This is a genomic window from Methylocystis sp. H4A (assembly GCF_015709545.1).
In the GTDB taxonomy this organism is placed as follows: Bacteria; Pseudomonadota; Alphaproteobacteria; order Rhizobiales; family Beijerinckiaceae; genus Methylocystis; species Methylocystis silviterrae.
Genome location: NZ_JADNQY010000016.1, coordinates 57672 through 114219 on the forward strand (window position 1 = coordinate 57672; position 56548 = coordinate 114219).

Annotated in this window: 53 protein-coding genes, 3 tRNA genes, 1 pseudogene and 1 riboswitch (2 of these 58 only partly in view); of the genes and pseudogenes, 24 read left to right on the forward strand and 33 right to left on the reverse strand. The window is 62.0% G+C overall.

Going from position 1 to position 56548, the window contains the following annotated elements:
• The 7 genes from IYW40_RS03295 to IYW40_RS03325 form a co-directional block, all read right to left on the reverse strand.
• On the reverse strand, window positions 1-243 hold the 5' portion of the coding sequence (locus IYW40_RS03295) for a nitrate reductase (RefSeq protein ID WP_246720613.1). 2514 nt of this gene lie to the left of the window's left edge; the window shows 243 of its 2757 coding nt (coding positions 1-243); the start codon lies at window positions 241-243; its stop codon lies off the left edge, out of view.
• 32 nt (window positions 244-275) lie between these two features.
• The gene (locus IYW40_RS03300) at window positions 276-1865 is read right to left on the reverse strand and encodes a sulfite reductase subunit alpha (RefSeq protein ID WP_196399364.1); all 1590 of its coding nucleotides are present in this window, start codon (window positions 1863-1865) and stop codon (window positions 276-278) included.
• Window positions 1862-3616: a NirA family protein gene (locus tag IYW40_RS03305; RefSeq protein ID WP_196399365.1), complete on the reverse strand. Its 1755-nt coding sequence runs from the start codon at window positions 3614-3616 to the stop codon at window positions 1862-1864. Before IYW40_RS03305 ends, IYW40_RS03300 begins: the two co-directional genes overlap by 4 nt.
• Window position 3617: 1 nt before the next feature.
• A complete protein-coding gene (locus IYW40_RS03310; RefSeq protein WP_196399366.1) occupies window positions 3618-4850 on the reverse strand; it encodes an FAD-dependent oxidoreductase in 1233 nt (410 codons plus the stop codon).
• Between the two features lie 327 nt (window positions 4851-5177).
• Window positions 5178-6326 (reverse strand): CmpA/NrtA family ABC transporter substrate-binding protein, encoded by a 1149-nt coding sequence (locus IYW40_RS03315; protein WP_196399367.1) that lies wholly within the window; start codon window positions 6324-6326, stop codon window positions 5178-5180.
• Window positions 6323-6895, reverse strand: a complete 573-nt coding sequence (locus IYW40_RS03320; protein ID WP_173370421.1) for an ANTAR domain-containing protein — start codon at window positions 6893-6895, stop codon at window positions 6323-6325. The genes IYW40_RS03315 and IYW40_RS03320 overlap by 4 nt, the downstream gene beginning before the upstream one ends.
• Before the next feature lie 97 nt (window positions 6896-6992).
• On the reverse strand, window positions 6993-8159 hold the full coding sequence (locus IYW40_RS03325) for an alpha-amylase (protein WP_348644223.1): 1167 nt from the start codon (window positions 8157-8159) through the stop codon (window positions 6993-6995).
• Between the two features lie 714 nt (window positions 8160-8873).
• Here IYW40_RS03325 and IYW40_RS22045 point away from each other — a divergent pair.
• The gene (locus tag IYW40_RS22045; protein ID WP_281432858.1) at window positions 8874-9005 is read left to right on the forward strand and encodes a hypothetical protein; all 132 of its coding nucleotides are present in this window, start codon (window positions 8874-8876) and stop codon (window positions 9003-9005) included.
• An 86-nt stretch (window positions 9006-9091) separates the two neighbouring features.
• Here the strand turns inward: IYW40_RS22045 and IYW40_RS03330 are convergent.
• The 4 genes from IYW40_RS03330 to IYW40_RS03345 all read right to left on the reverse strand — a co-directional run bounded on the left by IYW40_RS03330 (window position 9092) and on the right by IYW40_RS03345 (window position 11900).
• Window positions 9092-9176 (reverse strand) — tRNA-Leu (locus IYW40_RS03330).
• A gap of 415 nt (window positions 9177-9591) precedes the next feature.
• Complete coding sequence (locus IYW40_RS03335) at window positions 9592-10023, reverse strand: helix-turn-helix transcriptional regulator (RefSeq protein ID WP_196399368.1); 432 nt, start codon at window positions 10021-10023, stop codon at window positions 9592-9594.
• The gene (locus IYW40_RS03340) at window positions 10020-10421 is read right to left on the reverse strand and encodes a hypothetical protein (RefSeq protein ID WP_196399369.1); all 402 of its coding nucleotides are present in this window, start codon (window positions 10419-10421) and stop codon (window positions 10020-10022) included. Before IYW40_RS03340 ends, IYW40_RS03335 begins: the two co-directional genes overlap by 4 nt.
• Window positions 10422-11180: 759 nt before the next feature.
• Window positions 11181-11900, reverse strand: a complete 720-nt coding sequence (locus IYW40_RS03345) for a hypothetical protein (RefSeq protein ID WP_196399370.1) — start codon at window positions 11898-11900, stop codon at window positions 11181-11183.
• Window positions 11901-12098: 198 nt separating this feature from the next.
• Here IYW40_RS03345 and IYW40_RS03350 point away from each other — a divergent pair, with 198 nt between their 5' ends.
• The 4 genes from IYW40_RS03350 (at window position 12099) to IYW40_RS03360 (ending at window position 16954) form a co-directional block, all read left to right on the forward strand.
• Complete coding sequence (locus IYW40_RS03350; RefSeq protein ID WP_196399371.1) at window positions 12099-12644, forward strand: recombinase family protein; 546 nt, start codon at window positions 12099-12101, stop codon at window positions 12642-12644.
• A gap of 148 nt (window positions 12645-12792) precedes the next feature.
• The gene (locus IYW40_RS21385) at window positions 12793-13167 is read left to right on the forward strand and encodes an ATP-binding protein (RefSeq protein WP_210327172.1); all 375 of its coding nucleotides are present in this window, start codon (window positions 12793-12795) and stop codon (window positions 13165-13167) included.
• A 42-nt stretch (window positions 13168-13209) separates the two neighbouring features.
• On the forward strand, window positions 13210-14736 hold the full coding sequence (locus tag IYW40_RS03355) for an ATP-binding protein (protein ID WP_210327173.1): 1527 nt from the start codon (window positions 13210-13212) through the stop codon (window positions 14734-14736).
• A gap of 535 nt (window positions 14737-15271) precedes the next feature.
• Window positions 15272-16954, forward strand: coding sequence for a hypothetical protein (locus IYW40_RS03360; protein ID WP_196399372.1), 1683 nt, complete (start codon window positions 15272-15274; stop codon window positions 16952-16954).
• Between the two features lie 582 nt (window positions 16955-17536).
• Here IYW40_RS03360 and IYW40_RS22205 read toward each other — a convergent pair.
• Together IYW40_RS22205 and IYW40_RS03370 are read right to left on the reverse strand one after the other, a co-directional pair.
• On the reverse strand, window positions 17537-18769 hold the full coding sequence (locus IYW40_RS22205; RefSeq protein ID WP_348644224.1) for a tyrosine-type recombinase/integrase: 1233 nt from the start codon (window positions 18767-18769) through the stop codon (window positions 17537-17539).
• 82 nt (window positions 18770-18851) lie between these two features.
• Window positions 18852-18936, reverse strand: a tRNA-Leu gene (locus IYW40_RS03370).
• Window positions 18937-19120: 184 nt separating this feature from the next.
• Between IYW40_RS03370 and IYW40_RS03375 the strand changes: the two genes are divergently transcribed.
• Window positions 19121-20152 (forward strand): complex I NDUFA9 subunit family protein, encoded by a 1032-nt coding sequence (locus IYW40_RS03375; protein ID WP_196399374.1) that lies wholly within the window; start codon window positions 19121-19123, stop codon window positions 20150-20152.
• Window positions 20153-20169: 17 nt separating this feature from the next.
• Here the strand turns inward: IYW40_RS03375 and IYW40_RS03380 are convergent, their stop codons facing one another.
• The 5 genes from IYW40_RS03380 to IYW40_RS03400 all read right to left on the reverse strand — a co-directional run bounded on the left by IYW40_RS03380 (window position 20170) and on the right by IYW40_RS03400 (window position 24005).
• Window positions 20170-20874, reverse strand: coding sequence for a sulfate transporter family protein (locus tag IYW40_RS03380; protein WP_196399375.1), 705 nt, complete (start codon window positions 20872-20874; stop codon window positions 20170-20172).
• A 126-nt stretch (window positions 20875-21000) separates the two neighbouring features.
• On the reverse strand, window positions 21001-21588 hold the full coding sequence (locus IYW40_RS03385; RefSeq protein ID WP_196399376.1) for an SRPBCC family protein: 588 nt from the start codon (window positions 21586-21588) through the stop codon (window positions 21001-21003).
• A 63-nt stretch (window positions 21589-21651) separates the two neighbouring features.
• Window positions 21652-22338 carry a 4'-phosphopantetheinyl transferase superfamily protein gene (locus IYW40_RS22210; protein WP_196399377.1) on the reverse strand — a complete coding sequence of 229 codons (687 nt, stop codon included), beginning with the start codon at window positions 22336-22338 and terminating at the stop codon, window positions 21652-21654.
• A 38-nt stretch (window positions 22339-22376) separates the two neighbouring features.
• Window positions 22377-23426, reverse strand: a complete 1050-nt coding sequence (locus tag IYW40_RS03395; RefSeq protein ID WP_196399378.1) for an NAD(P)/FAD-dependent oxidoreductase — start codon at window positions 23424-23426, stop codon at window positions 22377-22379.
• Between the two features lie 189 nt (window positions 23427-23615).
• A complete protein-coding gene (locus tag IYW40_RS03400) occupies window positions 23616-24005 on the reverse strand; it encodes a 2Fe-2S iron-sulfur cluster-binding protein (RefSeq protein ID WP_210266921.1) in 390 nt (129 codons plus the stop codon).
• A 235-nt stretch (window positions 24006-24240) separates the two neighbouring features.
• Here IYW40_RS03400 and IYW40_RS03405 point away from each other — a divergent pair, with 235 nt between their 5' ends.
• The gene (locus IYW40_RS03405; RefSeq protein ID WP_196399379.1) at window positions 24241-25047 is read left to right on the forward strand and encodes a methyltransferase domain-containing protein; all 807 of its coding nucleotides are present in this window, start codon (window positions 24241-24243) and stop codon (window positions 25045-25047) included.
• 23 nt (window positions 25048-25070) lie between these two features.
• Here IYW40_RS03405 and IYW40_RS03410 read toward each other — a convergent pair whose 3' ends face one another.
• The 4 genes from IYW40_RS03410 to IYW40_RS03425 all read right to left on the reverse strand — a co-directional run bounded on the left by IYW40_RS03410 (window position 25071) and on the right by IYW40_RS03425 (window position 28653).
• Window positions 25071-25667: an ABC-type transport auxiliary lipoprotein family protein gene (locus tag IYW40_RS03410; protein ID WP_246720608.1), complete on the reverse strand. Its 597-nt coding sequence runs from the start codon at window positions 25665-25667 to the stop codon at window positions 25071-25073.
• A 96-nt stretch (window positions 25668-25763) separates the two neighbouring features.
• On the reverse strand, window positions 25764-26666 hold the full coding sequence (locus IYW40_RS03415) for an MlaD family protein (protein WP_196399381.1): 903 nt from the start codon (window positions 26664-26666) through the stop codon (window positions 25764-25766).
• Entirely contained in the window at window positions 26639-27496 is an 858-nt protein-coding gene (locus IYW40_RS03420) for an ATP-binding cassette domain-containing protein (RefSeq protein WP_196399382.1), read from the reverse strand. The genes IYW40_RS03415 and IYW40_RS03420 overlap by 28 nt, the downstream gene beginning before the upstream one ends.
• Before the next feature lie 8 nt (window positions 27497-27504).
• On the reverse strand, window positions 27505-28653 hold the full coding sequence (locus tag IYW40_RS03425; RefSeq protein WP_246720609.1) for an MlaE family lipid ABC transporter permease subunit: 1149 nt from the start codon (window positions 28651-28653) through the stop codon (window positions 27505-27507).
• A gap of 216 nt (window positions 28654-28869) precedes the next feature.
• Here IYW40_RS03425 and dgcA point away from each other — a divergent pair, with 216 nt between their 5' ends.
• The 6 genes from dgcA to IYW40_RS03455 all read left to right on the forward strand — a co-directional run bounded on the left by dgcA (window position 28870) and on the right by IYW40_RS03455 (window position 37876).
• Window positions 28870-29853, forward strand: coding sequence for an N-acetyl-D-Glu racemase DgcA (gene dgcA, locus IYW40_RS03430; RefSeq protein WP_196399383.1), 984 nt, complete (start codon window positions 28870-28872; stop codon window positions 29851-29853).
• A 55-nt stretch (window positions 29854-29908) separates the two neighbouring features.
• Window positions 29909-29970: riboswitch (Fluoride riboswitch) on the forward strand.
• 122 nt (window positions 29971-30092) lie between these two features.
• Window positions 30093-31655 (forward strand): efflux transporter outer membrane subunit, encoded by a 1563-nt coding sequence (locus IYW40_RS03435; RefSeq protein ID WP_196399384.1) that lies wholly within the window; start codon window positions 30093-30095, stop codon window positions 31653-31655.
• Window positions 31656-31694: 39 nt separating this feature from the next.
• Entirely contained in the window at window positions 31695-32885 is a 1191-nt protein-coding gene (locus IYW40_RS03440) for an HlyD family efflux transporter periplasmic adaptor subunit (RefSeq protein ID WP_196399385.1), read from the forward strand.
• Between the two features lie 118 nt (window positions 32886-33003).
• Window positions 33004-35565 (forward strand): plasma-membrane proton-efflux P-type ATPase, encoded by a 2562-nt coding sequence (locus IYW40_RS03445; protein ID WP_196399386.1) that lies wholly within the window; start codon window positions 33004-33006, stop codon window positions 35563-35565.
• A 32-nt stretch (window positions 35566-35597) separates the two neighbouring features.
• A complete protein-coding gene (locus IYW40_RS03450; protein WP_196399387.1) occupies window positions 35598-36452 on the forward strand; it encodes a polyphosphate kinase 2 family protein in 855 nt (284 codons plus the stop codon).
• Entirely contained in the window at window positions 36449-37876 is a 1428-nt protein-coding gene (locus IYW40_RS03455) for an MFS transporter (RefSeq protein ID WP_196399388.1), read from the forward strand. The genes IYW40_RS03450 and IYW40_RS03455 overlap by 4 nt, the downstream gene beginning before the upstream one ends.
• A gap of 190 nt (window positions 37877-38066) precedes the next feature.
• Here the strand turns inward: IYW40_RS03455 and IYW40_RS03460 are convergent, their stop codons facing one another.
• The 6 genes from IYW40_RS03460 to IYW40_RS03485 form a co-directional block, all read right to left on the reverse strand.
• Window positions 38067-38447, reverse strand: coding sequence for a cytochrome C oxidase subunit IV family protein (locus IYW40_RS03460; protein WP_175094278.1), 381 nt, complete (start codon window positions 38445-38447; stop codon window positions 38067-38069).
• A 20-nt stretch (window positions 38448-38467) separates the two neighbouring features.
• On the reverse strand, window positions 38468-39196 hold the full coding sequence (locus IYW40_RS03465; protein WP_196399389.1) for a heme-copper oxidase subunit III family protein: 729 nt from the start codon (window positions 39194-39196) through the stop codon (window positions 38468-38470).
• Window positions 39197-39208: 12 nt separating this feature from the next.
• The gene (locus IYW40_RS03470; protein WP_196399390.1) at window positions 39209-39919 is read right to left on the reverse strand and encodes a cytochrome c oxidase subunit 3; all 711 of its coding nucleotides are present in this window, start codon (window positions 39917-39919) and stop codon (window positions 39209-39211) included.
• Window positions 39916-41682, reverse strand: coding sequence for a cbb3-type cytochrome c oxidase subunit I (locus IYW40_RS03475; RefSeq protein WP_196399391.1), 1767 nt, complete (start codon window positions 41680-41682; stop codon window positions 39916-39918). The genes IYW40_RS03470 and IYW40_RS03475 overlap by 4 nt, the downstream gene beginning before the upstream one ends.
• 115 nt (window positions 41683-41797) lie before the next feature.
• Window positions 41798-42625, reverse strand: a complete 828-nt coding sequence (locus IYW40_RS03480) for a cytochrome c oxidase subunit II (protein ID WP_196399392.1) — start codon at window positions 42623-42625, stop codon at window positions 41798-41800.
• Between the two features lie 254 nt (window positions 42626-42879).
• Window positions 42880-43608 carry an invasion associated locus B family protein gene (locus IYW40_RS03485; protein ID WP_196399426.1) on the reverse strand — a complete coding sequence of 243 codons (729 nt, stop codon included), beginning with the start codon at window positions 43606-43608 and terminating at the stop codon, window positions 42880-42882.
• A gap of 368 nt (window positions 43609-43976) precedes the next feature.
• Between IYW40_RS03485 and IYW40_RS03490 the strand changes: the two genes are divergently transcribed.
• The 6 genes from IYW40_RS03490 (at window position 43977) to IYW40_RS03515 (ending at window position 48917) form a co-directional block, all read left to right on the forward strand.
• Window positions 43977-45806: an extracellular solute-binding protein gene (locus IYW40_RS03490; protein ID WP_196399393.1), complete on the forward strand. Its 1830-nt coding sequence runs from the start codon at window positions 43977-43979 to the stop codon at window positions 45804-45806.
• A 181-nt stretch (window positions 45807-45987) separates the two neighbouring features.
• Window positions 45988-46980 (forward strand): stomatin-like protein, encoded by a 993-nt coding sequence (locus IYW40_RS03495; protein ID WP_196399394.1) that lies wholly within the window; start codon window positions 45988-45990, stop codon window positions 46978-46980.
• Window positions 46981-46982: 2 nt separating this feature from the next.
• Window positions 46983-47447, forward strand: a complete 465-nt coding sequence (locus IYW40_RS03500; protein ID WP_196399395.1) for an NfeD family protein — start codon at window positions 46983-46985, stop codon at window positions 47445-47447.
• Between the two features lie 98 nt (window positions 47448-47545).
• Window positions 47546-47932 carry a type II toxin-antitoxin system RelE/ParE family toxin gene (locus IYW40_RS03505; RefSeq protein WP_196399396.1) on the forward strand — a complete coding sequence of 129 codons (387 nt, stop codon included), beginning with the start codon at window positions 47546-47548 and terminating at the stop codon, window positions 47930-47932.
• Complete coding sequence (locus IYW40_RS03510) at window positions 47910-48245, forward strand: helix-turn-helix domain-containing protein (protein WP_196399397.1); 336 nt, start codon at window positions 47910-47912, stop codon at window positions 48243-48245. The genes IYW40_RS03505 and IYW40_RS03510 overlap by 23 nt, the downstream gene beginning before the upstream one ends.
• A gap of 165 nt (window positions 48246-48410) precedes the next feature.
• Window positions 48411-48917, forward strand: a complete 507-nt coding sequence (locus tag IYW40_RS03515) for a hypothetical protein (protein WP_196399398.1) — start codon at window positions 48411-48413, stop codon at window positions 48915-48917.
• An 11-nt stretch (window positions 48918-48928) separates the two neighbouring features.
• Here the strand turns inward: IYW40_RS03515 and IYW40_RS03520 are convergent.
• Window positions 48929-49078: pseudogene (locus IYW40_RS03520) on the reverse strand (helix-turn-helix domain-containing protein); the annotation flags it as partial.
• Window positions 49079-49303: 225 nt separating this feature from the next.
• Here IYW40_RS03520 and mutL point away from each other — a divergent pair.
• The 3 genes from mutL (at window position 49304) to msrA (ending at window position 52370) form a co-directional block, all read left to right on the forward strand.
• On the forward strand, window positions 49304-51082 hold the full coding sequence (mutL, locus tag IYW40_RS03525; RefSeq protein WP_196399400.1) for a DNA mismatch repair endonuclease MutL: 1779 nt from the start codon (window positions 49304-49306) through the stop codon (window positions 51080-51082).
• Window positions 51083-51174: 92 nt separating this feature from the next.
• Window positions 51175-51684: a peptide-methionine (R)-S-oxide reductase MsrB gene (gene msrB, locus IYW40_RS03530; RefSeq protein ID WP_196399427.1), complete on the forward strand. Its 510-nt coding sequence runs from the start codon at window positions 51175-51177 to the stop codon at window positions 51682-51684.
• A gap of 11 nt (window positions 51685-51695) precedes the next feature.
• Complete coding sequence (gene msrA, locus IYW40_RS03535; protein WP_196399401.1) at window positions 51696-52370, forward strand: peptide-methionine (S)-S-oxide reductase MsrA; 675 nt, start codon at window positions 51696-51698, stop codon at window positions 52368-52370.
• Window positions 52371-52647: 277 nt separating this feature from the next.
• Here msrA and IYW40_RS03540 read toward each other — a convergent pair.
• Window positions 52648-52737: transfer RNA gene (locus tag IYW40_RS03540), tRNA-Ser, on the reverse strand.
• Between the two features lie 252 nt (window positions 52738-52989).
• Here IYW40_RS03540 and IYW40_RS03545 point away from each other — a divergent pair.
• Together IYW40_RS03545 and IYW40_RS03550 are read left to right on the forward strand one after the other, a co-directional pair.
• Window positions 52990-53226, forward strand: coding sequence for an AbrB/MazE/SpoVT family DNA-binding domain-containing protein (locus IYW40_RS03545; protein ID WP_196399402.1), 237 nt, complete (start codon window positions 52990-52992; stop codon window positions 53224-53226).
• A 4-nt stretch (window positions 53227-53230) separates the two neighbouring features.
• A complete protein-coding gene (locus tag IYW40_RS03550) occupies window positions 53231-53620 on the forward strand; it encodes a PIN domain-containing protein (protein WP_196399403.1) in 390 nt (129 codons plus the stop codon).
• 6 nt (window positions 53621-53626) lie between these two features.
• On the opposite strand, the gene prfB is transcribed toward IYW40_RS03550, so the two are convergent.
• The 3 genes from prfB to IYW40_RS03565 form a co-directional block, all read right to left on the reverse strand.
• A protein-coding gene (gene prfB, locus IYW40_RS03555) for a peptide chain release factor 2 (protein ID WP_196399404.1) occupies window positions 53627-54755 on the reverse strand; the annotation gives its coding sequence in 2 pieces (ribosomal slippage) (window positions 53627-54685 and window positions 54687-54755; 1128 coding nt in all).
• A gap of 100 nt (window positions 54756-54855) precedes the next feature.
• Window positions 54856-55944, reverse strand: coding sequence for a CorA family divalent cation transporter (locus tag IYW40_RS03560; protein ID WP_196399405.1), 1089 nt, complete (start codon window positions 55942-55944; stop codon window positions 54856-54858).
• A 71-nt stretch (window positions 55945-56015) separates the two neighbouring features.
• Window positions 56016-56548, reverse strand: the 3' end of a protein-coding gene (locus IYW40_RS03565) for a pyridoxal-dependent decarboxylase (RefSeq protein ID WP_196399406.1). It continues 964 nt past the right edge of the window; the window shows 533 of its 1497 coding nt (coding positions 965-1497); the start codon falls outside the window, past its right edge — the gene reads right to left on this strand; its stop codon occupies window positions 56016-56018.

A 56548-nucleotide genomic window follows, 5' to 3' on the forward strand; every position in this document is an offset into this window, starting at 1 on the left:
GGCGCCGTCAGACTGACGGCGCATCGGATAGAGAAGGCGCCCCTCCAGCCCGAGCGTTTCGCCGAGAGCTGAACCCTTAGAACAGAGCCGGCCGAAATTTGCAGGATGGGCCGGATCGCCAGTCACGTCGGCGCCATTTGCGGACGCGAGCACGCCGCAGCCGACCCCGCAATAGGGGCAGGTCGAGCGCGTCGTCGTCGCCTGAACAGGCGCTATGCTGCTGTGCGGATTTTCAAGCGGCATGGGCGTCAGGACTTCATCGAGCATGAGCGGCCTCAATAGACGTCCTGTTGATAGCGCCCGCTCTTCTTGAGCTGCGCGACGAAGGCGACCGCTTCATCGGCGTTGCGGGCGCCGAATTCGGCGACGACGTCGACAAGCGCGCGTTCGACGTCCTTGGCCATGCGCTGCGCATCGCCGCAGACGTAAAAATGCGCGCCTTCCGCAAGCCACGCCCATAATTCACGGCCGGACTGGCGCATGCGGTCCTGCACATAGAATTTTTCCGCGCCATCACGCGACCAGGCGAGCGACAGACGCGTGAGCAGATTTGTCGCCTTCATCGTTTCGAATTCCTCGGCGTAGAAAAAATCGCAGGCCGAACGCTGGTGTCCAAAGAAGAGCCAGTTCCTGCCGGGCGCGCGGGTCGCCGCGCGCTCATGCAGAAAGGCGCGAAATGGCGCAACGCCGGTGCCAGGCCCGATCATGATGATCGGGGTCGCGGGATCATCTGGCAGGGCGAAGCCATGCGCGGATTGCACATAGACCGGAAGGCTGTCGCCCGGCGCGATGCGCTCGGCGAGAAAGGTCGAGGCGACGCCAAGACGCCTGCGCTTGCCGACGACATATCGAACCGCGTCGACCGTCAGCGACAGACGTCCCGGCGTCGCCTTGGGGGACGAGGAGATGGAGTAAAGGCGCGGCTGCAGCGGCTCCAGCGCTTCGACAAAGGCTTCCGGATGTGGCCGGGCGCCTGGAAATTTCTGCAGCACGGAGAGCACGTCGAGCGTTGCCGCATCGCCGTCAGGATCTTTGCCTTGCGCCAGCAAACGCGCTTTTTCACGCTGTCCGCCGCCGGTAATGAAGGAGATCAACTCGAAAAGCGCATCAGGCGCCGGAGATAGCGAAACCTCGCTTAGCAATGCTTCGCGCAGAGTTGAGTTACGCACGGGCGTTACATGCGAGGCGCCAAGCATGGCGATGATCTGGTCGACGAGGCCGAGATCATTTTTGGGAAACACGCCGAAACTGTCGCCGACCTTGTAGCTGAGTTCGCTGGCGCCGAGATCGAACTCGATATGCCAGGTGTCTTTTTCCGAGCCGTCCTTGTTCAGCCGACGGCGAGAAGCGAAAGTCGCGCGCGCCGGATTGTCGCGCGAGCAGCCGGGCGCCGCAACGATAGTGGGTTCAACTTGCGCAACAACGGTCGGCGCCGGCGAAGGCTGATCCAGCTCCGCCGCAAGCGCCTTCACCATGCGCGCCGTGTCCTTGCCGCCGGGCGCGCAGAGATTGAGGCGCGCTTCCTGGCGCGCCGCGAGAGCGTCCGCATAGGTCTCGCAATTATAGCCACACTGGCCGCAGTCCTGTTGCGCCATGGCCGCCATCAGACGGCGACGCAGCGGACGGCCTTGGGCGAGCTGCATGCGCGATTCGAGCGCCAGCGTCTGGTCATGCCACGGCGCCTCGCCATCGTCGCTATCGGCGCCAGCCATTACGGCGGCGTTGGCTTCTGGCGAGAGCGGCGTGATCGAGCTGTCATCGGGCGCGGCGAAGCCCGCAAAGAAGCCGCTGAGCCAGGCGCGCTGCTCGGGCGTGAAAGGCGCGTTCGGCGGAATGAGAAAAGGCGGAGAGGACATATGGGTCACGCCACGCTCTCCTCATTGGCGAGACGGCGAAGCGTCTCGATGTCGTGACGGCGCGCGAAGCCGACAAAGGTTTCGTCCGCGTTCGCCCGGTTCTTTCGATAGGCGCGAAGAATTTTCGCCACCATTTCCGGCGCCTCTTCCGCTTTCACATTTTGATAAAGTTCGGCGGCAATGCCGGCGTCTTCCGCGAAGCCGCCGCCGACGAGAATGTGATAGCCCTCGACCGCGTCGCCCTCGTCATTCACCGGCACGCGCGCGCCGATCAGTCCGATGTCGCCGATGTAATGCTGCGCGCATGAATGATGGCAGCCGGTGAGATGAATGTTGATCGGCGTGTCGATGGGCGCCGCCGTCTCGCAATAGGCCGCGATTTCTTCCGCATGCCGCTTGGTGTCGGCGGCGGCGAAACGGCAGCCGAAATTGCCCGTGCAGGCGACGAGTCCGGCGCGAATCGGCGAGGCCTGCGTCGAAAGACCGAGAGCCTCAACCCGCGCGACAGCTTCGGCAATCTGTGCGTCGCTAACGCCGGTGATCAGCACATTCTGCCACACGGTGAGACGCAGTCCGCCATCGCCGAATTGGCGCGCGATCTCGGCGAGACCGCGCGCCTGCTCGGGGGTAATACGACCGACCGGCAACGCAACGCCGATCCAATTGAAGCCCGGCTGCTTTTGCGGATGCACGCCGATATGCGCGGCGCGATCCTGACGCGGGCGGACGGCGATCGCCGCCGCGTCTACGCGAAGCAGCTTGCGGCCGAGCTTGTCTTCGACGGCGGCGAGAAATTTGTCGAAGCCCCAGGCGTCGAGCACATATTTGAGCCGCGCCTTCGCCCGGTTGGTGCGATCGCCTTGTTCAATGAAGACCCGCAGAACCTTGTCGGCGACCTCCACCGCCTCGTCCGGCGAAACGATCACGCCCGTATCGCGCGCGAAATCCTTGTGACCGGTAATTCCGCCGAGCGCGAGGCGGAAATAAACGCCCGGCGCGACGCCATGCTCGTCGTTCACGACGATGGCCTGAAAGCCGATGTCATTGGTGTCTTCCAGCGCGCCGATCAATCCCGCGCCGTCAAAGGCGATGTTGAATTTGCGCGGCAGACCATACAGCGAGCGGTCGTTGAGGATGTGGTGGTGCATCGCGCGCGCATAAGAACGCGTGTCGATGAGTTCCTGCGGATCGACGCCGGCGGTCGGCGTGCCGGTGATGTTGCGGATATTGTCGGCGCCGGAGCCCTTGCTCCAGAGCCCCAGATCCTGAATCGCCTCCAAAATATTCGTGGCGTTTTTTGGCGCGATTTCGCGGATCTGGATATTGGCGCGCGTCGTCACATGCAGATAGCCGCCGCCATAATTTTCCGCGAGATCGGCAAGCCCGGCGAACTGCCAGTGCGTCAGTGCGCCATTGGGAATGCGCAGCCGGCACATATAGGAATCCTGCGCCGGCGCGACATAGAAGAGCCCATAGTAGCGCCAGCGGAAATTGTCGGCGGGCTTTGGCGGCGCGTTCTCTTTCGCTTGAGCGACAAGGCGCGGCCAGGCGTCGAACGGATGCTCCTCGCGCTTCCATTTTTCCTGATCGGTCAGCTTGCCGCCTGTGGTCGTGACGCGGTCCTGCGCGGATAAATGCGCGGCGTCCGGCCCCATCGGCTGCGCTTGCGCGGGCGGCGTCTTTTGTCCGCCGCGCGCGGAAAAGCCTGCTGCGAAGCCTTCGAGATAGCGCTTCTGGTCGAGCGTGAAATCGACGGACATGTCAGGCCGCCTCTTGCATCGGCGCGCCGAACATCAATTCGTCGCGCATAGATGAAATGTCCGCGCCGGAGCGGATGAGATCGAGAATATCTGCGGCTCCGTTCGTATCTCCTACCAGGATCGCGCCAACGAGCCTGTCGTCGCGCACGACAAGCTTGCGATAAATCCCCATGCGCGCGTCCTTGCAGACGATGCGGCGCGCATCGCTTTCGCCGAGATAATCGCCGGCCGAAAAAACACGCACGCCGGAGACTTTCAGATTGGTGGAGACGACGCTGCCGCCATAGGACGCGTCTTGTCCGGCGAGTCGCATGGCGAGAACGCGGCCCTGCTCATAGGCGGGCTCGACGAGGCCGTAACAGACGCCGCGATGTTCGGCGCATTCGCCGATGGCGAAGACGCTTGGCGCGCTTGTCTCGAGACCATCGTCGACCTTCACGCCTCGCCCGACGTCAAGAGCGGCCTGTCGCGCGAGGTCTGCGTTGGGCTGAATGCCGACGGCGAAAATCACGGCGTCGACCGGAATCATCTGTCCGTCGGCGAACTCTACACTCTCGACTCGGCCCGAACCGTTGATGCGCGTCGCGTTGGCGTTGAGAAGCACGCGCACGCCTTTTTCTTCAACGAGGCGGCGCAGGATGTCGGCGCCGGCCGCATCGAGTTGGCGCTCCATCAGCCGATCCATGACATGGGCGAGCGTCACGTCGACGCCGCGTCGCGCAAGGCCATAGGCCGCCTCCAGTCCGAGAAGGCCGCCGCCGATGACGAGCGCGCGCGCGCCTTTGCCTTCCAGCCGCGACAGCGCGTCGACGTCCTCGACGTCGCGAAACACGTGAACGCCCGGAAGATCAGCGCCTTCAATGGGCAGCCTTGCCGCGCGCGAACCTGTGGCGAGCGCGATTTTCGAATAGTCGACGCTCTCGCCATTATCGAGAAGGATGCGCCGCGCCGCGGCGTCGATCTCCATGACCTTGCGGCCGCTCAGGACCTCGACGCCGGCGGCGCGCCACCATTGCCGGGGCTTGAGCTCGATGTCGTCGACCGACAATTCCCCGGCCAGCACCGAAGACAGCAGCACGCGATTATAGGCAAGCCGCGGTTCGTCTCCGATCACGAGAATGTCGTATCGACCCGGCGCCCGGTTCGTTAGCTCCTCGACGAAACGCGTGGCCGCCATGCCGGCCCCGACGACGACAAGCTTCTCGCGACTTTTACAATCCTGCAATCCAGTCATGTGTCGACTCTGCTGAACGGCCGAACGGTCCGGTCACAGGTCGCTTTGCCTTACGGGTGATGAGAACGGGCAAGACGACCGAAGCGCGACGCAAATTGCGAAATCGCTTCTGTGACGGAGCCCAGCTTTGGGCTCGTTCCGGCGGACCGGCGGTCGTCGTTGACCGATGAGGTGATTGCACATTTCGGGCCAGAGGCGCCGGCGTGGCTTTTCCTGAGGAATGCGGGCGTTTGGCGCTGACCAACGGCAGCAGGCGGCATTTTGCGGCGCCGAATGCTTAGGCGCGAGGCGCCTAACGGCTGTCCCTTTTGAGCATCAGTTCAGCGCTCACAGACGCTGTCCGATATCGAAGCCGGCGAGATAGTCCGCGTAGCTGCGGCCGCCGAAAGAGGGTCCCGCAAAGGCCCCGATTTCGCGCTGAATGTGCGCGCAATCAATGGCGGCGTCGAAAAGATCCGGGCGCAGGACGCTCTTCGCGCGATCTGCCAACTCTGGCGAATGGCGCGTCTGCCCCCAGCGAAGCATTTGCGCATAGATCCACTCGGCTTGCCGTGGATCCGGCCGCATGGCGCCGTCTCTTCCGATGATGAGGTAATTGGCGTCGCTTCGTTCATCGCGCGCCTTAACGCGCAAATTGCCCGTGAGCACGCGGCGGATGATCTCGGCGTCGACGCCGACATATTCCGGTCGCGAGAGAATTTGCGAAACCTCGCCTAGGTTTTGCGGCTCGTCGACGAAGGCGGCCCCCCTGTCGAGCGCACGGATCAGCGCGGCGACGAGATTATGATCATCGTCGGCGAAGCTTTCGCGCAGAGCGAGGACTTTCTCGGGCGCGCACGCGAAAATCTCGCAGCCGAAATGCAGAATGACCCCAACGCCAGCGTCGACCGCGACAGAACTCCAGGGCGCGCCGACGCAAAAGCCGTCGAGCTGGCCGCGCGCCAGATTTTCCACCATGTAGGGCGGCGGCAGAGCGATCAACCGCAGGTCTTCATCCGGATCGACGCCGCCTTCCGCCATCCAGTAGCGCAGCTGATAATTGTGCATGGAAAAAGGAAAGGTCATGCCGAAGGTCAGAGGCTCACGTCCCTCGGCCCGTCGCCGCGCGACGAGCTTGGCGAGCGCGCGCGCGGTTTGCGCCGGATGCGCGACCTCGCCTTCCGCGGCGAGTTCGGCATAAAGCGCTGTGGACACCGCGATCGCATTGCCGTTCATCGCGAGATTCATCGGCGCGACAAGCGGGACTCGCACATGGCCCAGTCCGAGCGTGGAAGCGACCGCCATTGGCGCCAGAAGATGCGCCGCATCGAAACGGCCGATGGCGAGCTTGTCTCTAATATTCGCCCAGGACGCTTCGCGGATCAGTTCGATGTCGAGACCTTCCGCCTTGGCGAAGCCCTTATGCGCGGCAATCAACAGCGCGGCGGCGTCGACGAGCGGAATGAAGCCAATTTTCACATGCGCTTCGCCGGTCATTTAAACATCTCCGCCGCAGTGATGACCGAGCGTGCAATTTCGATAATCTTTTTGTTTTCGCGCATGGCGGCGCCGCGCATCAATTTGTAGGCGTCTTCTTCGGAAAGCTTCTTCGCCTTCATCAATATGCCTTTGGCGCGTTCGATCGTCTTGCGCTCCTCGAGATCGGATTTGGCCTGCTCGAGATCATCCTGAAGCTTCGAGAAGGCGTTGAAGCGCGACACGCACAGATCGAGGATCGATTTGATGCGCTCCTTTTTCAATCCGTCGACGATATAGGCCGAGACGCCAGCGTCGACCGAGGCTTGAATCGACGCCGTATCGCTCTGATCGACAAACATGGCGATCGGCCGACGCACGGCGCGACTGACCTGAAACATTTGTTCAAGTGTATCGCGCGAAGGATTCTCGAGATCAATCAGGATCACGTCAGGGTCGCTGGCGTAGATGTGCTTCAGCAGATTGTGCATTTCGCTGATGCGCTCGACCTGCGTGAAGCCGGCGTCACGCAGTCCTTCCTCGAGGATCAGCGAGCGAATGGGACTTTCGTCGACAATGACGATCTTCAATTCACGGCGTCCAATGAGCGCATGTGTGGGTCGCGCCAGCGGCGGCGCATCGCCGAAAGTCTCCGCGATCCGCCCGCCGGGCCGCGACCAACGCACGTTATATCTTGAACCGCAACGACATGCCCGCCTGCCAGTTCTTCATGATCTGCGGACCGTTGAGATTCTGATAGACGGGCAAACCGGCCTCGACCGCGACCGTCGCATTGTCATAGCCGATAAATTTGCCGCTGATCGTCGCGCCGCCGAAGAGTTCGAGCCGCTGCCCGCCGTAAAAGGCCGGATTGGCGGGCACGGCGGGGCCGCGGATTTCCGGATCGAAGCCGCGAATCGGCCCCTGCGTCGAACCGCTCACGCGGAAGGTGGTGGTGAGTCCAGGCGTCCAGGTGTAGCCGCCCCAGGCGTTGAATTCATGCAGATCGCCCCAGCGATAGCCCCCGGAAGGAGTGGGGCCGAGCGGGAAGCGCAGGCGATATTCGAGCAGGTAGTCCGAGGAATAGCCCAGTGAATTTGCGGCCAGAGGGAAGCGCCCGCGATAGCCGAGGCCCCACGACCAAGGCCCCAGATAGCCTGCATAGACGATGCCCGGTAGGAAATCGAATGTGCCCGTGCCGGGCTGCATCCCATAGAACGCGCGGACGTTGCGGCGGGAACCGTCGGGCAGGAGAAAGTCCTTGAACGTGGCCGTGTAGCTGCCGGCAGGCAAGGAGATGCCAAGAGAGAGCTGGATGCGGTGGACGTCGTCCTGATAGATGCGATAGACGCCCGACAAAGTGACGTCGGCAAGGCTCGTCGTTCCCGGCAAACTTCTGCCAAGCGGCAGAATGCCCGACGCGCCCTTGAAGGTTAGCGCGTTGAGATTTTTCTCGATCATGCCGGCCGTGAGAACCACTGCGAAATCTTTCGTGACGCCGTAGCTCAGTCCGGCAATTTGCGTCGCGACCGCAATGTTTTGCGGAATAATGCGCACAGTCTGCTTGGGATTGAGAAAGAACGGCACCGTCGTGACGATATATTCGTTGGAGACCGTGCGCGTTCCCATCTTGATGCCCGACAGATTGGCGAAGACGGGCGTAATGGAGAAAACGAGTTTGCCGGCGGCCGGCATATCGGCGCCGAAGACCCCCATGGGCGCCGGCGGCGGCGGAGGCGGCGCGACCGGCGCGAGGGATGGCGGCGGCGCTTGAAGTTGTATCGCAGTCGCCTCGGACGGCGCGTTCTTGCGGGGCGCGGCGCTCGCGCCGGTCGCGACGAGCGCGGCCGCCACGACTATCAATCTTGCGCCGCGCCATGGCGGCTGTCGGCGCATCGATCGCTGGGACTGTGCTCTCTTCATCGCGAACCTCATCTGCATCTCGCCTGCGCGCGCCCCAGAAACGAAAAAAGCCGCTGCCTGAACGCCTGCGAAGCAGACGTTCAGGACAGCGGCGATGCTGGGGGCCCTTCTGTGGACCGGGTGACGTCGCAAGCGACGCCCTCGCGCCAAACGGATGCAATGAAGGCGCCACCTGCAGCCAAGCCGTATGGCGCGAGTCGCTTAGTCGCTCGGGACGGCAGGCTTTTGCGAGCGTTCGCGGTTACACACGCAGGCAAGCGAAACGTTCACGAGGAACCATTCGCGTGGCGCGTTTTGCTTGCGAGGCGGCAGCGAACGCTGAAAAAATTTGCATTCTGCCGCCAACAGCGACAGCGGCTCAGGTTGTCCGACTGGTCATGCTGCGGCGGCGCAGCCCGACATCACAACGTCGGCGCTGTGGCGGCGCTGGCCAGTCCTTGTAGCCACGTTTGCCGTGATGACGCGGCCTTATACATGTCTTCCGGCCGACGTCCTTTTTGGACATGGAGGACGCAATGAGAGAACTCGTGAAACTTATTCTCGCGGGCGCCTCAGAGGGCTCGCTATGAACGAAACGAAGAAGAAAACGCCGACGACCGATCAGCTTCGTCGCCGCTGGATAAGGGCCTGTCGGGTGATGCGGTCGTGGGCTCCGATCCTGCCGCCGCCCCTTTGGAAACCGACGCCGAGGCCGGCGGATTTCCACCGACGGAGGAGGAGCGTGCGCTCGCAGCCGAGAGGCCCGCCGGCAAGCTGCAGGCGCCGTCCAAGAAGTAGCTGCCGCCTATAGCGCGCGCTGGACGCTCAACCCTTTCGAATCCGAATGTCGAGAGACTGCGTCGCTGCTACATATAGCGGTTAGCTGGTGCCCAGGAGAGGACTCGAACCTCCACGGCTTTCACCACTGGTACCTGAAACCAGCGCGTCTACCAATTCCGCCACCTGGGCTTAGAGCGCGTCTCATAGGGGCAGCGGACGGTAAAGCATGACTGTCGGCGAACCTTGGAGGCTCACGAGGCTTGAGGGTTACTCCCGCATGAGGTCCGCTTCAAGAGGCGCGAACGCAGCTCTTAGGGCGAATGTATCACCCTTTGTATCACCGAAGTTTGCGCATCGTGATGCCGCGCAGCCACAGCGCAACCATCGAAGACACTCGCTGACCGGTGGTTACACCACGGCTCGGCCCTTTGGCAGATTTTTGAAGTGGTGGGGTGGCCAGCGTTTCCGGAAGGATACCTATGCTTCGGGGGGACCCGTGACCGCCCACAGCCCCTCGGCCGCCAGCCCTTTAAAGCTGACAGCCAAGCGAGTCCTTAGCCTTCAGCGTGGAAAGACAAACAACTCCCCACGCATTGACACACCGTCAATCACACCCACAGAGGACCGCATTCTTTTCATGCCCAATTGAAGACATGATAATATCTTTTATTCTTTTTAATGTCTTTAGGTTAGTAGTCTGATACAGAGTACTTTCCCATCTTTGAATTTGCTGAGCTTCCAAGCTGGCCTTTTTCGCCAACTGCTCCTGAGTAAGCCCGCTTGCAATTCGTGCATTTATTAACTCCTCGCCGACATGCTCGACAGACGTAAGGCAGGCAACATCAAAAATACCTTCTGATGCTTTGTTGTATGTCTCTATTTGCATATTGAGCTTCTCAGCATCTGCTTCCAGAGAGCTGATCCGAACAGCATTCATTGGATCTGATGGACCGGCGCTCTGCAAAGCATTTGCTGCTTTTCTCAGTACAGCAAGCTGCTTTTTGGCAGTGGCAAGCTGCCGTTCATTCTTGATCATAGCTCTATCTCCTGAAGAGAGAGATGGATGATGCCCTTTGGGTCCCCATCACGATCTGTCTGGAAAAATACCAGATAGACAACATTCGCTCCAGATGGCGAGAATTTATCCGGCCGAAGATCACCACCGTATTTTATCGCCATCTTCTTCTTGCCTTCTGGTTTGAAGTCCAAGAGTACTGGGTCTATTAGTTCTATTTTTACCCCGGTCACATCCCAGCATGCATCATAGTCATTTGGCACCTCTTTATTCGTTACGAAGCTACCATCGACATACAGATTTTGACATTGCACTTCTTTTAAGTGCACTATCAGCTTCTGCATAAGCCCGATTAGGCGCTTGCGGTGAGTTGTTACGCCATACCTTTCGGTGAACTCCTCCCAAGTTGCTTTATGCAACCCAGGGGGGAGATTTCCCTTCTCGTTGAACGTCGGTATCATATTTAGACAACATTATTGTTGTGTCAAGCCCTCTTGCGTACTGCAAAAAAGCTGACCGCTTCAAAATAGCGGCATCACGATACACGCTTGAAATAAACCGCACAATTAACTGCGCTTTTTGCACCTGTTCGGACGAGCTGTTAGTACTTCGCGCGGCTCCGAAACCCGATGCCCCACCCAAAGTCCTAAATCTTAGACTTGGCTAATTGACCAACAGCGAACGCAAGGAAACCTGGCGGGCTGTTGCATGTTCCGCGTCTCTCAAAAAGGTGCGATTTTTTCGCGCAAAATCCACGTTATGTCGTGGTTGTTCTTGTGGCGGTGGCGCTGGTCGGCTGCAAAGACACAGGAAGACCGATTGGCCCCTGCGGGACCACGAAACCTGTGCGAACATGGGCTACGAGCGGGGAACTGCCCTGTATCTTCAGTGCCGACAGTTGCAGACCAACAGCCGCATGGTTGAACAGATGCGGACTGAACCGACTTGCGAGGGCTCTCCAGAGTATCGATAGAAGGCCGGTGACGGCGGATTGCAGCCGGACCCACTCAGGCTTCAACTGTTCGACGTATTGATAGGCGACACCGCGAGCCAAGGTCTCACCACGGCTCGGCCCTTTCAGGCAGATTTGTGGAATGGTGGGGCGGCCTACGTTTGTCGAAGGATACCTATAAAATCGAGGGACCCGTTCGCCGGCGAACCCGTGCTGCAAGGGACGGCTACTTCCAGTAGTTCAATGCACCCATGCCTAACTGCGTAAAATGCCCGCTCGGTCTGTCGTATCGCCAACAGCAATTCGTTTCATGACCTTCAGTGAAGGCTCCCCTGTAGTGAATACTAATTACGAGAAAAAGGTCATTGTCTTTTATGTCCGGCAACAGCATGTTGTCGTTTCCACCGTCAATAAATCCAATTCCCAGAGGAAGCTTTACTTCCTGCGCCGTGCGAACCTCCCCAGGTCCGAAGACAGGATCGGTCAACAGCGAGTGTTCTTCATCTAGCAGTAGGGGCGCATCAGGCTGATCGAAGCTGAAGGCCGCTGCTGCATGTTTAATGATTGCTGGTGTTTTGCCATAATTTGCGACTCTGAATCTGACACAGGGTTCATGACCACTAACGGATGAATCCCTCATGATAGTGGTAGCGCCATCGATGAACAGATAGGGGCGTTCCAGCTTAGTGAACGCTTCCCTCGCCGTATTTGCTGAAACATCGGCTGCCTTAGCCGCTGCGTTTGCTGCTTCAACGCTGCCCCTCAAGTAAGTGAACTGCCACAAAAAGAGTGCTGCCTGCGCTAAGGCCACGGCTACCTGTCCGCCTGTAAACCATGTGGCGAGATGATCAGCATCAGTGGCCAAAGTGCCGTAGATCAACGGCCCTGACCAAACCCCCATCAGAAAAGCCGCAACCACGAACACCAGCGAGACTGGCGTGTTCATTCTCAGTCCTTCGGTTCCAAAACGTCGAGATTAGCAGACTGAGTCGAACAGCCCTTACGTCTTATTATGGTATACTCCAACGAGACACGGCGGCGAGACAGCTTTACCGTCTCATATGGGTTGACATAAGGCTTTCGAGACAGTAGAGGTAGAGGCTCTAAACCCAAACGAGACATATCGGTCCCTGGAGCGTCCCTCATGACTAAGATCGGCTACGCCAGAGTCAGCACGCAAGATCAGGACCTCGCCCTTCAGACCGAGGCGCTTCGGAAGGCCGGATGTGATGTGGTGAGGGCTGAGAAGAAGAGCGGCGCGTCCACAGATGGTCGCACAGAGTTGGCCACAGTTCTGGACTTCATCCGTAAGGGCGACGTGCTGGTGGTTTGCAAGTTGGACAGGCTGGCGCGCTCAGTGGCGGACCTAAGCGACATCGTGGCGACGCTGGAGAAGCGTGGCGCGGCGCTACAAGTCCTGAATGCGAACATCGATACGTCCACAGCGAGCGGGAAAGCGTTCCTTGGGATGCTTGGGGTTTTCGCGGAGTTCGAGACGAACCTGAGGAAGGAGCGCCAGATGGAGGGCATTGCGAAGGCGAAGGCGGCGGGAGTCTATAAGGGCCGACCGGCGACCATAGACCCAGAAGCCATTAGGAAGCTGAAGGATGCGGGTAAGGGTGCGACAGAGATTGCTAAGGAACTAAAGATCGGCAGGGCGAGCGTCTATCGTGTCTTGGAAAGCGCATAGAGTTGGTGAGGGAAGTTTGAAGGTGCATCAGCATAAGTGAAGCCGTTAACCGGTTCGCCAATGACTAGCGAACCCTTCCATGAAATCTGCTTCACGGGATTAGCCTCCAAGCGGCTGCGCCGCATTCCAGAAGCCTTCGGAGGGCACCATGAATTCTAATGATCCTGAGCAGGGTGTGTTGTTTGATGATCGGTTTTTAGACCGCTACGCGGGGCCAATTATCTCCGATCCAGCAATCGCAATCATCGAACTCGTTGCCAACGCTTGGGATGCTTACGCCACCCGTGTGAACATCATTTGGCCAAAGCGAACAGATGGCATCGCCTTCTCCATTGACGACAACGGCAAGGGTATGACACCGGAGCAGTTCCAACGGCGGTGGAAAACGCTCGATTACAACAGGATCGCCGAGGAAGGCACGAAGTCGGAGCCACCGGACGACCTGAAAAACGTTCCGACGCGGAACGCCTATGGACGCAACGGAAAAGGCCGTCACGCGGCATTCAAGTTTTCCGATCCTTAGCGCGTCCGCACATGGCGGGACGGAACTGAAACTACCTATGAGGTGCGGCGCGGAACGACCCAGCCGTTCGACATCACGGAAATCGGCTCGCGGACGGGAATTGCTGGCCACGGAACGGAAATCTTGGCAACTGCATCTGAAGGTGTGTCACTCGACGCCGAAACCGCGCGTGAGGTCATTGGAACGCGCTTCCTTGCGGACCCAAACTTCGAAGTGTCAGTCGATGGAAAGCTCGTGACCTTCGACGACGTTCCCACAGGTAGCATCCAGAAGGCGGTCGTAGAAGTGCCGAGTTTCGGCACGGTCCACATTACGATGATCGATAGCCAGAAAGTCGACCGGACGACGCGTCAGCACGGAATCGCGTGGTGGGTGAGGTCTCGGTTGGTGGGCACCCCCGGCTGGGTCGGCTTTGATCACGAGCGCATTCTGGATGGACGCACATCAGGGGCCAAACGCTTCCAGTTCATCGTCTCTGCCGACCTGCTGCTGGATGCCGTGCGTCCTGATTGGAGCGGGTTCGCGACCGATCATCCCGCGTGGGTAGCCACCCAGCCGTTGGTCCACGCGAAGATAAGGGAGTATTTGTCAAACTTCTCCGATGAACGTCGGCGCGAGGCGAAAGCATCAATCCGAGAAACGCACCTGCGCACAACACGAAGGCTATCTCCGGTCGGACGTGCCCGTTGGAATCAGTTTGTTGACGAGGTGATCGATGCTTGCCCATCCATTTCCACTGCTGAAGTCGGCAAAGTTGCGGGCATCCTGGCGAATCTTGAACTAACTACGTCCAAATACGGTCTAGTCAGCAAACTATACGATTTACCACCGGGCGACCTCGATGCCCTTTACCATTTGCTCGACGACTGGACGCTCCGACTGGCGAAGGATGCTCTGGACGAAATCCAGACACGGCTTAAGTTGATCGACGATCTTGACAAAAAACTCCGCGACGAAAGCGCCGATGAGGTCGAGGACTTACAGCCGCTATTCGAGCGTTCGCTATGGGTGTTCGGTCCCGAATTCGAGAGCCTCGAGTTCACGAGCAACCGGGGCATGACGACCGTCATTCACGAGATTTTTGGCGTTGATACCAAGGGAAGTCGGCAGCGCCCTGACTTCGTGATGCTGCCGGATGGAAGTGTGGGCCTCTATAGCCGCGATGCGCATGATTTAGGCCACGATGTCGATGGCGTCGCGCGCCTAGTTATTGCCGAAATCAAGAAACCCAGCGTAACAATCGGGGGCGACCAGAAGGGACAGGCTTGGCGCTACGTGAAGGAACTCATAGAACGCGGACTTATAACCGATGCGACCACGACCACTTGTTACGTGCTCGGCTCGAAAATTCATGCGGCTGAGCGAGGCAATAGAACAGAATGGGACAATCGCGTGTCCATCATCCCGATGACTTACGATACCTTCGTGCGCCGCGCCGAGAAGCGAATGTTAGGCCTTCGCGACAAGCTCAAAGACGCTCCGTTTCTCAAGGATAGAGGCTTGGACGCCGACGCTTTCCTCGAGCCGCCACAACCGAATACCGAAGACCTTTTCGAGATTGCGCCCTAGCAGCCCGCGGCGAAGCCTGTGGAAGGGATTTGAAGAGGCCGATCATGGTTCCTTCAGTGGATCGGTCCGCCTCTGAATGGCTCTTTCTGCCTCGTTTAAGCCATACTAAACAACCGCTTGTTGTCAGGCCGCTTCCTCCCGCGTTAGAGATGCTCGGCGTCACGGACACAAGGTTATCAGGGACGGTTATAGGCGGATGCATACAGAGGACATTGGAGACACATGCTCTTCACTTGAATTGCACCCGGAGCGACCTGAAGCTGACCCAAGATTCAGCAAGCACGCAAGTCTTCTGTGCTTAGTGGCGTGGTCATCGTTTGAGAGCTGCCTCAAGGAGCTGTTAGCGGCCCGAGGAAAGATTCCGACCCCTTTCGATCTGGAAGTGGCGCGCTCTGTCTACTCGGCATGCTCAAGGGCACTCTGGGACCACGAAAACAATCAGTCGCTCTGGCATAGTGTTCCGGCTCCTACAGGCGGCGGCAAGACGACCGCAGCGTTCGCCTTTTCTGCTGCTCTGGTCCGCTCAGGTGGCTCGGTGCTGTTCCTTGCGAACACCAAACGGGAGTGCGACGAAGCCTACCGTTCTCTTGAACTGCTCCTGCCGGGAAAGGTCGCCATCAGAACCACGGACCACGACCGAGAGAAGCTGGACGCAGATGGGTCAGCATACGTGGAAGCCACGAAGGCTCGGGATGATGGTTATGAGCCAGCCGCTTTCTTCCATCGGTCTCAGCTTGGGAATTATCCGGCGCTCATAGGCACCCACAACGGCTACAAGCAGCACCCTCACGAGCTTCTCGACCTTGCTGATGGCGGTAGGCGGACACTCATTCTGGTGGATGAGCGACCGGACGACATCGACGTGGCTGACTTCACGCTGGCCGACTTCGAACAAATCCACGAACTTTGTCGGACCCGCCTCGGCCTCGAAGAAGGTGAGGATGAGCCTGCACTCACGAAAGCCTTCGGAGAAGCGTGTCGCCAGCTTGCAACCACACAACTCGGCTTTGACCGGTCGCGCCAATATCACGAGCTGAGACTCAGTCTCGGCAGCGGATACCTTGAGGCGCTTAAACGGCTGACTGAGAAGCCGAGAGAACGTTCCCGACTAACCGCAGGGACTGGCTTCGACCGAGAAGACATTCGCCTTGCAGCTCGCCTTATCATCCTCGCTCAAGAGACACACGGGTTCGCATTTGCGGCCCTCCACGCCGGTTACTCATATGGTGCAAGGTTCGTCGCCTACGCACCCAACTGGCCGTTGAGACCAGGAACGGTTCTGCTGGATGCCACCTCAGACATCGACGGCTACGCTGAGCTGTCTGATGCCCGACATCAAGAAGCCGTCCCACAAGCAGATTACAGCAACCTGGATGCAGTCCACCTCGATGGCCCCGACCATGTGACAGGACGGAGTCCCAAGGAGCTGTGGGAGAAGACCACAACCAGGACGCCTCTGCTCAACTGGATGCAGAGATGCATCATGGAGAACACACAACCCGGCGAGTCCATCCTGTTAGTGAGCTGGAAGAAAGTGATTGAGGGAGGCCAGCTCCAGCTCCTGGATTGGCAAGGAAGACACCTCCACTACTGTCACTTCGGCGCGGGCATAGGCTCGAATCAATGGCGACACTGCGGTGCTGTGTTCGTTTTCGGCAGCTTCGTGAAGCCTGCCAGGACCATGATAGCTGAGACACTCGGCATCAAGGAGACTCCCTTCCATGCCAATGATGATGCAACAATCCGTGAGCTGAGAGGCGACTACAGCATCACCAAGGTCGGCCTCATGCTGCGCTGGTTCAAACAGCTCGCTATGCGTGGTTGCGCGCGTGAGCTTGATGAACACGGAGTAGCCAAGCCAATGAGGCTCTACTTCTCGACCGATCAGTTCCGATTGATGGTGGACCACTGGAATAGGATGTTCCCTGGAGCGTCTATGCCGAAGTCCAGCTTCGTCAATGACGAGGACACACAAACAAATTCCAAGCCCTCTCGGCGAAAGTCAGTGGCTGAGGACCTCCTGAAGTTCCTGAGCAGCTGCGAGGACACTGAGGTTTCGTCTGAGGACATCAGGAAAGCTACAGGTATTAACCTCAAGAGTGACATGAGGGGCCTAAGCATAAACACAGAATTTCTTGCAAGATGCGGGGCGCTAGGATGGAGTTTCTTGCCTGGGCGAGGAAGAGGCAAGCAATCAAGATTTATAAGAGTCAATTAAGGTGTGTTCACGCTATATAATAGCGATTTGCACCTTTTACACCTTAAGAAAATCCAGCCGGGAGACGCCATAAACGGAAGGTTGCTTAACATCACCACAGCACATCCCTTCATGAAGCTCTTTGTGGACCAGGAGGGAGGCCTCAGGTACCTTGCTCTCCACCTCATACATCTTCATCCTTTTGTTGTGGTGGTGGCTTGAGAGCGAACTCAAGCTGACCGAAGCAACCGAGGTCACGACTCATGGTCTCTCGCCTTGACTCGATCTGTTTGGTTGTGTGGTTGAGGTGGGACCTTATAATACTTGTGACTGACCTATGAAGCACCCTGCACAGAGAGCCACAGGCGAGCTTTAGTTCTCCGAGGCAGGATGTAGCGGAGGCGCGCGAAGGACTCACCAGCGAGCTTCTCTGACTCATTCTGGGGCCATGTGGAGATGGGTGACGGCGCGTTCTGCGGCCCTGCGCACATGATTCCGCAACCAAGAGCTGGAGATTAGCATACAGGCCAATGAACTACAGAGCGAAGATTGATTAGCGTTGATGTCGTATAGGCTCATTTAGGTGAGGCAAGCGAGCTAACGCTAATCCACAACAACCTTCTCCAGATGCTTCCTTAGAAGTTCCAGCGGGTATGAGCCGTAACCACGGCTGACCGAGGTTCCTTCGGTCCATCCACCGATTCGGTTCTGAATCTCCTCGGGAATCGCAGCTACCCTCATCCTTGTCCTCATTGTGTGCCGCAGCCCGTGCATTGTCTTTGGTATGCCGAGGTACTCCCTCACCCACTTATTAAGCGCGTTGCTGGCGCTGTCGGCCTTCGCAGGACCGTAGTCCGGGAACAAGGGTCCACTGAGGTCCTTACCCTCGATAGCTCGCTTCGCCGCCCACAGAGCCTCACCGACAAGCGGAACCTTCCTGTCGCTGCTTGTGGTCTTCAAACTCCTACCACTGAAGGGACGGATGTGAATGTAAGGCACCAGGGCGTCGAGAAATACGTCAGACACTCGCAAGCCTACAATCTCACCAAGGCGAGCGCCGCTATCTAGAATGATGGCAATGATGTAGCGCCTATCGTCGGCGATCTGTCGGCAAGCAGTTGCAAGGGTCTTGAGTTCATCTGGGGTGAACTCCTCCCGCTTCTCGGTGTCGCTGCCGAGGTTCGCAATACGAATCCCCGAGAAAGGATTGTTGAGCGTCAGCGCGTGTTCATGGTTGGCCGCGTTGAAAACGGCGTTGATTACGTTGAAGCGCCGCTTGACTGAGGTCGTCTTGCTCTTTGCGAGCAATGCGTCTCGAACTGCCAGGGCGTTCTGTCTCGTGTAACGGTCCAAGGGAAGGTCGCCTACCGCGTCGATAACATAGCCGATGGAGAGCCGGGCATTCTGCCTGAAGCGCTTGTTCGCGCCCTTTGGATGTTGAGACAGGTAGAGGCCAAGGGCTTCACTCAGGAGAAGAGAAGCCGGACTGGCGACAACGGCCGCAACTTCCGAGGATGGACCGCTTGTTGCCGCTGCCTGAGCGACCGGCTGCTGGTTGAGCAGAGTCCACAGCGTGAGGTGTTCTGCCTTGCGAGCTATGGGCGAAACGGACTTCCATTCGTCCTCATACTTCGCGTTGACCTCAGCAACCCTGCGTATCGCCTCGGACCGATCCCGAGTGCTGAGGCTCACTCGAACGAAGTTGGCAGTAAGTCCGAGGTTCGCTCTCGCTGCGATAGGGATGCGCCGATAGTACCAGAAGACGCCATCGCGACTCGTGGTGAGATAGCGAACTGAGACGGAGAAACATCCTTCAGAGAAGGCATATCGACGCACTGATGTATCGCCCTTCGTATCACCGAAAGAGCGACCAAAGCTTGCCTAAGTCATTGCTACTAAAAGCGAAACACCAGTTGCCTGGTGCCCAGGAGAGGACTCGAACCTCCACGGCTTTCACCACTGGTACCTGAAACCAGCGCGTCTACCAATTCCGCCACCTGGGCTTAGAGCGCGTCTCATAGGGGCAGCGGACGCCTCGTGTCAATGCGCGCTTCACGCAAAACCGCATGGCCGCCCAGGTTGCGGCGGCGCCCGCCTCGCGCATTTCCTTCGTCGTCAAATTTCGCTAGAGCCTTAGCGACCATTTTTCCGGCGGGAGCCGGCGCGGCGCAAGCGGAGCAAATCGCGATGATCGGCGACAATAACCAGACCATTGGCGAAGGACGGGTGGTGACGGTGTTCGGCGGTTCCGGCTTTGTCGGCCGCTACGTCGTTCGGGCGCTGGCGCGCGACGGCTGGCGCGTGCGCGTCGCTTGCCGGCGGCCCGACCTTGCCTTCTTTCTTCAGCCGCTCGGCCGCGTCGGCCAGGTGATGGCGGTACAGGCGAATGTGCGCAGTCCGGAGTCGATTGCGGCGGCCCTGCGCGGCGCCTCGGCGGTGGTTAATCTTGTCGGCATCCTTGCTGAAACCGGCGCGCAGAAATTTTCGACCGTGCAGGCGGGCGGCGCGCGCGTGATCGCCGAGGCGGCGAAAGCCGCCGGCATCGACAATGTCGTCCACATCTCCGCCATCGGCGCCGATCCGCAGTCGGCTTCAGCCTATGGCCGAAGCAAGGCGGAAGGCGAAGCCGCCATGCTTGCGGCGGTTCCTTCCGCGGTCATCCTGCGCCCCTCAGTGATTTTCGGGCCGGAAGATGACTTCTTCAACCGCTTCGCCACCATGGCGCGCTACTTTCCCGTCGTGCCGATCGTCGGCGCGCAGACGAAATTCCAACCGGTCTATGTCGGCGACGTCGCCGACGCGGTGGCGATCGCGCTCGCCGGCCGCGCCAATTCCGGCGTCGCTTATGAACTCGGCGGTCCGGAGGTCAAAAGCTTCGCGGAGATTGTCGACTATGTTCTGAAGGTGACGCAGCGCCAGCGCCGAGTCCTGAAACTCTCCTTCGGCGCAGGCAAGCTTATGGCCAGCGTGACGCAGATGCTGACCAAGCTGTCGCTGGGCCTTTTCCCGAAGCTTTTGCGCATGACCCGAGATCAGGTCGAGTTGCTCAAGCACGACAATGTCGTCAGCGACGCGGCGAAAGCGGAAGCGCGCACCCTCCAGGGGCTGGGAATCGCCGATCCGCAATCGATCGAGTCGATCGTGCCGACCTATCTCTATCGCTTCCGCAAAGTCGGGCAGTATCAGACGCAGCGGCTGGGCGAATCCGCCTCGCGTTGAGGACGTCGCTTTCTGAGCTAACGTCGGCGGGCGGACTGCGACATTTCTCCACGCGGGCTTGGCGGCAGCATCCGATGGATGCGGGTCATGAAGGCGACGGCAAAGAGCGGCGTCAGCACGTTCAGCCCAGGCGTCGCGACGAAGACGGCGATGAACAGTCCGGCGACGAAGAGCCATAGCGCATGGCGACGGCGCAACTCTTCCGACTCTTGCAGCGAACGAAAGCGCGTCGCGGCGAAGAGAAAATATTCGCGCCCGAAAAGATAGGCGTTGGCGAGGAGGAAGGCGGCTGCGTTTATTCCCGGCACGAAGAGCAGCAGCAGCGCGAAAAAATTGACGATCGCCGAAATCCCAGCGAAGCGCAGGCCCATGAAAATCGCCTGGGTCGCCGGAATGGCGCGACCGTGTTGTCCCGGCGGATAGAGGTCGGCTTCGACGTGATCGGCGAGATCGTCGAGGAATAATCCCGAAACCAGCACGGAGACGGGCGCGATGAGAAACGCCATCAGGAAGAACAGTCCGGCGCCCGTCGCATAGGTGAGAGCCGTCCGCAGCCACGGATGCTCGACCATCACGAAGGACATGGCGAGCTTATCGAGACCCACCCAGGCGAGCGCCAGCAGCAGGAACGTCATGCCCAGACTCTTGACGAGCACCGCGCGGAACGGCGGCGTCACGATCTGGCGCAGCGCCGCCAAAGCGGCCTCGAACATTTCGGTCATGCGAGTCAATCACCTGCATCAATCAGCGAGTCGCGCCGCCGAAGTCGGCGAGCGCGTTGCGGCCGCCATCCAGATGGCGTTTCGCAGCGCGCGACGCAAGAGCCGCGCGGGGTCAGCGGTCCGTCGCTATGTGCTGAGATGCGCGCCGAGATTTTCGAGGCCTTTCTCGAACTGATCGCCGATCATCTTGTCGCGGCTGACGAAGATGTTCATCGCCCTGCTCGCGAGGCTGGCTTTGCCGGACATGCTCCAAACGACATGAGTCTTGCGCGCCGCGGAATCGCCGCCCAAACCCAGCGCGCGCGCGAGCCAGCGACCTTTCGTCAGTTCGCCGTCAGGAGCGAGAAAAAAGGTCACGTCATTGGCCGCGGCAAAGGGCTTACGCATATCGAGTCTGAGATCCACGCGCTCGCTCGGTCGACTGTCGACGATGGTCATGCGCCCTGCGCCGACATTCTTGTCGCCGGCCCATTCGAAGGCGGCGCCGGGGCCGGCGGCGGGTCCCTCGTAACGCGTTTCAGCGCTTGGATCGAGTTTCGCCCAGGGCGACCAAGATTCCCAGTTGCGCAGATTGTTGATCGCCACGAAAACCTGGCGCGGCGGCGCATTGATGACCGCCTCGCGCCGCACCACGAAACGATCCGGCTGAAGATAAACGGCCAACGCAAGCAAAGCGGCGCCATAGCAAATGACGATAAAGAGCAAGGTGGTCATGACTCTCCTCCAATGCCTGCGCGACAAGAGCCCGCGACAGAACTAGCGCGCCGGGCTCAGGCTTCAAACGATTTGCCCCGCCCGGATCAGCGCGCTCGCGCGCGCTTCCTCGATTCGGAAATTGACGTCGTCGCCGCGCGCCGCCGCAGCGATGAAGAAACCTGCGCGCCGCCATTGCGCAACGCCGTAGCGCTCGTCAGGACCGCTGCTAACGGCGAGCGGCGACAGGCGAACGACAAAGCTGTCGAGCCCGCCCGCCAGGCCCCGCCCATCCGCCTTCAAGACAGCCTCCTTGAGAGTCCAGATCGCAAAGAAAACTTCGCTCTGCGACTCCGGATCGGACTGGGCGCGCACGATCGCCGCCTCTTCGGGCGCAAAGAAGCGCTCCGCCACCTTCAGCGCGTCTCGCGGCTTGAGAAACGACTCGACGTCGACGCCGACGTCGCGTCCCGACGCGATCGCCACGGCGGCCATGCCGCGGGTATGCGACAGGCTCACGTCAAGGCCGGTGCGCGGCGACAGCAGGAAGGGCTTGCCGTGCGGCGTCGCGCCAAATCGCCACGCGGCGGGCGCAACCCATCTCGCGCGCTCGGAAAGGCATGCGCGCAACAGCGCATGCGCGGCGACATAGGCGCGGCGATCGGACTCGAAAGCGAAACGCGCCGCCCGCGCTGTTTCGGCTTCATCGAGAAGCGCAGCGAGCTTCGGCCATTCGTCGGCGGCGATCTTCGCGACGTCGATGATGAACACGTCGACGAAGGCGGCGGACGTCTCAGCGTCGGCCGACGTCAGGAGACCCCGAGCTTCTTTTGCAGATTGGTCGAGGATGTCGTGTATTGGAACAGAAGCTTCTTGTCGGGATAGACGTAACGATGGGCCTTCTGCGCGGCGAGCGCGACCTCGTGGAAGCCCGAAAGGATGAGCTTCAATTTGCCGGGATAAGAGTTGATGTCGCCGACGGCAAAAATGCCGGGATGGCTCGTTTCGAATTTCTCGGTGTCGACGGGAATGAGGTTTTCATTGAGCTGAAGCCCCCAATCGGCGACGGGGCCAAGCTTCATTGTGAGGCCGAAGAACGGCATCAGGCGCTCGCAGGCGAGCTTCTCTTCGACGCCGTCATTGCCCTTGAGGACCGCACTCGCCAGTTCGCCATCCTCGCCTTCGACCGCGGTGATCTGGCCGAGCCTGAAGTCGATCTTGCCCGCCGCGACGAGCTCCTGCATCGCCGAGACGGAATGCGGCGCGGCGCGGAACTGGTCGCGACGATGAACGAGCGTGATGCTTTTCGCCACCGGCTGCAGATTGAGCGTCCAATCGAGCGCCGAATCGCCGCCGCCGACGATGACGACGTTCTTGTCGCGGAAGTCCTCCATGCGGCGCACGGCGTAAAACACCGACTTCCCCTCATAGGACTCGATCTTGGGGATCGGCGGCTTCTTGGGTTGGAACGATCCCCCGCCGGCCGCGATGAAGACGACCTTGGCGTGGAAAATTTTTCCCGCATCTGTGCTGAGGCGAAATTCCGGCTTTTCGGCCGTTCCCAGCGACACGAGCGTCTCGACCATTTCGTTGAAGTGAAAGGTCGGATGAAACGGCTCGATCTGCTTCAGGAGATTGTCCGTCAGCTCCTGCCCGGTGCAGACCGGCAGGCCGGGAATGTCATAGATCGGCTTTTCGGGATAGAGTTCCGAGCACTGGCCGCCGGCGCGCGGAAGAATGTCGATGACATGCGCCTTGATGTCCAACAGGCCAAGTTCGAACACCGAAAAAAGACCTGCCGGGCCGGCGCCGACAATGACCACATCGGTTTCGATCGCGGCTTCTTTAAGCTGGTTCATCGTCAATTCCCGACTAATTCTTCAGACGCGGAAGATCGAAGACGCCGTTCGCGTCGCGTGTGCGTCGCCGGCCCGCGCTATGCGCGCGTCTTGCGCGGCGGCCGGCTTCAAATTTCGCCCTGCCGGTTCGTCTATCGCATTTATCGAGAGATTCAAACCCGCTCGGGCGTAGTCTGGAAAAATTGCGCGTCAGCCCTGCTGGGCGGGGGTCGTTAAGACCAGCCCGTCGAGTTCCGGCCTTACCGTGATCTGGCAGCACAGCCGCGAATTCGGCTTCACGTCAAAGGCGAAGTCGAGCATATCCTCCTCCATCTGCGACGCCTTGCCGGTCTTTTCGGCCCATTTTTCATCGACATAGACGTGACAGGTGGCGCAGGCGCAGGCGCCTCCGCATTCCGCGGTGATCTCGGGAATATCGTTGCGTCGGGCTGTTTCCATCACAGTCGAGCCGACCTCGCCCTCGACGGATCTGGCTTGACCCTGGGAATCGACGAAGGTGATCTTGACCTTTGTCGGCGCGCCGCCCCCCGGTTCCGCGCCATAGCGGGTCGCAGCATCCTCAAAGCTCATCTTCGCCATGACGCCTGTCTCTTCCTCATGCATGCTCGACTTTCGCGGCGCTCCCGACTGTGCTTGAAGCGGGAAGCCGCGAGCCATTGTTCTTCCGCGCGTCGTGCGGTTGCGCCGCCAGCGCTGCCCAAATTGTCGCCGTTCAGTTAGCACCCGTCCGTTTGCGGCGCTAGCCCCTCCCAGCGCGCGCGACCGTAGGCCACATTCGATGGATTCACCGACAAAGGCCGAAAGAGGCGCGCATATGACAGACATCGCTTTAAGCTTCCGGAACGCCGACGGCGCGCTGCGGTCCGAGCTGACCGGCTGTCTCGATTTCATGAACGAAACGCCTTTTTTCAAGCGCTACAAGCGAGAGACCTGGGACGCGCTGCATATATCCGGCAACAGCAAGATATTGGACGTGGCCTGCGGCGTCGGCTTCGACGTCATCGGACTCGCGCGGCGCTTCCCGCGCGCCGACGTCTTCGGGCTCGATTCGGCGCATGGCTTTCTCGGCCTGGCGCGAGAGCGGGCGCGGGGGCTTCCCAACGCGCTTTTCGTCGGCGGCGACTCCCGCCGCCTGCCCTTCGGCGATCGCCAGTTCGACGGCGCTCGAATCGATCGCTCCTTGCAGCACATCAGCGCCCCCATCGAGGCGCTGCGCGAAATGGTCCGGGTGACGCGCAAGGGCGGCAGAATCGTCGTCGCCGAGCCCGATTGGGGAACATATTTCGTCTACAACGGGAAGCTCGAAACCGGGGCGAAGCTGGCGGGACTATGGGAGAAGTCTTTCGCCAATCCCTACATCGGCCGAGAGATCGGCGTTCTGCTGCAAAAGTGCGGCGTCGAAAACATCGACTGCCGGGCGCATGCGCTCGTCGTCAGAAGCCTCGACGCGGCGGAGATCATTTTCGACCTCGCGCGCGTGACGGAGAACTGCGTGTCCGCGGGCGTCTTGACGCGAGACGAGGCGGAAGACTGGTCGAGCGCGTCTAAAGCTGCGTCGCAAAGCGGCGCGTTTCTCGCGTGCCTGAACATTATGCTGTGGGAAGGTTCGATACCGGATTGAGCGATTGCGCCCTGCCGGCGTCGCTATAGCCGAGCGCGCGTCCATTGGCCGATGCGCAGCGCGATACGCGCCGCAGCGTCGCTGAGGGTCCGCGCGGCTGGCGAGCCGATGTGCTCCGAGGCCGGAGCCTCTTCGACGAAGATTCGCGCCGCCTTCGCCCGGCCGCTGCCCGAGTCGACGAGCTGGACGGAAACTTCAATGACGGCGAGATTGCGGGCGATGTCGATCTCGAAGCGTCGCACGTCCGTTTGCAGTTGTGTTTGCCCGCCAAAGTTGGAAGAGGCTGAAAGACCGCACTGCTGTAGCGCTTCGATCAAGCGGCGCTGAAAAAGAAGCGGCATCGGATCCGACCACTGCACGCCGGGAAGAACGGCCACGCTGTCATCGCCGGCGCGGATCACGATGCGATCTGACGAGGTCGGCGCGATCGCTGCGGGTTCAGGCACGAAGACCGCCGGGCCGCTGCGCAACGCGACGCTTCGCAAAACGCCCGTCTCGGTCGTCAGATCGAACGTCTCGCGGGGCGCTTGGGCGCAGGCGGCCGCGAGAAACGCAAGCGATGCGATCGCCGTGGCCTGCGCGACCTTTCGTTGCGTCGCAGTGGACGCCTTCAGTTTCATGCCGACTCGTCGCCCCATTTCGCCCGCGCGCCCCGTCGGGCGCGTCGTCCTTCTAAACGATCCGCGCATCGGCTTAAAGCCACGCCTTGGATTGAATTAGCGGCCCTGATACTCCGGCACGGACTGAGACGGCCCGAAGATGAATTGTGAGGGGTTTTTCTCAACGGAACGCAGCGTGCGATCGAACGTGTCGACGGCCTTGCGCCCATCCACCGCAAGCTGTTCATATTCCCGCAGCCCCGTCCCGGCGAAACGATTGATGCGTTCCGAAGCCCCGGCGATATTGCCGGCGATCGCCTTGATCTGCTTGGGGTCAATCGCCTTGATCGTCTTTTCGCCGGCCGCGAGGACCTTGTCGAGCCGCGCCGCAGCCGGCTTTAGCGACTGCGCGACATCGGATGCGTCGCGGATGAAGCTTGTGATCGAAGCGGAGTTGTCGGCGAGAGTCTTGCTGACGATTTCAGCGTTTTTGAGCGTCGCGGTGATGGCCGGCCCGTTATCGTCAATCAGCTTGTCGAGTTTCGTGAGGAGTTCGGCGGCCTTCGTCGATAGGCTCTGAACGTTGACCAGCAAATTTTGGATTTCGGAGCGCTCGGCCTGAATTTGGGGATACTTCTGGCCGACTTGCGCCGTCAGAGCCGGCGCGCCGGGCGTGCCGCCGACCAGCAGGACGTCGGAAACGCCCGTAAAGCCCCGCGTCTCGAGACGCGCGCGCGTGTCGGTCTTGACCGGCGTTCTGCTGTCGATCCTGACGAGCACGTCGACCTTGCTTGGATCTTGTTCGGAAATGCCAAGATGCGTGACCTCGCCGACTTTCACGCCGTTGAACAGCACCGAGGAGCCACGGGTCAGCCCTGAAACCGCGGTGAAGACAATCTGGAACGTTTCCTGTCGGCCAAGCTGGCTCGGTCCGGAAAACCAGTAGACGAAGAGAAAGGCGGCAAAGGCGACCGCCAGCGTGAAAGCGCCGATCAGGGCGTAGTTGGCGCGGGTTTCCATTGTTCGTCCTTCTGCTCGACGCGCGCCGCAGTCAGTCTGCCGCCGCGCACGCCGTGGAAATAGGCTTTCAGCCACGGATGGTCGGACGCGAGCAAGGTTTCCAGCGGCCCTGCGGCGATGACCCGGCCTTCAGCGAGCGCGGCCACCCTGTCGCAGATAGAATACAGGCTGTCGAGATCGTGCGTCACCATAAACACGGTCAGCCCGAGGGTCTGCTGCAGCGTGCCGATCAGCGCGTCAAATTCGGCGGCGCTGATCGGATCAAGTCCCGATGTCGGCTCGTCCAGGAACACAAGCTCGGGATCAAGCGCCAAGGCGCGCGCCAGGGCCGCGCGCTTCACCATGCCGCCCGACAATTCTGACGGAAATTTGTCCGCGGCGTCGGGACTAAGGCCAACAAGCTCGAGCTTCAGCATGGCCAGCTCGTCCATCAGTCGCTGAGAGATGTCGCGCATTTCGCGCATCGGCATCTGAATGTTCTGCTTTACCGTGAGGCCCGAAAACAGCGCGCCGTTCTGAAACAGCACGCCCCAACGCTGTTCCAGCGCACGCCGCTCAAGCGGCGCGAGCGCGTCGCGATCCTGCCCAAAAACCCGAATGGCGCCGCCTCGCGTCGGCGTGAGTCCGAGAATCGCGCGGGTCAGCACCGATTTTCCCTGCCCAGATCCTCCGACGAAGCCGAGCACCTCGCCGCGGTAAACGTCGAGGCTGAGCCCTTTCATGATGGTTTTGTCGCCAAAGCCGACGACGAGGTCGCGCACGCTGATGATGACATCGCGGTTGAGGCGCTGTTGAGCGACGTCGTTGGCATGAGCCGAGGAACTGGTCATCGCCGCGCTCAATAGTCGATCGCCGCAAAAAACACGGCGAACAACCCATCCATCACAATGACCATAAAGATCGATTTCACCACCGAGGAGGTGACCTGACGGCCCAGCGATTCGGCGGAGCCCTGCGTCGCGAGACCGTCCATCGAGGCGATGAGGCCAATGACCAGCGCCATGAAGGGCGCTTTGATGATGCCGACAAGAAACGTATGCAGCGCAATAGCCTCTTTGAGCAGTGACGCGAACGCCACCGGGCTGATCCCCCCGTACCACCAGGAAACGACCATGCCGCCAAAGAGCGCCGCTATGTCGGCGATGAAGGTCAAAATCGGCAGAGAGATCACGAGACCGAGCACGCGCGGCGCGATGAGCACCTCGATCGGCGAAAGCCCCATCACCAGTAGCGCATCGATCTCCTCGCGCATTTTCATCGAGCCGAGTTCGGCGGTGATCGCCGAGCCTGAGCGGCCGGCAATCATGATCGAGGTGAGCAGCACGCCGAGTTCGCGCAAGACAAGAATGCCAATCAGGCTGACCGAGTAGCTGGACGCGCCGAATTTGAGCAATTGAAAGATGCCCTGTTGGGCGACGATGCCGCCGACCAGAATGTTGATCAACACGATGATCGGGACGCTGCGAAAGCCGACCAGCTCAATTTGCGCGACGAGCGAAGTGAGCCTGAACCGCCGCGGATTGGCGGCCACATAGATCATCGAGGAGACGAATTCGCCGAGAAAGGCGACGCCGCGGTGAAATTCGCGAAGCGCATCCACGATCGATTCGCCGAAGTCTGCAAGCAGAGCGAAGATGACATTGAACCGCGGCCGCGAGGGCGCAACGAAGTCGCGATAATGTGTTTCTTCGAGCAGGGTCGCAAATTCAGGGCGCACATGTTCGAGCGTGACAGCGACGTCGCGGCCCGCGAGATCATGCCGCGCGCGATTGATCAGCCAGGCGCCAGCCGTGTCGAGTTGCGAGATTTGCGAAAGATCGATCGCGACCCTGCGATCGAGGCGCGCCTCCTCGACAATTCGACTCCCCTCCTCCTCCAGGCGCTGAGAGGCGAAGAGCGTCCAGTCGCCCGAAAGCGCAAGGCGCACGCCCGCCGCCGAGGACTGGCGCGCGACGTTGGGCGGACGCTGCATCGCCGCGACGGTCATCGGGCTTCGCTCCGCGCTGGAGTCAGTAATCGGCTCATTGATGGCGTCATCCTATCCGACGATTGTGGCGCGCCGCTGACGCGGGCCGGCGCGCCGCCGCTTATAAAGCCGCCTCTTGCAAAAACGTCATAACTTCGTGAATTGACGTCAGCAAGCGCGTCGGCGCACATCGCAAGCGCCAATTCCAGCCGCGCGACGTGGGCGCCGGAGAGAGATTTGAAGCGAAAACTATCTGTCGCCATAGAGAGTTACCCGATCGCCGGCAGCTTCGTGATCTCGCGCGGCGCCAAGACCGAAGCCGTCGTCGTGACCGCGACTTTGGCTCAAGGCGGCGGCGTCGGTCGCGGCGAATGCGTGCCCTATGCACGCTATGGCGAAAGCGCCGAAAGCGTCGTCGCCACAATTGAAAGCGCGCGCGACGCCCTCGAAGCCGGGGCCGATCGCGCCGACTTGCAGCGCCTGCTGCCGGCGGGGGCGGCGCGCAATGCGCTCGATTGCGCCCTCTGGGACCTCGAGGCCAAGCTTTCGGGCGTTCCAGCCCATGTCGCGGCAGGTTTCGAGGCGCTCTCGCCGCTCGTGACGGCCTTCACGATCTCGGTCGGCGCGCCCGATCAGATGCGCGCCGCGGCGGAAAGGGCGTCCGACCGCCCGCTCTTGAAGATCAAGCTCGCCGGCGAGGGCGACGAAACGCGCCTCGCCGCGGTGCGCGCCGGCGCCCCCAACTCAACCCTCATCGTCGACGCCAACGAATCCTGGACGGCTGAAACCCTTCCCCGCCAGCTCGCCGCTTGCGCCGATTACGGCGTCTCGCTCATTGAGCAGCCACTGCCGGCGGGCCGCGACGACATTCTCGCGACCATGCCGCGCCCCGTGCCGATCTGCGCCGACGAAAGCGTGCACGACCGCGCCTCGCTCGCGCCGCTCAAGGGCCGCTACGACGCGATCAACATCAAGCTGGACAAGACCGGCGGCCTGACCGAAGCGCTGGCGCTGGCGCGCGCGGCGCAGGAGATGGGCTTTTCCATCATGGCGGGCTGCATGGTGGGGACGTCTCTCGCCATGGCGCCAGCCGTCCTCGTGGGGCAGATCGCCTCCTTCGTCGACCTCGACGGGCCTCTGCTTCTGGCCCGCGACCGCGTCCCCGGGCTGTGCTACGAGGGATCGACTCTCCTGCCGCCGGGGCCGGAGCTCTGGGGATAGCGCGCGAGGTCGCCATCTGGACTTATTGACCGGTAGCTCTGTCGTAAACTAAGTTTTAACGGATGGGGATGGGGTTCCCCCGATAACCGCCGAAAGGCTGATGACTCCTGCGAACTCGCCGCCGCGTTCATAAGATCGTCGGCGCAGGGTAGGAGTGTCTGTTGCTTAGAGAGCCCGCACCCCGTCGTGCGCCTTGCCGCCTGCGCCCCCGCGGAATTATAGCCGCTTGGGGCATCGGCGTGATTCGGCTCTGGACGCGGCGGCGATGGCTGTGCTGCGGAACCCCGATCGCGCTTTTTCTCGCCGGCTGCGCGCCTACGACGCCGGTTGAGCGCGCCCAATTTCTGGGCGCGCCGGCCATGGAGCGCACGCTGGCCAGATCCGGCTTGAAAGCCGCCGCTGGCGAAACGGCTTGGCCCCGCGAGGAATGGTGGCGCGCCTTCCGCAGCGCGGAGCTTGACGGCGTCATCGACAAGGCCTTGCGCGACAATCAAAGCCTCAAGAAAGCGGAAGACACTCTGCGCGGCGCGGACGCCATCGTGCAGGTCGCCGGCGCCAGGCTCCTGCCGGAAGTCCAGGCGACCTTCGGCATGCGGCAGTCGCGCAATCCTCTGCATGGCGTCGTGGCCTCCTACAATCCGGCGCAGGGCGGATTGCAGAAGACCATGGCCTTCATCAATCCGCTTGCGCTGACCTGGGAGCTGGATTTCTGGCAGAAAAACCGGGCTCTGCTCGACTCGGCGATCGGCGAGTCGGCGGCGCAGGAGGCCGAATTGCAGCAGGCGCGCCTGCTGCTGACCGCCTCGGTCGCGCGCGCCTATCTGCGCGGCTACGCCGCGGCGCGCCAGCTCGAGGTCGCCAGAGCTTTGACGCGTCTGCGCCGCGATTTGGTTGCGCTTGCTGAAACCCGCTTTCGCACCGGACTCGACTCCTTGGACGGGGTGCAGATCGCCCGCGCCGAATTCGAAAACGCCGTCCGGCGCGAAGCGGCCGCGCAGGCGCTGGTGACGCTGCAGAAGGACGCGCTCGCTCGGCTCATGGGCGAAGGACCCGACGCCGCACGCGACCTTTACGCCGGTCGAAGCGCGCCAGCGCCAGCGTCGCCGCCGCTGCCACGCAGCCTGCCGCTTGAACTGCTCGCGCACCGTCCCGATCTCGCCGCCGCGCTGCGCCGCGCCGAGGCGGCGGCGGCCCGGGTTCACGTCGCCAAAACAATGTTTCTTCCCTCGATCGATCTTGCGATCACCGGCGGCTTCGAAGGCTCGGTGACCTCGACGAAGATCAGCAAGCTCGCGGGCTATCTCTTCACGCCATCGGCGATCGGCTACGCGGTCTCGCCCGGAGTTCGCCTGCCCATTTTTCAGGGCGGCCGCCTCAGCGGAAATCTGGAGTTCCAGCGCGCCGATTATGATCAGGCGGTCGACTCATATAATGAGACGCTGCTGCAAGCGGCGCAGCAGGTCGCCGACGCCATCGCCAATCTCAAGCGCGCGCGCGCCGAATATGAGGCGCAAAGTCGGTACCTGCGCGTGGCGCGCGTGCAATATGACCTCGCGCAATCGCGGCTGCGCGACGGCATTAAGGATCGCCGCGAAACCGTCGCCGAGCGTGTTGATCTTCTCGAGTCCGGCTTCGCGCAGCGCGCGCTTGAAGGCGACAGGCTGATCGCCGCCGTCGACTTGTATCAGGCGCTGGGCGGCGGCTATGCCGATGGTCCGCCGCCGGCCGCGCCGAAGCCGGCGCCCGAAACCGACCCTTTGACGCCGGCCGTCGAGACAATCCAGTCGCTTGGCGGCGGCTGAACGCGCCACGCCTCTATCAGAAGAACGCGAACCCCATCGATGGCGCTATCCCGCAAAAGCATCCGCTCCCGCAGAGAATTTCTGCTCAAGATCGTCGTTGCCGCAGTTCTTGCCGGCGCGCTGATCGCTTTCTCGCGATGGTATTTTTACGACCGCGACTGGGTGACGACGGACAACGCCTTCATCACCGGCAACATCATCCCGGTTCAGGCGGACGCGACGGGTGTCGTGGCCGCCGTGCTCGCGGAAGAAACGCAGCTCGTCAAGAAAGGCGACGTGCTCGTTCGCCTCGACGGCCAACGCGCAAGAGCGGCGCTCGCGCAGGCGGAGGCCGAACTCGGCCGCGCGGTTCGCGGCGTGGGCGCGCTTTACGCGCAGCGCCGCCAGCTCTGCCAGAAGGTCATTTCCCGCGCCGCGCTTCGCGACAGGACGCGCCACGATCTCGCAAGATACCGCGAGGCCACGCTGAGCGGCGCCGCGTCGCGACAGGTGCTGCAGAATACCGAGGACCAACTCGCCGCGCTGGAAGCCGATCTGCGGGAAGCGCAGGCGGAATACCAGTCGGTCGAGGCGCGCGTCGTCGGCGTGACGCGGATGAACCATCCCGACATCGAGGCCGCCAAGGCGCGATATAACGACGCTTACGTCGAGTTCGTGCGCCAGAACATTCGGGCGCCGGCGACCGGCTATGTCGCCAAGCGCAGCGTTCAGGTCGGCAAGCGGGTGCGCCCCGGCGACGCCATTCTCAACATCGTGCCGCTCGACCATCTCTGGGTCGAAGCGAATCTTTGGGAAAACAGGATGGCCCGGGTTCGTCCCGGGCAGCCGGCGCTCATCAAGGTCGATCTCTACGGATCGGAACACATCTACCACGGAGAAGTGGCGGGGCTCGTTCCGGGCTCCGGCGCCGTCTTTGCGGCTCTTCCCCCCGATAACGCGACCGGCAACTTCATTCGAATCGTTCAGCGCATTCCGGTGCGGATCGCCCTGCGGGCGGACGAACTCGAGAAACAGCCCTTGCGTCCCGGCCTGTCGACGGTCGCCTCGATTAATGTGTCCGGCCCGCTGCAATCGCCGAATCACTCGATCGTCAAGACGACGACGAATGAATATCTGACCGACGTCTATGACAAGGATCTCGCAGATGCGAAGGCGCGCGCCGACAAGATCGTCAAGGATAACGCCATAGGCGCGTCCAACGACGGCGCCGCCTGCACAGCCGCCGAATAAGCTGTGCACGGTTAATTTCGACTCGCGCTTGCCTTTTTGAGCGAGTCTCTTGGCGCGACTCGGATCACGCCGTAAGATTCGGTTCGGATATTTTGATGATCTGATAGGGAGAGCAAGCATGCCGGACGTCAGCGCGAAATCGCCGGCGGGCCAATCTTCGCCACCGCTTTCCCTAGATCCGGCGCAGGTCAGAATCTCGCAGCGACTTGAGACGCTGAAGACGACAGAGAGCGGCCTCACCGCCGCCGAAGCGGCGCGGCGGCTCGCGGAATACGGCCCAAACGCGCTAGAGGACAAGACGGAAAGCAAGTGGCGCCGTCTGCTCAACTATTTCTGGGGACCGCTGCCGTTCCTTATTGAAGCCGCCGCCGTCATCTCCGCCGTGCGGCGGGATTGGCCGGATTTCGGCGTCGTCGCGGGTCTTCTTCTCTATAACGCCGTGGTCGGCTTCTGGCAGGACAACAAGGCGGCGAACGCGCTCGCGGCGCTAAAGAAAAACCTCGCGCCCCGCGCGCGTGTGATGCGCGACGGCGCCTGGACGACGATCCCCGCCATCGAACTGACGCCGGGCGATATCGTCAGCGTCGCCGCGGGCCAGATCATCCCCGCGGATCTCCTGCTCATTGAAGGCGATTATTTGAGCTGCGATCAGGCGGCGCTCACCGGCGAATCGCTGCCGGTCTCCAAGAAAATCGGCGACGACGCCTATGCGGGCGCAATTGCTAAACAAGGCGCCATGACTGGCGTGGTCACGGCGACGGGCGAGCGCACCTTCTTCGGGCGCACCGCGAAGCTCGTCGGCGCCGCCGGCGCCGTTTCGCATTCGCAGCGCGCGGTGACGGAGGTCGGCGATTTTCTTCTCGTGCTCGCATTTTTTCTGGCGCTGATCCTCGTCGGCGCGCAGCTCTATCGGGAAGTCATCGCGCCGGACGACTGGAGCTGGGATCGCGTTGGCTCCATCGCCCAATATGTGCTGGTGCTGTTGATCGCATCGATTCCGGTCGCGCTGCCGGCGGTCATGTCCGTGACGATGGCGATCGGCGCCTATGCGCTCTCTTTGCAGAAGGCCATTGTTTCGCGCCTGAATGCGATCGAGGAGCTTGCCGGGGTCGACGTGCTGTGCAGCGACAAAACCGGCACGCTGACGATGAACAAGCTCACGGTGCAAAGCGCCATTTCCTATGGCGCTTTCAAGAGTGACGACGTGTTGCTCTTCGCTGCGCTGGCGACCCAAAAAAGCAGCGAAGACGCGATCGACCTCGCCGTGATGGCGGCGCTGCCGGCGCATGATGCGCTCGACGCCTTCAAGCAGAAGGCGTTCACGCCGTTCGATCCCGTCAGCAAACGCACCATCTCGACGGTCGCCGACGCCTCTGGCGGCGTTCGCCACTACGCCAAGGGGGCGCCGCAGGCGATATCCGCGCTCGTGCGGCCCGATTCGCAGACTCTGCAGCGCTATCAGAACGAGGTGGCCGCGCTCGCCGTCAAAGGGCAGCGCGCGCTGGGCGTCGCCATGTCGGAAGATGGCGCACGGTGGCAACTGGTCGGATTGATCTCGCTGATGGACCCGCCGCGCGCCGACGCCAAGGCGACAATCGCGGAGGCGCGCGCGCTCGGGCTGCAAGTCAAGATGGTGACCGGCGATGACGTCGCCATCGGCGATGAGATCGCCGCCCAGCTCGGCATGGGTTCGCATCTTCTCGTCGCGAGCGATGTCTTCAAAGGCGACGTCAAGGCCGGCGCTCTGCCGCGCAGCGTCGTCGACGCGGTGGAGCGGGCCGACGGATTCGGCAGAGTGTTCCCGGAACACAAATATGAGATCGTCAAGGCGCTTCAGTCGGTCGGCCATATCGTCGCGATGACCGGCGACGGCGTAAACGACGCGCCGGCCCTGAAACAAGCGGATTGCGGCATCGCCGTCAGCGGCGCGACCGATGCGGCGCGAAGCGCCGCCGCATTGATCCTCACGGCGCCGGGGCTTTCGACCATCGTCAATGCGATCCGCGTGTCGCGTCAGATTTTCCAGCGCATCGAAAGCTACATTTACTATCGGATCGCCATGACGCTCGACATCATGATCGTCGTCGTCGCGTCGATCGTGTTTTTCGACTTTCAGCCGCTCACCGCCATCATGATCGTCGCGCTCGCGCTCCTCGACGACATCCCGATCATGACGATCGCCTACGACAATGTCCCCGTCGCGCCGCAGCCGGTGAGATGGGACATGCACCGCATCTTCATTTTCGCTTCGCTGATGGGACTGATCGCGGTCGCCGAGACTTTCGGGTTTTTGCTGATCGGCATGCGCTGGACGCTCGACGCTTCGCTGCAGACGATGATCCCGATCGATCCCGGCCAGCTCCAGACCCTGCTGTTTCTGCAGCTCGCCGTCGGCGGCCATCTGCTGCTGTTCAGCGTGCGCACCAAAAAGGCGATTTTTGCGCCGCCTTATCCCAGCGCCAGACTCTTCTGGGCGATCGCGGCGACGCAGGTCGTCGCCGTGTTGCTCTGCCTTTACGGAGTCGGCGTCGACGCCGTTCCCGGCGCGGCGATCGTCGGCGTGTGGCTTTACTGCCTGCTCTGGGTCGTCGTGACTGAGATTGTGAAGATGATCTACTGGCGTCTGGCCGGACGGCGCGACAAGAACCTGACGGCGAGCCACGTCGCTCTCACCAGTTGAACGAGAGCGACGAGACGAAGGAGGCGGAGCAAATGAAATTCGTCAAGAAGTTCCGCGTCGAGCCCGGCTCGGACGTCAATCTTGGATCAATCGATCCGGGTTTTCATGGCGACTTTGCGAATGACGCCCAAACGGCGCAGGAATTGCAGCGCAATCTCACGCGCATTACCGAGCTGCAGCGCAAACTCTACGCCGACCGCACGCATTCTCTGCTGATCGTCTTGCAGGGCATCGACAGCGCCGGCAAGGACGGCACCTGCTGGCATGTCATCAGCGCCATGGACCCGCAGGGCGTGCAGGTGACGGGATTCAAGCAGCCGACCCCCGAAGAAAAGGAGCACGACTTTCTGTGGCGCGTCCATCCGCATGCGCCGCAACGCGGCTACGTTTCGATCTTCAATCGCTCGCATTACGAAGACGTGCTCGTCGTGCGCGTGCATAAGCTCGCGCCAAAAGAGGTGTGGAAGCCGCGCTATGATTTCATCAACGAATGGGAAAAGCTGCTCACGGTAGAAAACAAGACGACGATTCTGAAATTCTTCCTCTATATCTCGAAGGACGAACAGCTCAAGCGCTTCAAGGCGCGGCTCGACGATCCGGCGAATCAATGGAAGATCAGCGCCAGCGACTATTCCGAGCGCCAAAAATGGGACGATTATATCAAGGCCTTCGAGGCGGCCTTGTCGCGCTGCTCGACCGAACATGCGCCCTGGTACGTCATCCCGGCAAATCACAAATGGTTTCGCAATCTCGCGGTTTCCAGCATCATCGCCGATACGCTCGACGATCTTAATCTGAAGCTGCCGAAGCCCTCCGTCGACATCGACGAAATCCGCAAGCTTTATCAACAAGCAAAGAACGAAGAGGAACGGAGCAAGGCCGGGTGACGGCCTCGCCATTGAACGCCGCCTCGGTCTTTTCCGCGCTCGACGAAGCGCCGATGACATGGCGTCATTACGCCTATTGGCTCGCAGCGAGCGGCGGCGCGTTTTTGGACGGCTTCTCGGTGTCCGCCCTCGGCGTCGCGCTGCCGCTGCTCAAGCGGGACTTTCCGATCAGTCCGCTTTTTGTCGGCCTGATTGGATCGGCGCTGGTGCTCGGCGCGGTCGCGGGGTCGGCGCTCGGCGGCATCGGCGCGGACAGATTCGGCCGCAAGCGCGTCTTCATCGCCGACATGGCGATCATCGCGCTCGCGTGCTTTATCGGCGCGGCGGCGCCGAACGCCCACGTCATCCTGCTGTCGCAGTTCCTGCTTGGCGTTGGCGTCGGCATCGATTTTCCGACGAGCGGCGCCTATGTGTCGGAGCTCATGCCGCGCGCGACGCGCAACAGAATGACGGTCGCGACGATCGCCCTGCAGTCGGTCGGCATGGCGGCGGCGGCTCTCGCCGGCCTCGCTTTATTGAAGCTACGGCCGTCAACAGAAGACTGGCGGCTGCTGTTCGGCGCCAGCGGCATGATTGCGTTGCTTTTCTTATCCGCGCGCCTATGGGCGCCAGAAAGCGTGCGCTGGCTGGTGGCGAAGGGGCGGATCAGCGAAGCGACGGCGCTGCTCAGGACATTATTGGTCGAGTTCGGCGAGACGCCTGTGAGCCTTCGCGCGGAAGCGGTCGCCGTGGCGGCGTCGAAGCGGGCTTCCGCGCCCAAGGCGCAGGACGTCGGCTATTCGGCGCTGTTCCGCGAAGCCTATCGCGCCCGCACGATGCTCGTCTCCTTGCCGTGGATGCTGATGGACGTCGCGACCTATGGCGTCGGTCTGTTCACGCCCGTCATTCTCGGCGCCATGCATCTCGGCGCGGCCGACGCGGGCTCGCTCGCGGCCGACTTCGCCGACGCGGAAGGCAGCGCCATCGTCGACGCTTTTCTGATCATCGGCTTTGTGGCGAGCCTCTGGGCGGTTCCGCGCTTTGGGCGGATCACCATGCAGGTCGCGGGATTTAGCGGCATGGGGCTCGGCATGCTGCTGTTGCTCTTCGCCGCGATGTCGGACAATGGCGCGAACGCCCATCTTGCCTTCGTCATCGGCGGCTTCATGCTGTTCAATTTCGCGATGAACGCCGGACCCAACGCCACGACCTTCACCCTCGCGCCGACGCTGTTCCCGACGGCGATTCGCGCCTCGGCGAGCGGCTTCGCGGCGGCGAGCGCCAAGGTCGGCGCGACTTTCGGCACATTCGTGGTGCCGCAACTGCAGGCCGGCTGGGGACTCACGGGCGTCGTCGCCCTCATGGTCGCCGTCAGCGTCGCGGGGCTGGTGACGACGGCCGGCCTGGCGCATGCGGTCAATGAGGAGGGAGCGCTCGAGGAATAGCCGAGGCGGCGCTATTGCAGATGCGCGACCAGCGTCCAGGCCCCGAGAAAAATGATCATGACGAGGCAGAGCGCCGAGAGGACGATGAGGATCGCCTTATTGGCGACGCGCTGATCGTCCCTTCGCATTCGCGATTCTCCGACGGCCCGAGATCAGCGCGATTCATTCAGGCGGAGCGGGCGAGCCCGCGTCACGCGCCGAAAAAGATCACGCGCAGATAGTTGGTGTAGTCGCCTTCCCACGCCATCATCGCCATCAGAACCAGCACCGCCATCGGCGGCGCCAGAATGGCGACGACCAGCGCCAGCCGCTCCCACGCCATGTGCATGAAGACGGCGACGATGAGCCCCGCCTTCAGCAGCATGAACAGGACGATCAGGAACCATCGCAAATAGCCCTGAAAGTCGAAATAATCGACGAGATAGGAGCAGGCGCTCAGAAAGAAGAGCAGCCCCCACACCAGAAGATAGAGCTTGATTGGATGCTGCTGGCCATGCGCCTGCGCCGCGGGCTGCGCCGCTTGCGCGACCGGCGCATGGCTGTGCGTCGTATTTTCCGTCGTCGCCGTCATCAGTTCCCCCGTCGGAGACGTCACCACAGATAGAAGAATGCGAAGATGAAGACCCATACGAGATCCACGAAGTGCCAATATAGGCCCATGATCTCGACGATCTCGTATCTGCCCTTGCGGCTCGTGAAAAAGCCGCGCCGTCCGACGTCATAATCGCCGCGCCAGACGGCGCGCGCCACGATGAGCAGGAAAATCACGCCGATCGACACGTGGAAGCCGTGAAAACCAGTGATCATGAAGAAGCTCGAGCCGAACTGCGCCGCGCCGAAGGGATTGCCCCATGGCCGCACGCCTTCGTGAATGAGCTTGGTCCATTCGAAGGCCTGCATGCCGACGAAAGCGGCGCCAAAGAACGCCGTCACCAGCATTAAAATCGCGGCCTTCCTGCGCTCGCGCGCATAGGCGAAGTTGACGGCCATCGCCATGGTGCCCGAGCTCGTGATGAGATCGAAGGTCATGATGGCGATGAGGATGAGCGGGATCTTCTTGCCGCCGATCTCGAGAGCGAAGATTTCGCTCGGGTGCGGCCATTCCACCGTCGTGGACATGCGCACCGTCATGTAAGAAATCAGAAAGCAGCTGAAGACGAAGGTGTCGCTGACGAGGAAGATCCACATCATCGCCTTGCCCCAGGACGCGCTCTTGAAAGAGCGCTGATCCGAGGACCAGTCAGCGACCATGCCGTGCAGGCTGCTCCGCAGCGTGGGCTCAGTCGTTACATGTTCAGTCGTGACAGGCTCCGCCGTCATAGCGCATTCCCTTTACGAAAGCAGACGCCGGCAGATGGCGCCGAAACCATCGGCCCAACCGATCAGCATGGCGAACATCAGCAACCAGACGAACAGCAGAAAATGCCAATAGATGGCGCAGAGCTCGACGCTCGTCGTCAGCGCCTTGGTGACTCGCTCGGCGCCGCGCACCTTGTCGGTGGTTCGCGCAAGCGCCACCAGACCGCCAATGAGATGCAGCGCATGCACGCCCGTCAGCAGATAGAAGAAGGCGTTGGCGGCGTTGCTCGAGGCGAAGAACCGCAGCTCGAGAAGTTCGCGCCACGCCCAGATCTGGCCGATCAGGAAAAGAGCAGCGGTTACGGCTCCGACAAGCAGCGCCGTCTTGACCCGCTCGGCGTTGGCGCGCCGGGCGGCGAAGACCGCGACCTGCAGGGCGACGCTGCTGGCGGCGAGCAGAAACGTGTTGACCCAGAGCACGCCGGGGATCGGCGGCATCTGCCAATCGGGCGCGTCGCCGCGCATGAAAAAGGCGGCGGCGAGCAGAGAGAATAGACAGCCGGCGACGGCGAGAAAGACCGCGAGCCCCACTCTCCCGGCCGTCGGCGGCTCGGCGCCGCCGGCGCGACGATAATGCGCGACCTCGCCTTCCTCGAGCCAGGGCGACTCCAGCACCCCCTGGCGCACCAACCACATGACCGCAACAGTGGCGATAAAGACGAAGAAGAGCCCCATGACGCTCATGGCGAACGCTCTCCTCTCACCGGCGGCGCGTTCTGCGGCAGATAATCCTCCGGCGCGCCGGGCACGCTATAGGCGTAAGGCCAGCGATAAACCACCGGCAGATTCTTGCCCCAATTGCCGTGACCCGGCGGCGTTTCGGGAGTCTGCCATTCGAGCGAAGCGGCGCGCCACGGATTGCCGCCGGCCGGCGCGCCATGCTTCAGGCTCTTGAACAGATTGTAGAAGAAGATCGATTGCGCGAAACCGACCGCCAACGCGATGACCGTGATCACAATGTTGAGCGTGGCGGCCGACGCGGGAACGAAGGCGGTTTCGCCCATCTCATAGAAGCGCCGCGGCATCCCGAGCACGCCGAGATAGTGCATCGGAAAGAAGATCGCATAGGCGCCAAGGAAGGTGATCCAGAAGTGAATCTTGCCGAGCCGCTCGTCCATCATGCGGCCGGTGATCTTCGGATACCAATGATAGATGGCGCCGAAGATGACGAGCACCGGCGCGATGCCCATCACCATGTGGAAATGGGCGACGACGAATAGCGTCGCCGACAGCGGCACGTCGACGATGACATTGCCGAGATAGAGGCCGGTGATGCCGCCATTGACGAAGGTGACGAGGAATCCCAGCGCGAACAGCATCGGCGTCGTGAAATGGATGTCGGCGTGCCAAAGGGTCAGCACCCAATTATACACCTTCAGCGCCGTCGGCACCGCGATCGCGAGCGTCGTCACCGCGAAGAAGAACCCGAACCACGGGTCCATGCCGCTGATATACATATGGTGGCCCCAGACCACCATGCTGAGCACGCCGATGGCGATGATGGCCCAGACCATCATTCTGTAACCGAAGATGTTCTTGCGCGCATGCACGCTGATCAGATCGGAAACGATGCCGAAGGCCGGCAGCGCGACGATATAGACCTCGGGATGGCCGAAGAACCAGAACAGATGCTGGAACAGGATCGGGCTGCCGCCGACATAGTCCTTGCGCTCGCCGAGTTCGACGAGCGACGGCATGAAGAAGCTGGTGCCGAGCGTGCGGTCGAGGAGCAGCATGAGGCAGGCGACGAAGAGGCCGGGGAAGGCGAGAAGCGCCATGACCGCGGCGGAGAAGATGCCCCAAACCGTCAGCGGCATGCGCATCAGCGTCATGCCTCGGGTGCGCGCCTGCAGCACCGTCACCACGTAATTCAGTCCACCCATCGTGAAACCGACGATGAAGAGGATCAACGAAACGAGCATCAGGATGATGCCGTATTCGTGGCCCGGCGTGCCCGTCAGGATTGATTGCGGCGGATAAAGGGTCCAGCCGGCGCCGGTCGGCCCGCCAGGGAAGAAATAGCTCGAGACGAGAACCAGGGTCGCGATCAGATAGACCCAGAAGCTGAGCATGTTGACGTAAGGGAACACCATGTCCCTCGCGCCGACCATCAGCGGAATGAGATAATTGCCGAAGCCGCCGAGAAAGATGGCGGTGAGCATGTAGACGACCATGATCATGCCATGCATGGTCACGGACTGGTAATAGACACTGGCGTCAATGAAAGGGATCGCCCCTGGAAAGGCGAGCTGCAGGCGAATCACCCATGACAGCACCAGGGCCAAAATGCCGACCGTGATGGCCGTGCCGGCGTATTGAATGGCGATGACCTTGGCGTCCTGGCTGAACACATATTTCGTGATCCAGCTGTGTGCGTGATAGAGTTCGACGTCGGCCACCTCCGCCGGCGGCGGCGCGACGTTCTGGGGTACGCTGGCGTCGGTCATGGAACGATCCTCCCTTCGCCGCTATCGCGCTTCCGGCGAACGATCGAGCCCCGTCGCAGCGGCGCTCGGTCAGCGGCGATGAATGTCAAAGCGGCGCAACTCGCATCGGTGAGCGTCATTGAGCAGAGGCCCGCTTGTCTCGGCCTGCGTCGCTCTTGCGCGACTGCTCGAACGTCTGCTGCGCCGTGCGCCAAGTCTCGAAGTCGGCCTCCGACTCAATGACCATCTTGCCGCGCATCTGCGGATGCCCTGTGCCGCAATAGGCGGCGCAAAGGATCTCATATTCGCCGATCTTGGTCGGCGTGAACCAAAAATATGTGACGATGCCCGGCACGAGGTCCATCTTCGCCCTGATCTCGGGGACATAGAAGTCATGTAGGACGTCGATCGAGCGCAGCAGGACCTTGACCGGTTTGCCGATCGGCAGGTGCAGTTCCCCGCTTGTGATCAGCTGATCATCCTGTCCCTTCGGATCGGCCGGGCTCAGACCCATGGAATTGGTTGAGTCGATGTAGCGCACGTCGCTCGAGCCGAGCTGGGCGTCAGCGCCCGGCAGGCGGAAGCTCCAGTTCCACTGGACTCCCACCGCTTCGATCACCATCGCGTCCTTAGGCACGGTGATGAACTGACCCCAGACGAACAGGCCGGGCGCGAGGAGAATGATGACGGCGATCGTCGTGACGATCCCGAGCCAGGCTTCGAGCTTCTGATTCTCCGGCTCATAGGCGGCGCGCCGGCCCGGCACATGGCGAAAGCGATAGAGGCAATACGCCATAAACAGGATGACGGCGACGAATCCGGCCCCCGTCACCAGGAAGGTCAGCCCCATCGTATCGTCGATGAAGCCCCAGTTCGACGCGATCGGCGTCGCCCGCCAGGGACTCAACACGTGAAACAGGATCGAACCCGCGACGACCAGGAGCATAGCGATGGCAATAGACATGCGTGCTTTGACCTCGCCGCTAGCTGTCGATGAATATCGCCCGACAGCCTATATAGACCGGCTAATCGCCGCGCGTCAAAGTGTCGCTGCAGTTGTGCGCCGACTCGTCGGGGGTCCAGCGAATCTCCGGGAAAAGATGAGGGTGGAGGGGCGACGCCGCGCTACGCGTTATTCGCCCCCGGGCGCCATGGCCGCAAAAAAAACCCGCGCGGGAGCGTCCCGCGCGGGCGTTCGTCTTCGGGCTCGTTACAAACTTATTTCTTCGCGGCGGCCGGCGCGGGCTTCGGCGCGGGCGATGTGGCGGCGCCCTTCTGGGCCTCGAGCTTCTTGCGCTCCTCCTCGGCCTTTTTCTGCAGTTCCTCCTGCAGCTTCTTTTGCTGCTCTTCGAGGACCTTGGGGTCGACGGCGGGGCCGTCGAAGGCTTTGCCGAAATTGGCGAGCGGCAGATAGAAGGTGACCTCGCCGTTCGCCTGATTCTTAACGACCACCGTCATCTTTTCGGCCTTCTTCATGCCGTCGACGACCGCCTTCTTGACCTTCGCCTCGGCGAAGCAGCCATTCGGGAAGCAGATTTCGAACGCGCCGCTTTCCGGCGCTCCCTTATCGATCGAAAAGCGGAAGCCGGGTTTCAGCATGAGGCCTGGCGGCAGCAGCAGGCGGATGATCTTCTGATCGTCGCCCTTGGGATCGTAAATCGCGAGCGCGAGCAGCGGCTGGGGCGCCTCGCCCTCCTTCGCCGACACGCCGAAGTCGCGCGTCGTGTAGCACATTTCCTTTTTGGTCTGCGGATCAGCGCCGCACACCTTGGTCCAGTCCGGCTGGACAGCCACGAGTTCGGCGGCGATCGGCCCCTGAGGCTGCTGTTGCTGCTGCTGCTGCGCTGCGCCGGCCGCGGGCGCCTGCTGCGCCAATGCGCCGCCGCCGACGAACAGCAACGCTCCCGCAAGGGCGATCGCGCAAGAACGCGAGATATGGGTCGACATCGGAAGTTCCTTTCGATTGTCCTGCTGGCCGGCGCTCTCCGGCTCCGGATAGTTTCGAGATCGCGTCATAACGGGAGCCGCCTTCGCGCCACAGCGCCATGGAACTTGTACCAGCCCGTGTTCCAGCGCGATCGCGAGACGCCGACGAGGCGACGGCAACGCTCTTACATGGTCGCGGCAGTAAATTCCAGCCGGACGGAGCGCTCAATGCTTGGCGGGGGCGCTTTTTGCCCACAACTATCGCAAAAAAATGGCCGAAAACTTAAGCGCGACTCGCTTCTTGCGACAGGACGTTGGATTATGGTCCGCCGATGAAGATTCACCCGATTCCTGCCAGACGCCCCGCCAGCGGCGGCGGCGAACAGCGAATGCGGGGGCGCCGCGCGCTCAGCTTCGCCCTGTCGCTCCTTATCGCCGCGCCCGCTTCGGGCGCCGCCCCAGCCTTGCGGGCGGCCGAAGCGCCCTGCCCGACGCACGGGATCGCCATGCACGGCGCGCCCGCTTTGCCGAGCGATTTCCATCACTTCCCTTACGCCGAGCCGGAAGCGAAGAAGGGCGGCAAACTTCGCGTCGGCCTCGCCGGCACCTTCGACAGCCTCAACCCGTTCAATCTGAAGTCGGGAACCGCGGCGCAGGGGCTTGTCGGCAATGTTTTCCAGGGCCTGATGGCCCGCTCGCAAGACGAACCCTTCACCCTCTACGGCCTGATCGCGCAGTCGATCGACGTCGATCGGGCGCGTTCGCAGGTGACCTTCCATCTCGACCCGCGCGCGCGCTTTTCCGACGGCAAGCCGATCACCGCGGAAGACGTGCTGTTCTCGTTCGATCTCTTAAAGACGAAGGGCCGGCCGCAGCAGCGCATCGCCTACGGCCTGGTCAAATCGATCGACGCGCCCGACGCGCATACCGTCCATTACGACCTCTCTGGCGTCGGCGACCGGGAGCTGCCGCTCATTCTCGCGATCATGCCGGTGCTGCCCAAACACGCGACCGACGTCGAGCGCTTCTCCGAAGCGACGCTCGCCAAGCCCGTCGGCTCCGGCCCCTATGTGATTGCGGACGCGCAAGTCGGCGCGCGCCTGCTGCTGCGCCGCAACAAGGACTATTGGGGCGCCGACCTGCCGAGCCAGCGCGGATTCTACAATTTCGACGAGATCGACATTCAATATTTCCGCGACGGCAACTCCCTCTTCGAGGCCTTTAAGGCGGGGCTGCTCGACTATCGCGATGAAACGAGCACGACCCGCTGGGCGAGCGGCTACGACTTCCCGGCGCTCACGGAAGGCCGCGTGGTGAAGGAGACGCTGAAAAACGAAAATCCCAAAGGCATGGAGGGGTTCGTCTTCAATACGCGCCGTCCCCTGTTCAAGGACATCCGCCTGCGCGAAGCGCTCGGCATGATGTTCGACTTCGAATGGGTCAACACGAATCTCTACGCCGGCCTCTACACCCGCACGAAAAGCTTCTTCGACGAATCCGAATTGTCTTCCTCTGGCCGCCCGGCGTCCCCCGGGGAGCGCGCCTTGCTGGCGCCGTTTCCGGACGCCGTGCGCGAAGACATTATGGAAGGCCGCTGGCGACCGCCCGTCAATGACGGGTCGGGCCGCGACCGCGAGATGGCCAAGCGCGCGCTCGATCTGCTCGAGAGCGCCGGCTACCGCATCGAAAACGGCGTTTTGCGCAAGGACGACGAGCCTGTCGCCTTCGAGATCATGGTCAAGGACCGCAATCAGGAGCGGCTTGCGCTCAACTATGCCGGCTCGCTGCAGCGCATCGGCGTCGACGCCCGCGTGCGTCTCGTCGACGAGGTGCAATATCAGCGGCGGCGCCAGAAGTTCGATTTCGACATGATGCTCGGCCAGTGGGTCGCCTCGGCGTCGCCGGGCAATGAGCAGCGCATGCGCTGGGGCTCTTCGAGCGCAAACCAGGAAGCCTCCTTCAACCTCGCCGGCGCCGCCGCGCCGGCGATCGATGCGCTCATCGCCGCCCTGCTGGCCGCGACGAGCCACGACGATTTCATCACCGCCGTTCGCGCCTACGACCGCGTGCTGCTGTCCGGCTTCTACGTCGTGCCGCTGTTTCACGCGTCCGACCAATGGCTCGCGCATTCGACCGACATTGCGCGCCCGGCGCGATTGCCGCGCTATGCATCGCCGATGTTCGGTCCGACGCTCGAAAGCTGGTGGCGACAGCGCTGAGCATCGCGCGAGACATGCGCCGGCGCACGCCTTCGGCGTGTCTGACGCGCTAGACGTCGATGGGCGCCCGGGGCTCGCCTTCGCGGGAAGGCCTCCGCCCCATGCGCCATGAATAGGAGCGCCCGTGTCCCAGTCGCTCGATAACATTCTCTCAACGCGCCTGTCGCGGAGGGTTCATTCCATGGGTTTCGCACTTTTTGTCGTCGGCGCCGCCGCAATCGGCCTCTTAATCATCGACCGCTCCTTCAACCTCGGCCTGCCGATCGGCCTCTTCCAAAATCCGCTGTTCTGGTTCGCCTATGTCGCGCTGCTGGCGCTGTCGACGATGGTGCGCTTCGTGCGCCAGCAGACCGTGCTCGTCATCGAGCGGCTGGGCCGCTACAACCGATCGCTGACCGCGGGCGTCAATTTCGTCTGGCCGATCGTCGAGCGGGTGGCCTACACTTTCGATCTGCGCGAACAGGTGATCGACGTGCCGGAGCAGGACGCGATCACCAAGGACAACGCCACCGTCACCATCGACGGCGTTCTCTATTACAAGATCGTCAACGCCAAGGACGCCGCCTATGGCGCGCAGGACATCCGCCGCGCCATCATCAATCTGGCGCAGACCTCGATGCGCTCGGCCATCGGCTCGATGGAGCTCGACAAGACCTTCGAGAACCGAAGCGAGATCAATGAGCGGGTGGTGCGCGCCGTCTCCGACGCCGCCCAGCTCTGGGGGGCGCATGTCACGCGCTATGAGATCAAGGACATCGCCATGCCCGAATCGTTGCGCCAGTCGATGGAGCGGCAGATGAAGGCCGAGCGCGACAAGCGGGCGACGGTGCTCGAATCGGAAGGCGTGAAACAATCCGAGATCAACCGCGCCGAAGGCGAGAAACAGGCGGCGATCCTGCGCGCCGAAGGCCAGGCGAAGGCGATCGAACTGGTGCGCACGCAAATCACCCAGGTCGGCGGCGATCAGGCAGTGCAGCTCGAAGTCGCCAAAAGCGCCATCGAGCAATATGGCCGCCTCGCCAAGGCCGGCAATTCGCTGGTGCTGATGGGCGACGGCGCCGACCCCGCCGGCTGGATCGCCAAGGCGATGGCGGTGCTCAAAGCGGTCAACGCCAGCCCTGCGTCGAACGAAGCGCAGCAGCGCCGCGCGCAGCCCTGGCGGGAAGCGGAATAAAGATGGAGCCCGCCTTCCTCTACGATCCCGCCAATGCGAGCCTGATCGCCGGCCTGATCCTGCTCGGACTCGACATCGTCGTGATCGGCCTGTCGCCGGTGATGTTCGTGGCGGTGGGCGCGCTACTGACCAGCGCGGTTCTCTATGCGACCGGCTGGCGGCCGTCGCTCGTCGAAACCGCGGCGATCGTCGCCGGCGCCGGCCTGCTGATCGCCATCGTCGGCAGGAAGCCGCTGCAGCGGTTTCAAAACGCCGACATCGAAGAAGATAAGAGCAGCGATCTGATCGGCCGCGAATTGACGACGACGCATGAGGTGACGAAGAGGCATGGCGTCATCTTCTGGTCCGGCGTCGAATGGCAGGCGCGACTCGCCGAAGATTCGCCGGTCGAGAGCCTTGCGCCCGGCGCGAGGGCGCGGGTGGTGGCGGTGGAGAATTTGGCGCTGGTGCTGGCGCCGCTGTCCTGAAGTTCGCGCGCACGAACTTGGCCTGCCGCGAAATCCCGTGCGATTAAGGTTGAGATTATAGTTCAGCGTGCTATAGTTTATAGCATTATGGAGCCGCGGTGCGGGTTTTCAAAATCCGATGGTTTGCGCGGTTCGCGCGCAGCGAACGGCTTGACGACGAGAGCCTGAGCGAAGCGATCAGGCGCGCCGCGCGGGGGCTCATTGACGCCGATTTAGGAGGCGGCCTCATCAAGCAGCGCGTCGCAAGGCGTGGCCGGGGACGTTCGGGCGGCTATCGGATGATCGTCGCCTATCGTGTGAAGGAGCGCGCCGTTTTCCTCTACGGGTTCGCCAAGAACGAAAGGGAAAACATCGAACCGAAGGAATTGGAAGATTTGCGCCTTGTGGCGCGCGGATGGCTTGAAGCCACATCGGAACGCATCGAGACGGCCCTTAAAGACGGAGCAATTCAGGAGGTGCAGCATGACGAAGAAAGCGACGCCTAGCCGTTTGCGCGAAGCTATTCTCGAAACGGCTGGAGACATGCGCCGCCTTGGAATCATGGACGAGGCCACGCACGAGAAGATCACCTTGCGTCAGTTGGGAAAGGAGGTTGCGCCCGAACCCGCGCCGATCACGGGCGAGGAAATCCGGAGCCTTCGTGAAAAGGCGCGGTTGAGCCAAGCGGTTTTCGCCCGCTATCTCAATCTGACGGTCGGCTATGTTTCACAGTTGGAGCGCGGCGCAAAGCGGCCAAGCGGCCCTGCCCTCGTCTTGCTCGATCTCATCCGCCGCAAAGGTATCGAAGCGATCCTCTAGGCCGCGTCGATGATTTACGGCAAAGCGCGAGTCTCGACCGACGGCCAAAGCGTTGACGCGCAGGTGAAGGCGCTACGCGCCGCTGTAGCGGGGAAGATATTCAAATAGACGGTCACAATTTCGCGACTTGCAATATGATTCAAGCAATAAAGACATGAGGCGGTGATGGCTACTGAGATGGGAGAGTATCTAGTCGGTGCATATTTGAAGCTTGTCCTAAAATGCAGCGTCGTTGATTATAATGCTCGTCCACCCGGCGGCGGCCTTTCAGGTCTTGGGGAGCTCGACGTAATCGGATTCGACTTTGTTAACCGTAAGGCATACCTCTGTGAGGTCACGACCCACTTGGATGGCTTACTTATCGGTGGAGGCGGCGACAGCACAGTAAGGAAAATTACAGACAAATATAATCGCCAGCAAACCTACGCTTCGAATTATTTGAGTGATTTCGCGCCTAGTTACATGTTTTGGTCGCCTGTTGTTCGGCCGGGACTCGTGGAGGGGCTTAAGTCACTCAAAGGGTTAGAATTATTCATCAACGAAGACTATAGCAACGCAGTCGCGTCTCTTCGCGACTTAGCGAAAGAGTCAACGGCGGATTCCAACAATCCGGCGTTCCGAATTCTCCAAATTTTGGAGCACATGCGGGCTAAGCGGGAAGTTCCCTGGTAGACCTTTCGCGCTCAGATTATCGCCTCAAGACCGCGCGCCTTCACGATTGAGAGTAGCTTGAGCGAGAAGCCGCTTGGCTTCTTTTCGCCGCGCTCCCATTTGCTCACCAGTTTCGGCTTTACCTTCAACACGCTGGCGAACACGCCTTGGCTCACACCTTCGCGCTTCTTGCGCGCTCTGGAGCTCGCCCTCGTGCTTCGAGACGGCTCCTACGGAGCCTCCTCAGCATGAGGGCGAGGATGGCTGTCCTTCACCTGATTGCCCGGCAATCCGCCCGACCTGCCCCGCAACGCGCTGCTTGATAAGGTTGCCCATCCGTCATAGCGATTGCTGCCCAAGAGCCGCTATACTTTACGAAACCCTGACCCTTTGAACCCCCTTCGCCCATGCCTGTTCGCCGTCTCGATCCCCTTCTCGTCGATCGCATCGCCGCCGGCGAGGTGGTCGAGCGGCCGGCGTCCGCCGTCAAGGAGCTTGTCGAGAACGCGCTCGACGCCGGCGCGACGCGCATCGACGTCGCGGTCGAACACGGCGGCAAGGGACTCATCCGCGTCATCGACGACGGAAGCGGCATGGACGCACGCGACCTGGCGCTCGCGATCGAGCGCCACGCGACGTCGAAAATCCCCGACGGCGATTTGACCAGCATCGCGACGCTTGGCTTTCGCGGCGAGGCGCTGCCGTCGATCGCGGCGGTGGCGGATCTGACGATCGAAACGCGGGCGATGGGCGCCCCGCACGGCTGTTCAATCCGAGTCGACGCCGGCGAAAAGCGCGGACTCTCCGCCTCAAACTGGCCACGCGGCACCAAGATCGAAGCGCGCGCGCTGTTCGCCGCGACGCCGGCGCGGCTCAAGTTCCTCAAGACCGAGCGCACCGAAACCGCGGCGATCGTCGATGTCGTCAAGCGACTCGCCATGGCCCATCCGCAGGCGCGGTTCTCGCTGTCCGCCGACAGCGGCGCGCTCTTCGACTATCCGCCCTGCGGCGACGATTCCGCGCGGCGCATCTTCCAGATCCTTGGCGAAGAATTCGCCGCCAACGCGTTTCGGCTTGAAGCGGAGCGCGACGGCGTGCGCCTTTCGGGCCTTGCCGGGCTGCCGACCTACAGTCGCGGCAACGCCCAGATGCAATATGTCTATGTCAATGGACGGCCGGTGCGCGACAAGCTCTTCGCCGGCGCCATTCGCGCCGCCTATCTCGATTTTTTGAGTTCCGACCGCCATCCCGTCGCCGCGCTTTTCATCGACTGCGATCCGCGCAGCGTCGACGTCAATGTGCATCCGGCCAAGGCGGAGGTGCGCTTCGCCGATCCGGGGCTGGTGCGCGGCCTCGTCGTCGGCGCGTTGAAGCAGGCGCTCGCCGAGAAGAGCCATCGCAGCGCCGATACAAACGCGCGCGCGGCGATCGACGCTTTGGCGCGCGGCAATGGCGCCCCATATCGCGCGCCGGCGCCGGCGAACTGGAGCCTGTCGCGCTCGCCTTACGCGCCGGCCGGCTTCGAAGACCAGCCACAGGCCGCTTTTGAGGCCGGCGCGCCGATGGCCGACGCGCGCGCGCATGAGACGCCTGCGCCGGAGCCCGAGTCGCCGCTCGGCGCCGCGCGCGCTCAATTGCATGAAACCTACATCATCGCCCAGACGCAGGACGGTCTCGTCATCGTCGACCAGCACGCGGCGCATGAACGCATCGTCTACGAGAAGCTCAAACGCCAGCGCGAGGCGGCCGGCGTCGCGCGACAGATGCTGCTGATCCCCGCCGTTGTCGAACTCGATGAGTCGCGCATGAACGCGCTTGCGCCGGCGCTGGACGAACTTGCGGCGCTTGGTCTCGCGCTTGAAACTTTCGGTCCCGGCGCCATGCTCGTGCGCGAGACGCCGGCGTTGCTCGGCGAGGTCGACTGCAAGCGTCTCGTGGAGGACATCGCCGACCTCTTGTCGGAAGAAGGCGACGCGCGCGGACTTTCGCGCCGGCTCGATCACGTGCTCGCGACCTGCGCCTGCCATCATTCGGTGCGGGCCGGCAGGCGGCTTTCGGCGCCCGAGATGAATGCGCTGCTGCGCGAGATGGAGACGACCCCGGGGGCAGGCCAATGCAATCACGGCCGGCCCACCTATATTGAGCTGAAGCTCGCCGACATCGAAAAGCTCTTCGGACGCAGGTGAAACGGAAATTCTCTGGGATGCCGTAACGTTTTCCGGCTCGCGGGCGAATTGGAGAGAGACCGCAGGAGCCGATCTTGAATCGTCGCAGCCTCATGTCCGGCGCCTTTTTTCTGGCCTTCGCGCGGAACGCCCATGCCGCCGCCGAAATGGTCGAGGTCGAAACATTCGACTCGAACGGCAGGAGCCTCGGTCTTTCGCGCGTCGAAAAAATCGTCAAGACCGAGGCCGAGTGGCGGGCGCAACTGTCGCCGCTCGCCTTCGAGGTCACGCGCAAGGACGGCACGGAGCGCGCGTTTACCGGACCCGACTGGGATAATCACGCCGACGGACTCTATCGCTGCGTATGCTGCGATACCGCGCTGTTCGACTCCAAAACAAAATATGACTCTGGCACAGGCTGGCCGAGCTTCTTCGCGCCGATTTCAAAGGCGAATGTCGTGGAAAGCGCCGACACGGCGTTCGGCATGAGACGCGTCGCCGTCTCCTGCAAGCGCTGCGACGCGCATCTTGGCCATGTCTTCACAGACGGTCCGAGGCCAACGGGGCTGCGCTACTGCATGAACGGCGTCGCGCTGCGTTTTGTGGGTCGCGGACAAGCGTAGGAGATATCGCGATGAGAGTCGCCGCCGTTCTTGTCGCCGCACTGATCATGCTGGTTTCCTTGCGCGCCGGCGCCGCCGAGCGCACCGTCGTCTTGCCCGCGCCGGCTTACAATCCGCCAGCCGCGAGCGGCGGCGAACAGAAGCTCGTCGTCGCCGGCGGCTGTTTTTGGGGCGTGCAAGGCGTGTTTCAGCGCGTCAAGGGCGTCTCGCGCGCGGTATCCGGCTATGCCGGCGGCGCCAAGGAGTCGGCCCGCTACGAGAAGGTTTCCGGGGGCGACACCGGTCACGCTGAATCGGTCGAAATCACTTATGATCCAAAGACCGTGAGCCTTGGAGAACTGCTGCGCGTCTACTTTTCCGTCGCGCATGATCCAACGCAGCTTAACCGCCAGGGCCCTGACGCAGGCGCGCAATACCGTTCAACGATTTTCGTCGCGAACGCCGAGCAGGAAAAGGCTGCGCGCAACTATATTGCGCAGCTGTCTGGCTCGAAGGCCTTCTCGGCCCCGATCGTCACGACGCTCGAACCGCTCAGGGCGTTCTACCCGGCGGAGACCTATCATCAGGACTATCTGCTTCGTCATCCCGCGCAGCCTTACATCGTCTACAATGACCTGCCGAAGATCGACGACCTCAAGCGCCTCTTCCCATCGCTCTATCGCGAAAGTCCGGCGCTGACCAACTGATCCGCCAAAGACGCGAGCCGGGTTGCGGCGGGCGCGCTCCGGCGGCCATGGACTCGCGCTGCGCTCCGCTTGCTATACGAGCGCCGATGCCGAGCTCATCAACAAGTCCATATGTCGGCGACGACGTCGTCGACGCCAAGGTTGAACGAATTCGTGTCGCGCGGAAGAGTCATCGCCGCTCGCGACGCCGGGGCAGAGCGGAAACGCTCCGGCCGCGAGACGCACTGCTTCGAAATGACGTTCGCGATCATAATCGAGTTCATGAGCGCGCGTCAGTTGGCGGAGAGGGAGGGATTTGAACCCCCGATACGGTTGCCCGTATGCCGCATTTCGAGTGCGGTGCTTTCAACCACTCAGCCACCTCTCCGCGGCTCATGCGTGGCGTGTCGCAGATAGCACGCGCTCGCCCGCGGGGGCAAGCGCGTGCCGTGCGCGCGGACGCAACTAAATTCGTCGCCCCGCCGCATTATGGCGCTGCGTTATTTTTTGAAATCGGTTGGCGTGGCGCGGTCGCCGGGGTCGGACGGGTCCGAAGGCGATCCCGTTCAGTGGCGGCCGTTCTGTGAGGGACGTATATACTCAGATTGACAGAACGCGGCCGCCTTGGCAGACTGATGTCATGAGCTCCACGCGCATTTTCAAATCGGGCAACAGTCTGGCGGTAAGAATTCCACGCGGAATCGCTTTCGACGAGGGCGCCGAGGTTGTCGTGCGGCGGCAAGGCGGAAGTCTCGTGGTGACGCCGGCGCGGCTCGATATGGCCGAACTCGTCGCGCGGCTCAAAGCCGCGCCGCCGCCGGCCTCGATCGCGCGCCCCGAGTTCAAGCCGCCCAAGCGGCTGTTCGACGCCCGCTAGCGCGATGGCGCGCTACCTCCTCGACACCAATATCGTCATCGCCGCGGCGCTTGGTCTTCCCGGCGTGCTCGATCGGCTCGCCGCGCTCGAGGTCGGCGACGTGGCGGTCTCGGCGATCAGTCTCGCCGAGACGCTTGGCGCAGCCGCCGCCGAACATAACGGACGGCTCGCGGAGAATATCGCGCTGCTCGCCGAGAATCTGGATGCGCTGCCCTTCGACCGCGGCGCCGCCGACGCCTATGGGGCGCTGCTCCGCAAACTAGACCCGAAGCGCCGCCGCACGCTGGATCGAATGATCGCCGCGCAAGCGCTCGATCTCCGGCTCACGCTGGTCGTGGCGAATAGCGAGGATTTCGACGATATTCCTGGACTTACGGTGGAAAAATGGGCGTGAGCGCCGCTACTCGACGTCCTCGACCGTCTCGGGACCGCCATATATGCGCTGCGCCAGTGAGGCCTGCATGAAGTCGTCGAGTTCGCCGTCGAGAACGTCGGAGGGCGTCCCCGACGTGAAGCCGGAGCGCAGATCCTTCACCAGCTGATAGGGCTGCAGCACATAGCTGCGGATCTGATGGCCCCAGCCGATCTCGGTCTTTGAGGCCGCGACCTTGTTGGCCTCGGCTTCGCGCATTTCGAGCTCGCGTTCATAGAGCCTTGCGCGCAGCATGTTCCAGGCGGTGGCGCGGTTCTTGTGCTGCGAGCGTTCCGCCTGACAGGCGACGACGATGCCGGTGGGAATATGGGTGATGCGGATCGCCGAATCTGTCGTATTGACGTGCTGGCCGCCCGCGCCTGATGATCTATACGTGTCTATACGACAATCGGATTCATTGACGTTCACCTCGATCCGGTCATCGACCACCGGATAGACCCAGACCGAGGCGAAGCTGGTATGTCGTCGGGCGTTGGAGTCGAAGGGCGAGATGCGCACCAGCCGATGCACGCCGGACTCGGTCTTCGCCCAGCCATGGGCGTTATGGCCCTTGACGAGCAGCGTGCCCGACTTGATGCCGGCCTCTTCGCCCGGCGTCTCCTCGATCACCTCGACCTTGAATTTGTGACGTTCGCCCCAGCGGGCGTACATGCGAAACAGCATGCGCGCCCAGTCCTGGCTCTCGGTGCCGCCGGCCCCGGAATGAACCTCGATGAAGGTGTCGTTGGCGTCGGCCTCGCCGGAAAACAGCGCCTCGGTCTGGCGAGCCCGCACCATCTTGAGGATGGCTTTCAGCGCCTCGACGCCCTCTTTTTCCGTCTCCGCGTCGCCCTCGGATTCGCCAAGCTCGACAAGCGTCAGCGCGTCTTCGAGTTCACGCTCGAGGCTTAAGAGCGCTCCCATCTGCTCTTCGAGCTGGGTGCGCTCGCGCATCAGTTTTTGAGCGGCTTCGGGATCGTTCCAGAGTTCCGGGTCTTCCGCCCGGACGTTCAGTTCGGCGAGACGCCGTTGCGAGGCGTCGACGTCAAAGATGCCTCCTCAGCAGTCCGATGGACTGCTCGATGTCGGCTTTCAGCGCAAGCGGTTCGGCGCGCATGGATTTCCCAGGTTGTGCTCGCAGGGCGTCTCGCCCCAGTCGGCGAGGAAGTTAGGCGGCGCGCGCGCGCCTGTAAACCCCGCAACTCACAAGCCCAATGTCAAAAACTCCTGTCCGCCGGCCGGTCCCGGCGCTCCGGCGCGGCCGGCCGCTGGTCCTCGATCTCGGGCGCGCCGGCAAGTCCCCAGCGGCGCATCAGGAAAAGCGCCGTCGCCGAGGCGAGCACGCAAAGGATCGTCGCGTAAAACGTGCCGTTCTCGTCCTCGGCGAAGAGCAGATTCTTGGTGTTCATGCCGAAATAGCCGGTGACGAAGGTCGCCGGCAGCAGCAGCATCGTCGTCACGGTCAAAGCATAGAGCCGGTCGTTGGTCTCCAGGCTGAGGATGGCGTTGAGCTCGTCCTGCAGGAGACGGGCGCGCTCCTGAAGGCTCGTGACGTCCTGTGTCAGCGCGCCGGCGTGCTGAATGAGCCTTGCCGCGGCGTCGCGCAGATCATTGTCCCGCTGTTCGTCGACCTCCTCCTCGATCGTTTCGAGGCGCGCCACCGTCGACGACAGGCCGCTGATCTGGCGCGCCAGGCGCACCGCGTCGCGCCGCGCGGCGCTGAGCGCCGGCCGCGCCTGGCGGCCGCGCTGATCGATGATGCGGTCCTCGACGCGATCGAACGCCGCGCCGAGTTCGGCGGCTTTGCGCGCCAGCCCGTCGATCAGCGCATCCGTCAGCATTTCGAACAGATCGATCGGCGAGGTGAGGCGCGCGCCGCGATTGATGGCGATGTGCGCCGCCTCGACGCTGTCCATCGGCAGCCGTCGCGCGCTGATGAAAAAGCTTGCTCCAGCGGCGAAGCGGACATAGTCGGTGCGCGAGGTCGGCCCGCCGAGATCGCGCTCATAGTCGAGCAGCGCGCCGCTGACCATCCCTTCCGAATATTCAAGATGCTGGTGGTCGACGGGATCGCACAGCGAATCGCGCGCGTCTTCGGAAAGCGCCGCGATGCGCGCCAGCAGCGGGCGCGTGCGCACGTCGGCGAGATCCATGTGCAGCCACAAGAATCCCTCGCGCGGCGCGCCGATATTTTCGAAGTCTTCGGCCGTTCCGGGCTCGGCTTCGCCGGCGCCGTTAAACCGCACAAACCACAGGCGCCCGGGAATGTCGGCGCGCGGCGCTTGTGCGAGGCGGTCTGAGATCATGGCGGGGCTCACGGGAAGGCTCGTCGAGAGAGAGCCTAGCGAAATATGACAGGCTCACGACAAGCGCGGCGTCAATCCTCCGAGAGCCGGGTCTTGCCCGGCCCGTGCGGTTCGACGAGCGCGTCGAAATCATGCGGCTCCTTGCGGGCGCGCCGCAGCGCCGCGTCGAGAAACTCGGTGAAGGCGTCGATGTCGCGCTCTTCGGTCCGGTGGTTGATGATCGCGGCGCGGATCGCCGGAATCCCGTCGAGGATCGTCAGCGACGGCGCCGCCTCGCCGCGCTCATGCAACTCCATGACGATTTCGCGCGCCAGCGAACCGTCCTCATCGTCCTTGACGCCGAAGCAGACGATGTTGAGCGTCACCGGCGCGCGCAGCGCGAAAGCGTCCGACTGCGAGATCCACGCCTCGAGCCGCTTCGCCATGCGGCAGGTCTGCTCGATACATTGGCCCAAACGCTTGGCGCCGAAGGTTTCGATGGTGAACCAGGTCTTGAGCGCACGAAAGCTGCGCGACAGGTCGGGGCCGAGATCGCAAGGCCAGGTGTCGCCCGCCGCGAGGCCGCGCGGCGCACGCGTCAGATAGGCGGCGTTGGCCGCGAAGG

Bases quoted from the DNA above. Each gene is read 5' to 3' on its own strand.
- IYW40_RS03305 (WP_196399365.1), bottom strand. From the start codon at position 3,616: ATGTCCGTCGATTTCACGCTCGACCAGAAGCGCTATCTCGAAGGCTTC.
- IYW40_RS03310 (WP_196399366.1), bottom strand. From the start codon at position 4,850: ATGACTGGATTGCAGGATTGTAAAAGTCGCGAGAAGCTTGTCGTCGTC.
- IYW40_RS03315 (WP_196399367.1), bottom strand. From the start codon at position 6,326: ATGACCGGCGAAGCGCATGTGAAAATTGGCTTCATTCCGCTCGTCGAC.
- IYW40_RS03335 (WP_196399368.1), bottom strand. From the start codon at position 10,023: ATGATCAAGAATGAACGGCAGCTTGCCACTGCCAAAAAGCAGCTTGCT.
- IYW40_RS03345 (WP_196399370.1), bottom strand. From the start codon at position 11,900: ATGAACACGCCAGTCTCGCTGGTGTTCGTGGTTGCGGCTTTTCTGATG.
- IYW40_RS03350 (WP_196399371.1), top strand. From the start codon at position 12,099: ATGACTAAGATCGGCTACGCCAGAGTCAGCACGCAAGATCAGGACCTC.
- IYW40_RS21385 (WP_210327172.1), top strand. From the start codon at position 12,793: ATGAATTCTAATGATCCTGAGCAGGGTGTGTTGTTTGATGATCGGTTT.
- IYW40_RS03375 (WP_196399374.1), top strand. From the start codon at position 19,121: ATGATCGGCGACAATAACCAGACCATTGGCGAAGGACGGGTGGTGACG.
- IYW40_RS03380 (WP_196399375.1), bottom strand. From the start codon at position 20,874: ATGACCGAAATGTTCGAGGCCGCTTTGGCGGCGCTGCGCCAGATCGTG.
- IYW40_RS03385 (WP_196399376.1), bottom strand. From the start codon at position 21,588: ATGACCACCTTGCTCTTTATCGTCATTTGCTATGGCGCCGCTTTGCTT.
- IYW40_RS03395 (WP_196399378.1), bottom strand. From the start codon at position 23,426: ATGAACCAGCTTAAAGAAGCCGCGATCGAAACCGATGTGGTCATTGTC.
- IYW40_RS03400 (WP_210266921.1), bottom strand. From the start codon at position 24,005: ATGGCGAAGATGAGCTTTGAGGATGCTGCGACCCGCTATGGCGCGGAA.
- IYW40_RS03405 (WP_196399379.1), top strand. From the start codon at position 24,241: ATGACAGACATCGCTTTAAGCTTCCGGAACGCCGACGGCGCGCTGCGG.
- IYW40_RS03410 (WP_246720608.1), bottom strand. From the start codon at position 25,667: ATGAAACTGAAGGCGTCCACTGCGACGCAACGAAAGGTCGCGCAGGCC.
- IYW40_RS03415 (WP_196399381.1), bottom strand. From the start codon at position 26,666: ATGGAAACCCGCGCCAACTACGCCCTGATCGGCGCTTTCACGCTGGCG.
- IYW40_RS03420 (WP_196399382.1), bottom strand. From the start codon at position 27,496: ATGACCAGTTCCTCGGCTCATGCCAACGACGTCGCTCAACAGCGCCTC.
- IYW40_RS03425 (WP_246720609.1), bottom strand. From the start codon at position 28,653: ATGACCGTCGCGGCGATGCAGCGTCCGCCCAACGTCGCGCGCCAGTCC.
- IYW40_RS03440 (WP_196399385.1), top strand. From the start codon at position 31,695: ATGGCGCTATCCCGCAAAAGCATCCGCTCCCGCAGAGAATTTCTGCTC.
- IYW40_RS03445 (WP_196399386.1), top strand. From the start codon at position 33,004: ATGCCGGACGTCAGCGCGAAATCGCCGGCGGGCCAATCTTCGCCACCG.
- IYW40_RS03450 (WP_196399387.1), top strand. From the start codon at position 35,598: ATGAAATTCGTCAAGAAGTTCCGCGTCGAGCCCGGCTCGGACGTCAAT.
- IYW40_RS03460 (WP_175094278.1), bottom strand. From the start codon at position 38,447: ATGACGGCGACGACGGAAAATACGACGCACAGCCATGCGCCGGTCGCG.
- IYW40_RS03465 (WP_196399389.1), bottom strand. From the start codon at position 39,196: ATGACGGCGGAGCCTGTCACGACTGAACATGTAACGACTGAGCCCACG.
- IYW40_RS03470 (WP_196399390.1), bottom strand. From the start codon at position 39,919: ATGAGCGTCATGGGGCTCTTCTTCGTCTTTATCGCCACTGTTGCGGTC.
- IYW40_RS03475 (WP_196399391.1), bottom strand. From the start codon at position 41,682: ATGACCGACGCCAGCGTACCCCAGAACGTCGCGCCGCCGCCGGCGGAG.
- IYW40_RS03480 (WP_196399392.1), bottom strand. From the start codon at position 42,625: ATGTCTATTGCCATCGCTATGCTCCTGGTCGTCGCGGGTTCGATCCTG.
- IYW40_RS03485 (WP_196399426.1), bottom strand. From the start codon at position 43,608: ATGTCGACCCATATCTCGCGTTCTTGCGCGATCGCCCTTGCGGGAGCG.
- IYW40_RS03490 (WP_196399393.1), top strand. From the start codon at position 43,977: ATGCGGGGGCGCCGCGCGCTCAGCTTCGCCCTGTCGCTCCTTATCGCC.
- IYW40_RS03495 (WP_196399394.1), top strand. From the start codon at position 45,988: ATGGGTTTCGCACTTTTTGTCGTCGGCGCCGCCGCAATCGGCCTCTTA.
- IYW40_RS03500 (WP_196399395.1), top strand. From the start codon at position 46,983: ATGGAGCCCGCCTTCCTCTACGATCCCGCCAATGCGAGCCTGATCGCC.
- IYW40_RS03510 (WP_196399397.1), top strand. From the start codon at position 47,910: ATGACGAAGAAAGCGACGCCTAGCCGTTTGCGCGAAGCTATTCTCGAA.
- IYW40_RS03515 (WP_196399398.1), top strand. From the start codon at position 48,411: ATGGCTACTGAGATGGGAGAGTATCTAGTCGGTGCATATTTGAAGCTT.
- mutL (WP_196399400.1), top strand. From the start codon at position 49,304: ATGCCTGTTCGCCGTCTCGATCCCCTTCTCGTCGATCGCATCGCCGCC.
- msrB (WP_196399427.1), top strand. From the start codon at position 51,175: ATGTCCGGCGCCTTTTTTCTGGCCTTCGCGCGGAACGCCCATGCCGCC.
- msrA (WP_196399401.1), top strand. From the start codon at position 51,696: ATGAGAGTCGCCGCCGTTCTTGTCGCCGCACTGATCATGCTGGTTTCC.
- IYW40_RS03545 (WP_196399402.1), top strand. From the start codon at position 52,990: ATGAGCTCCACGCGCATTTTCAAATCGGGCAACAGTCTGGCGGTAAGA.
- IYW40_RS03550 (WP_196399403.1), top strand. From the start codon at position 53,231: ATGGCGCGCTACCTCCTCGACACCAATATCGTCATCGCCGCGGCGCTT.
- IYW40_RS03560 (WP_196399405.1), bottom strand. From the start codon at position 55,944: ATGATCTCAGACCGCCTCGCACAAGCGCCGCGCGCCGACATTCCCGGG.